The sequence below is a fragment of the Enterobacter cloacae complex sp.6700776 genome (assembly GCF_048284255.1).
Taxonomy (GTDB): Bacteria; Pseudomonadota; Gammaproteobacteria; order Enterobacterales; family Enterobacteriaceae; genus Enterobacter; species Enterobacter intestinihominis.
In genome coordinates this window covers 779711-821084 of record NZ_JBLVYK010000001.1, presented here as the reverse complement: position 1 = coordinate 821084, position 41374 = coordinate 779711, and the positions used below count along the sequence as shown (strand labels likewise).

Sequence of the window (41374 nt, the reverse complement as noted above, 5' to 3'; positions counted from 1 at the left end):
ATCCTCCTGCCAGTCGCCGCCCGCGTATTCATAAATACGACGGAAGCTGACGTCCGGGGTCAGGTCTTTATAATCCTTGCAGGCCAGCTCGCAGGTTTTACACCCGGTGCAGCGGCTGGAATCAATAAAAAATCCATACTGGGTTGTCATCGGTTAATCCTTATGCCTTCTCGATCTGCACCAGGTTCGTGTGCTGCGGATTGCCTTTCGCCAGCGGTGACGGGCGGTGTGTGGTCAGGGTATTGATGCAGGAGCCGTGATCGACACGATCGCCGTTCATGTTGGCGTCATGCCAGGCGCCCTGGCCCATCGCGCTCACACCAGGCATAATGCGCGGGGTGACTTTGGCGGCAATGCGCACTTCGCCGCGATCGTTAAACACGCGCACCGTGTCACCGTTTTTAATGCCGCGCTTCTCGGCGTCTACAGGGTTAAGCCACACCTCCTGGCGACAGGCGGCCTGGAGCACATCCACGTTGCCGTAGCTGGAGTGGGTACGGGCTTTAAAGTGGAAACCGAACAGTTGCAGCGGGAATTTGCTGCGCTCGGGCGCGTCCCAGCCTTCAAAGGTTGAGGTATAGACCGGTAGCGGGGTGATGGTTTCGTCTTTTTGCAGTTCCCAGGTTGCCGCAATATCCGCCAGCTTGCTGGAGTAGATCTCGATTTTCCCCGACGGGGTTTTCAGCGGATTGGCATCCGGATCGTCACGGAATTTTTTATAGGCCACAAAATGTCCATTTGGATCTTTGCGCTTATAAATACCCATTTTTTTCAGCGCGTCGTAGGACGGCAGCAGCGGATCTTTGGCAACCATTTTGGCATAAAGGTAGCGCAGCCACTGCTCCTGCGTACGGCCTTCGGTGAATTTCTGATAGACATCCGGTCCGAGACGTTTCGCTACTTCGCTCATGATCCAGTAGATGGGTTTGCGCTCAAACTTCGGGGCGGTTACCGGCTGGAGGAAAATCAGGTATCCCATGTTGCCGGCGTAATCGTTGGGGATGATATCTTCCTGCTCAACGGTCATCAGGTCCGGCAGGACAATATCGGCATACTTCGCGGACGAGGTCATGAAGTTGTCGATAACGACGATCGTTTCGCACTTACTCTCATCCTGCAAAATGTCGTGAGTTTTGTTGATATCAGAGTGCTGGTTGATGATGGTATTACCCGCATAGTTCCAGATGAACTTGATCGGCACATCCAGCTTATCCTTACCGCGTACGCCGTCGCGCAGGGCGGTCATCTCCGGTCCACGCACGATGGCATCCGTCCAGCTGAAGCAGGAGATTTGCGTTTTCACAGGATTTTCCGGCAGCGGCATACGTTCGATGGTGATGGTGTAGGTCGATTCGCGCGCGCCGCTGTTGCCGCCGTTAATGCCGACGTTGCCGGTCAGGATCGGCAGCATGGCGATGGCGCGGGATGTCTGCTCGCCGTTGGCCTGACGCTGCGGGCCCCAACCCTGGCAAATGTAGGCCGGTTTTGCCGAACCGATTTCACGGGCCAGCTTAATAATGCGATCGGCAGGAATGCCTGTAATACGCGACGCCCATTCCGGGGTTTTCGCGGTTTTGTCATCACCCTGGCCGAGAATATAGGCTTTGTAATGACCGTTAACAGGTGCGCCTTCCGGCAGGGTTTTTTCGTCATAACCTACGCAGTATTTATCGAGGAAGGGCTGATCGACGAGGTTTTCATTAATCAGCACCCACGCAATACCTGCCACCAGTGCGGCATCGGTGCCCGGACGAATCGGGATCCACTCGTCTTCGCGGCCTGCGGCGGTGTCGGTGTAGCGCGGATCGATAACGATCATCTGTGCGTTAGACCGTTCACGTGCCTGTTCAAGGTAGTAAGTGATCCCGCCGCCGCTCATGCGCGTTTCTGCCGGATTATTGCCGAACATCACCACCAGTTTGGTGTTTTCGATATCTGATGTACTGTTGCCGTCGTTGCTGCCGTAGGTGTAGGGCATTGCGCAGGCGATCTGCGCGGTGCTGTAGGTGCCGTAGTGGCTGAGGAAGCCGCCGTAGCAGTTCATCAGGCGTGCCACCAGCGAGGCGTAAGGGGAGGAGCGGGTGATATTGCCGCCGACAATTCCGGAGGAGTAGTTAATGTAGACCGCTTCGTTGCCGTATTTTTCGACCACGCTTTTCAGGCTCGCGGCGATGGTGTCCAGCGCTTCTTCCCAGGTGATACGCTCAAACTTGCCTTCTCCGCGTTTGCCCACGCGTTTCATCGGATAGTTCAGACGGTCTGGGTGATTAATGCGACGGCGAATTGAACGGCCTCGCAGACAGGCGCGAACCTGATGGTTGCCGTAAATATCCTCGCCGGTATTATCCGTTTCAACCAAGTAGACTTCGTCATCGCGAACGTGCATCCGCAGGGCGCAGCGGCTACCGCAGTTCACCGAGCAGGCGCCCCAGACGACTTTGTCTTCTGCGGGCTGAATAGCTGTCTGCACAGCGGCGGCGGCGCTTTTCAGACCAAAAGGTAATGCGATCCCACCGGCGGCAAGCGCCAGAGATCCTATGGCAGTAGATTTAACCAGAGTTCGACGGCTTATACCGCCGTGATGTTCAACTTCGGACATAACTCACCCCATCATTGTTAATAATTATTTTCACCCGTGACTACAACCGGGCTAATGATGGGGGGAGTGTTACTTATTTAGAGGTATTAAATATTAATCCTCGTCAAATCAGGGGAATTGAGTGGGAAAATCATTGCGGCTCAGCGGGCGCATTCTCTTGCGTACCTGCGCCGCTCACCGGGTAGTTGCCGCTACTGGTGCGGGTGTACAAAATTTTGAAAGTATCGTTGGCACAATGCCCAACGACCTGCGCATCCGGCTGGTCGGCCTGATCGTTCGGCACGATGTTCAGGGTAAAGCCAGACTCCGGTACGCCGTTGTTGATAATCTTCTGCTGAATGTCGCTTTTCACGCGCTCGCAGGAGTCCGGGGCCGCAAGAATAGCAGGTGAAGCACTCATTAACAGCAGGGCGGTAATCCAGGGTAACCGTTTCATCTGTAGCTCCTTTTCACTGTGTAGACTGTAAGCATAGCAGGGTTAGGGTAAGCTTTTGTTTTTGTGTCTCTCTTTCTGAATTGTCCTGGAGCCCCGCCTGCGTCATAAAATAAATTGCGAATAATGGTGCTGATTGTCTACCAGATAAGAAGGCAGGGTGCGTTTTGATACCTCTTGCCTGACCAGTTTTCGGTCTCGTCCCCAGATATCTTCGGCGTTGGTGATAACCTTCATAATATGTTCCGGGTTATTAAATTCCGGCAGATCGTATTCGGTATGAGAAATGGTAGACATTTTTTCGGAAATTCTTTCTGGGGTCATTACCCAGGAGAAATGCCAGCCGCCATCTTTCACAACCTTATTATTGATTTTTAGCCAGTTCCATTTAAACCATGACCAGTTTTTATCTTTGCGTGCCCGCTTCCAGTTTCTGAAAGATTCAGGCTCACCGTGGAAGAAATGCTTAAGGTTGTAATAGGACGTCGCGCGGGGCAAGGTACATTTTCTCGGCGTACCATCCATGTTGTGAACCTGAAGATTAAACTGATAGTTGAACACGTTTTGATGAATAGTCGTGCAGAGCGCGCGTGGATTAATGGCCCTGACCGTCTCGGGAGAGAAAATTTCATCAACGTCTGACACCAGAATCAGATCGTCGTCTGCCGCGTCTTTTAACCCATTCATAATGGAGTTGCGAAGCGCTGCTTCATTTGCCCAGGCATCAACCTGGTTATTGTCAGCACTGTTTAAAATAGGCTGCGCGTCAAAAGGCACGTAAATAATTTTGTCTCTGAATTTGGCAAACTTCGTAATATCGAAATGTAATTCTCGCGGTATGCCCGTAAAAGAGTGTGTTGCTTCTACAATGACAAAACGGTCAACGACATCAGCGAGCGTATGTAATCTGATGTCGAGCAACATATCTTCGTCATAGTACAAAAAACAGTCGTAAATCATGATGTTAACCCGAAAAGTTAAGAATCTAATTTTATAATAATGTGGAATCTTCCGCGCCCAAAGTAGCCACTTTGGCAGGTCTCGTCAATGCAAACGACGGATTTATACAGCGTAAAGAGTCAAATGAAGAGCTGTTATGTAAGTTGCTGTATTTGCTAATATGATTGTATCTCTCTCTGAACGGTAAATGATGTGAATAAATACGCAGCGATAACGCTACTGGCAACGGTACTGGTGGGATGTGACAACAACACCGCGCCGCTGTCATTTACGCCGGAGATGGCGAGCTTTTCGAACGAGTTTGACTTTGACCCTCTGCGCGGGCCGGTGAAAGATTTTACCCAGACGCTGTTGAACGATAAGGGTGAAGTCTCTAAACGCGTGACTGGAACGATGTCGTCGGAGGGGTGTTTCGATACCCTTGAACTGCACGATCTGGAGGCTAACACGGGCGTTGCGCTGGTGCTGGATGCTAACTACTATGTCGATGCGGAAACCCAGCAGCAGAAGGTGAAGTTGCAGGGAAAATGTCAGCTGGCGGAACTGCCGTCTGCCGGCCTGACATGGGACACCGACGATAACGGGTTTGTGGTTGCCGCGCACAGCAAAGAGATGGAAGTGAAGTACCAGTATGATACCGACGGCTACCCGCTGGGTAAAACCACGGTCTCCGGCGACCAGCGTTTATCGGTCAAATCGATGCCGTCGAAAGATCTGCGTAAGCGCATGGATTATACGGCGGTAAGCCTGTTGAACGATAAACCGATGGGCAATGTAAAGCAGAGTTGCGATTACGATCGCCACAACAACCCGGTGAGCTGTGAGCTGGTTATCGTCGATGACAGCGTTAAACCTGCCATTGAGCGCAAGTACACCATCAAAAACAGCATTGAATATTATTAAGAATAAAACCGCGCAGGTTACTGCGCGGTGGGTTTAAGCAGGTTGGCGGAGGAGGATTTATGCCCGGCCAGATGCTGATGCTGGAAAATGCACATGCGGATGGTGTTACGGTATTCGCCATTAATAAAGAACTCATGGATCAGTTCACCTTCCACCATAAAGCCGAGCTTACGGTAGATATGAATCGCTTTTTCGTTCTCTTTGTCGACGATAAGGTAAAGCTTGTAGAGATTCAGGACGTTAAACCCATAATCCATCGCCAGCTTTGCCGCCCGCGACGCAAGACCTTTCCCCTGGTGCTCCGGTGAAATAATGATCTGAAATTCCGCCCGACGGTGGACATGGTTGATCTCAACCAGCTCAACCAGCCCGGCTTTCTCACCTTCGCACTCCACTACAAACCGGCGTTCACTCTGATCGTGGATATGCTTATCGTAGAGATCGGACAGCTCGACGAAGGCCTCGTAAGGCTCTTCAAACCAGTAGCGCATCACGCTGGCATTGTTGTCGAGCTGGTGGACAAAGCGTAAATCTTCGCGCTCCAGCGGACGGAGCTTTACGTCACACGGCATCGACATTACGGTGCTACCGTGCGGCCAGTGCGACGATCCAGACAGCGCAGGGTGTTAGGCTCCCAGTAAGCGTTGACGTTGGCACTTTGCTGGCATTTGTCGCGGGCATCAAACGCGACGTCTTCTTTATCCCACTCTTTTTCCACGCGCTTATTCACTTTCTGACGCAGGCTGCGGGTGTCATTCCATTGTTCTTTGTCCATGGCGGCGTTCTGACGGCTTTGCGCGCTGTCACCAGACTCAATGATGAGTTTGCTGGTTTCGGCTGATGCCGTTGCGGCAAAGGCGAACGAGGACAGCGCCAGTGCGGCTGTCAGACAAAGGCGTTTGCTTAATGTAGTCATAGCGTTTCCTTTAAACGGGTGCAGACAATCGGATTACCCCGTTGGATTCTACACCAATCCGAAAGGGTGTCATACCCGCGCGGCAGGTATGGGAACGATGAGAGCATTATCGCGTATGATGTTTAAATCAATCCTCACGAAACGAGAAAAATGTTCAAAACGACGCTGCTTTTTTTCGCGACCGCGCTGTGTGAAATCATCGGATGCTTTTTGCCGTGGCTCTGGCTAAAGCGGGGCGCTTCCGCGCTGCTGCTGATCCCGGCGGGTGTGTCCCTGGTCCTTTTCGTCTGGCTGCTCACCCTGCATCCGGCCGCTAGCGGGCGGGTTTATGCGGCCTACGGAGGGGTGTACGTCTGTACTGCGCTGCTGTGGCTGCGCTTTGTCGATGGCATCAGGCTAAGCCTGTATGACTGGGCAGGCGCGCTGGTTGCCCTGTGCGGCATGTTGATCATCGTGGCCGGCTGGGGACGCGCATAGTCGTCCTCATAGTGTGATCGCCCGCTGATTTTTCGATCGTTATACTTGTATGGTAGTAGTGTAGTTGCGTAAATTTCCTGCATCACAACGAGCGATGTAAGGAAATGGATTATGAAGATTGTCGGGGCTGAAGTATTTGTCACCTGCCCGGGGCGTAACTTTGTCACCCTTAAAATCACCACCGATGAGGGCATTGTCGGCCTGGGTGATGCCACGCTTAACGGACGTGAACTTTCCGTTGCCTCCTACCTGAAAGATCACCTGTGCCCTCAGCTGATTGGCCGCGATGCGCACCGCATCGAAGATATCTGGCAGTTCTTCTATAAAGGCGCGTACTGGCGTCGTGGCCCGGTCACCATGTCAGCGATTTCTGCCGTGGATATGGCGCTGTGGGACATCAAAGCGAAAGCCGCGAACATGCCGCTCTATCAACTTCTGGGCGGAGCCTCCCGGGAAGGGGTGATGGTTTATTGTCATACCACCGGGCACACCATTGACGACGTACTGGAAGATTATGCCCGTCATAAAGAGATGGGCTTCAAGGCTATTCGCGTGCAGTGCGGTGTGCCGGGGATGAAAACCACCTATGGTATGTCTAAAGGAAAAGGGCTGGCGTATGAGCCTGCAACCAAGGGCGACTGGCCGGACGAGCAGCTTTGGTCCACCGAGAAATACCTCGACTTTACGCCGAAACTGTTCGACGCAGTGCGCAGTCAGTTCGGCTTCAACGAACATCTCCTTCACGACATGCACCACCGTCTGACGCCCATCGAAGCGGCGCGATTCGGCAAAAGCATTGAAGAGTACCGCCTGTTCTGGATGGAAGATCCGACTCCCGCTGAAAACCAGGAGTGTTTCCGCCTGATCCGCCAGCACACCGTCACGCCCATTGCGGTGGGGGAAGTGTTCAACAGCATCTGGGACTGCAAGCAGCTGATTGAAGAGCAGCTCATTGACTATATTCGCGCCACCATAACCCATGCGGGCGGCATTACCGGGATGCGTCGCATTGCTGACTTTGCCTCACTCTACCAGGTGCGCACCGGCTCACACGGCCCGTCGGATCTGTCGCCGATTTGCCACGCCGCGGCACTGCATTTTGACCTGTGGGTACCGAACTTTGGCGTGCAGGAATATATGGGGTATTCAGAGCAGATGCTGGAAGTGTTCCCGCACAGCTGGCGCTTCGATAACGGCTATATGCACCCGGGCGACAAGCCAGGGCTGGGCATTGAGTTTGATGAGAAGCTGGCAGCGAAATACCCGTACGAACCGGCCTGTCTGCCGGTGGCCCGTCTGGAAGACGGCACCCTCTGGAACTGGTAAACGAGGAGCGAATGATGAAAAGCGTAGTGATCCAACAGCCGAATATGCTGGTGATTGAGGAGCGTCCTCTCCCGTTGCCGGGCGCAGGCGACGTCCGCGTCAGAATTAAACTCGCCGGTATCTGCGGTTCAGACAGCCATATCTATCGCGGGCATAACCCGTTTGCGAAATACCCGCGGGTAATCGGTCACGAGTTCTTTGGCGAAATAGACGCGGTTGGCGAAGGTGTGGAGAGCACCCGACTGGGCCAGCGCGTGTCTGTGGATCCGGTGATCAGCTGCGGGCACTGCTACCCGTGTTCCGTCGGAAAACCGAACGTTTGTACCTCGCTGGTGGTGCTGGGCGTCCACCGTGACGGCGGCTTCAGCGAATACGCCGTCGTGCCGGCGAAAAATGCCTGGCACATTCCGGATGCGATCCCTGACAAACACGCGGTGATGGTTGAGCCCTTCACCATTGCCGCCAACGTGACGGGGCAGGCGAAACCCACCGAACAGGACGTGGCGCTGATCTACGGCGCAGGCCCGATGGGGCTGGTCACCGTGCAGGCGCTAAAGGGCGTTTACAAGGTGAAGCAGGTCATCGTGGTGGATCGGATTGATGAGCGGCTGGGGATGGCGCAACGCAGCGGCGCAGACTGGGTCTTCAACAACAGCGAGCACTCATTACAGGCCGCGCTGGATGAAAAAGGCATCAAGCCGACGTTAATCATCGATGCTGCCTGTCATCCATCCATTTTGCAGGAAGCGATTACGCTGGCGTCTCCGGCGGCGCGCATCGTGCTGATGGGCTTCTCCAGCGACCCGAGCCAGATCGTGCAACAGGGGATCACCGGCAAAGAGCTGTCGATCTTCTCTTCGCGCCTGAATGCCAACAAATTTCCGGTGGTCATTGACTGGCTGGAAAAAGGGCTGATCGACCCTGAAAAACTGGTCACCCATACATTTGACTATCACCACGTTACAGACGCCATCGAACTGTTTGAAAAAGACCAGCGGCAGTGCTGCAAAGTCTTGCTCACGTTCGACCAATAATAATTCACGCGGTTAAGAGCCTGCGAAGACAGGCTCTCAGTGGTACGCATCTTACCTTGCAGAGATAGCCATTATGACTCAAGCACAACCTCAAAGAAGTACGTCAGACCTGGTGAAAGCCGCCGTATCCGGCTGGCTGGGCACCGCCCTGGAGTTTATGGATTTTCAGCTTTACTCCCTTGGCGCCGCGCTGGTATTCCATGAAATTTTCTTCCCTGAACAATCCGCGGCCATGGCGCTGATCCTGGCGATGGGGACCTATGGGGCAGGCTACATCGCGCGTATCGTCGGGGCATTTATCTTCGGCAGAATGGGCGACAGAATTGGCCGCAAAAAGGTGCTGTTTATCACCATCACCATGATGGGGATCTGCACCACCTTAATCGGCGTCCTGCCAACCTACGCGCAGATCGGGATTTTCGCACCGGTGCTGCTGGTGACGCTGCGCATTATTCAGGGGCTGGGCGCGGGGGCAGAAATCTCCGGCGCAGGTACCATGCTGGCGGAGTACGCGCCGAAGGGTAAACGCGGCATCATCTCCTCGCTGGTGGCCATGGGAACCAACTGCGGGACGCTGAGCGCCACGGCGATCTGGGCCGTGATGTTCTTTGCCCTCGATCGTGAAGAACTTATTGCCTGGGGCTGGCGCGTGCCGTTCCTCGCCAGCGTGGTGGTGATGATCTTCGCCATCTGGCTGCGTATGAACCTTAAAGAGAGCCCGGTGTTTGAGAAGGTTAACGACGCCGAAACCGTTGCGCCGGTTGCTGCGCCGGATACCTCATTAGGTGCGATGTTTAAGAGCAAATCGTTCTGGCTGGCGACGGGGCTGCGCTTTGGTCAGGCCGGCAACTCAGGTTTGATTCAGACTTTCCTTGCCGGATATCTGGTGCAGACGCTGTTGTTTGATAAGGCGATCCCAACCGATGCGCTGATGATCAGTTCGATTCTCGGCTTCCTCTCCATCCCGCTGCTGGGCTGGCTGTCCGATAAAGTGGGGCGCCGTCTGCCGTATATCCTCCTTAACATTTCAGCCATTATTCTGGCTTACCCGATGCTGTCGATTATCGTCGATAAGAGTTACGCGCCGGGCGTGATTATGCTCTCTATCATCGTTATTCATAACTTTGCGGTGCTCGGGCTGTTCGCGCTGGAAAATATCACCATGGCAGAGATGTTTGGTTCGCGGAACCGCTTTACCCGCATGGCCATTTCGAAAGAGGCGGGCGGGCTGGTAGCCGTAGGCTTTGGTCCGGTGCTGGCGGGGATCTTCTGCAACATGACCGGGTCCTGGTGGCCGATTGTGGTGATGCTGGTGGCGTACTCGCTGATTGGGCTGGTCTCCGCGTTGCTGATGCCGGAAGTGCGCGACCGCGATTTGAGTGAAGCCGAAGATGCTGCGGAGGCTCCTCATAAGGACTCGGTAGCGTACGGCGCGCTCTCTTCACGCCGCTAGTGGTTTACATCTTGCGTTACCTGTCACACAACTTTTTACTGATGTCACACCACATGGCGAAAAGTTAATGTAAATCAAGATCTGAAAACGATGTATCAGTATGGTTAATGGCAGCGTTTTTTGACTCCGACTGCCATTCTAGTTGGTGTAGTCAGCAGGCGCTGCCGCTCTTAAAAGGAAGCGGCAGTGGATCACAGCTTTCATTAATTAACGAGTCTCAATCATGGAAAACCGGTTATTACAGGCGAAGGCAACGCATCCTCAATACGATCGCGACAGCCTCAAGGCACGCATTGTTCATTTAGGGTTTGGCGCGTTTCACCGTGCGCACCAGGCGGTGTACACCGATATACTCGCCGCAGAACAGGGCAGCGACTGGGGTTACTGCGAAGTTAACCTGATTGGCGGCGAACAGCAGATAGCCGATCTGAAGGCACAGGATAACCTTTATACCGTGGCAGAGATGTCTGCCGATGCGTGGACGGCGCGCGTGGTCGGCGTCGTCAAAAACGCGCTGCATGCGCAGATCGACGGGCTGGAAACCGTGCTGGCGGCGCTGTGCGAGCCGCAGGTCGCCATTGTTTCCCTCACCATCACCGAGAAAGGATATTGCCACTCCCCGGCAACCGGACAACTGATGTTCGATCATCCGTTAATCGTTGCAGACCTGCAAAACCCGAATCAGCCTAAATCTGCGCCGGGCGTGGTGGTTGAGGCGCTGGCGCGTCGCAAGGCGGCGGGGCTACCGGCATTCAGCGTGATGTCATGCGATAACATGCCGGAGAACGGCCACGTGATGCGCAATGTGACCTGTGCCTACGCGCGCGCCGTAGACGGCGAACTGGCGGACTGGATCGAAGCGAACGTCACCTTCCCGTCAACGATGGTGGACCGCATTGTGCCCGCCGTCACGGCTGAAACGCTGGATAAAATCGAACAGCTGACTGGCGTACGCGATCCGGCAGGTGTCGCCTGCGAGCCGTTCCGCCAGTGGGTGGTGGAAGATAATTTTGTTGCCGGACGCCCCCAGTGGGAAAAGGCCGGTGCGGAGCTGGTTTCTGATGTCATTCCGTTTGAAGAGATGAAGCTGCGAATGCTTAACGGCAGCCACTCGTTCCTGGCCTATCTCGGCTATCTGGCCGGTTATCAGCACATTAACGACTGCATGGAAGATGAACATTATCGCGCAGCCGCGCATGCGCTGATGCTGATAGAGCAGGCGCCGACGTTGAAAGTGCGGGGCGTGGATTTGGGTCGTTATGCCGACCAGTTGATTGCGCGTTACAGCAATCCGGCCCTGCGTCACCGCACCTGGCAAATCGCCATGGACGGTAGCCAGAAATTGCCGCAGCGCATGCTCGATTCCGTGCGCTGGCACCTTGTCCACCAGAAACCTTTCCCGCTGCTGGCCCTCGGCGTGGCGGGCTGGATGCGTTATGTCGGCGGTGTGGATGAGCAGGGTAACGTGATTGAGGTGAGCGATCCGCAGCTGGCGGTGATTCAGGCGGCGGTAAACGGTAGCGCTGAAGGTGAAAGCCGCGTTAGCGCGCTGTTGGGCATTGAGGCTATTTTCGGTAACGAGCTGCCGAAGGACACGGTATTCGTGGCTGCCGTCATGCAGGCCTATCAAACGTTGCTGCAAAAAGGCGCGAAGGCCACGGTTGCTGAGTACGCAGTCCGGCTTTAACGCTTTGACATGCCGCCGTTCGCGGCGGCATGTCGGGGCACAGCTTAGTGCATCCCCAGGCGAATCAGCTCAATCGGTTCGAACTTACCTTCGCATCCTTCCACTTCAACCGTTTTACCACGACGCACCTGCTCGGCATTAAGGCCGTCGCTGTGGATCGCTTTAATCACGCCGAACTGACCTGTGCCGCTAATCATGACGCGGCTGCCAGTGGTGATTGCATTTCGGTTACGGTCGTATGTCATCATGGTATTTTCTCCTCTCGCACTTATCCGTTACGGCGCTAATTCAACGGCTGCCGTTCACGGGGCACTATTAATACGCCTCTCTTAAACGAAATTATTTGCTTTTGATCAAGCTCACACTTTTTTCTTATTTCCTGATGGCGTTGACGGTTCAGGACACCGCTTTACAAAGCGGACAGTTATTTTCCTTAATTGATAGTTTCCAGACGCAAGTGTTTAGGCTTTGTTTATATCCACAATGCCATTCTGGAGGCAGAAAATAACCCTTCATCGGAAAAGGAGTCAGGCTTATGTATAAGAAAATTTTGATGCCTGTTGACGTGTTTGAAATGGATCTAAGCGATAAAGCGGTACGCCACGCGGTCAACCTCGCGAAATCGGAAGGCGCGACGATCACCCTGGTCAACATTCTCCCTAACAGCAGTCGTTCGTTACTGCGGGGGTTCAATGCCGATATTAAGAAGTTCGAAGAGTATATGACCGCCGAGTCGGATAAGAAGATGAAGGCACTGAAACGGCTCTTTGATATGTCCCCAGAAAATATTGATTGTGAAGTACGTTTCGGCAACGTACGCGATGAAATCATCCAGCTCAGCAAAGAGGGGAAATATGACGTTATTGTTATTGGATCAAGAAACCCGAGCATGACAACACATCTGCTGGGCTCGAATGCTGAAACTATCCTGCGCTACGCCACTATTCCGGTATTAGTGGTCCGCTAATCACTTCGCCGCAACCGAAAGGGGGCGGCGAGGTTTTATTCTTCGCTGAACCACTCGCGGTTTTCCTGACGAATTAACTGAACTGACTCGCTAATTTCCTGGAGGTGAAGCGTCATCGCTTTATCTACGGCTTCCACGTCGCGTTTTTCCAGTGCGCTGAAAATATCGTGATGCTGGCGCAGCAACATCTCTGGCGGAGAAACATGGTCGAGGCTCATGTAGCGCACGCGGTCGATGGTAGCTTTGATGTTTTCGACGGTATCCCACGCGAGCTGGCACTCGGCGATCTGCGCCAGTTTCTGGTGAAATTCGTCGTCCAGCTGGAAAAAGTCGTTCAGCTGTTTGCGGTCGATGGCAATGCGTTGCTGATGCAGGTTTTGCTCCAGCAGGTAGCACTGGTTATCGTTGATGAGCGACGCGGCGCGACGCACAACGGCGCACTCAATGGCCTGGCGAACAAAACAGCCATTCCGTACCTGCGAAAGCGAAATTTTATTTACATAGCTGCCGCGCTGAGGGCGGATCTGGATAAGGCCGTTTTCTGCGAGCTTAATAAACGCCTCGCGCACGGGCTGACGGGAAACGTCAAAACGTACCGAAACCTCTTTTTCTGAGAGTGGCGTTCCCGGTGGGATCAGGCAGCGAACGATATCACGGCGTAAGATGCGATAAATTTGCTGATTTACAGGCTGGGTAGGATTAAGTTGCGATTCAGCGGCCATGGGTTGTGATTTCTCAGAGAGTTAACCTGAACATACTACCATTCTTTTACCCGTCATCACATACCCGGCCCGCAGGCCGGGAAGGGTGAATTACCCGCGATGCACGCTGAGTCCGGCATAGGTCTGGCTGACGGGCATCATCTCAACCGTGTTGATGTTGACATGCTTCGGCAGCGTCGCGACCCACCAGACGGTTTCGGTGATATCTTCCGGCGTCAGCGCATTCGCATTTTCATAGGTTTTATCCGCTTTCGCGTCATCGCCTTTGAAACGCACGTTGGAGAATTCCGTTCCACCGACCAGGCCCGGCTCAACATCGGTCACGCGAATCGCGGTACCGTGCAGGTCGGTGCGCAGGTTCAGGCTAAACTGGCGTACAAAGGCCTTGGTTGCGCCATAGACGTTGCCGCCCGCGTAAGGCCAGCTGCCTGCGGTGGAACCGATATTAATGATATGACCACGGTTACGTTCAACCATGCCCGGCAGCACGGCGCGGGTCATGTACACCAGGCCTTTGTTGTTGGTGTCGATCATGTTCTCCCAGTCTTCCACGCTGGCTTTGTGGGCAGGCTCCATGCCCAGCGCCAGGCCAGCGTTATTGACCAGCACGTCGATTTCACGCCATTCGGCAGGCAGGTTGGCAATCATCTCTTCAATGGCGGCGCGGTTGCGCACGTCCAGCTGTGCGGTCAGGATGCTGTCGCCCAGCTCGTCTTTCAGCTCCTGGAGACGCTCCTGACGACGACCCGTTGCAATCACCTTATGTCCGTTGGCGACGAAGCGACGCGTGATGCTTTCACCAAAACCTGCTGTCGCCCCGGTAACTAATATAATCATCTCACTGTTCCTCAACGCTTTTTGTGTTGTACTACCATAGCACGCACTCGGGCACATCGTTAAGGCAACATTTGTATGACGCCATTGCAGGCCGGAGCAGGCTGGCCTACTCTGGTGAGAAATACCGTGCTCAGGAGTAAACGATGTCGGTCAACAACCCTTTCTTTGACGTTAGCCTGCTGCCTTATCAGGCTCCGCGTTTTGATGTGATAGAAGACAGCCACTATCGCCCGGCGTTTGATGAAGCAATGCGCCTCAAGCGTGCAGATATTGACGCGATTATCGCGCAGAGCGCCGTGCCGGACTTCAACAACACCGTGCTGGCGCTGGAAAAGAGCGGGGCCATGCTGTCGCGCGTCAGCAGCGTGTTCTTCGCCATGACGTCCGCACACACCAACGATTATCTTCAGGCACTGGACGAGCAGTTCTCCACCGAACTGGCCGGGCTGGCGAACGATATCTGGCTAAACGATACGCTTTTCGCTCGCGTGGAAGCCGTCTGGCAGGATCGCGACACGCTGGATGCCGAATCCCGCCGGCTGACGGAGGAGACGTATCAGCACTTTGTTCTTGCGGGCGCGCGTCTGAACGCCGATGAAAAAGCCGAGCTGAAAGCCCTGAATACCGAAGCCGCCACCCTGACCAGCCAGTTCAACCAGCGCCTGCTGGCGGCGAATAAGGCGGGAGGGCTGGTGGTGGATGATGTTCACCAGCTTGACGGACTCAGTGCGGAGGAGATGGCTGCCGCGGCTCATGCTGCCGCAGAAAAAGGGCTGACGGATCGCTGGCTGATCCCGCTTCTGAATACCACGCAACAGCCCGCGCTGGCGGCGCTGTCTTTGCGCGAGACCCGTAAAAAGCTGTTTAGCGCGGGCTGGGAACGCACTCAAAAAGGCGACGAAAACGATACGCGCGACCTGATCCGTCGGCTTACCGCGTTGCGGGCAAGACAGGCGCAGCTGCTCGGCTTTGACAACTATGCCAGCTGGAGCATTGCCGATCAAATGGCGAAAACGCCGGATGCCGCGCTCGAATTCATGCGCGGGATAGTTCCTGCGGCGCGCAGCAGAGCCGCGCTGGAGCAGGCGGATATTCAGAAGGTCATTGACGACGAGCAGGGCGGTTTTACGGTGCAGGCCTGGGACTGGGCGTTTTATGCCGAACGCGTGCGTTCAGCGAAATACGCGCTGGATGAGTCGCAGATCAAACCCTATTTCGCGCTCAATACCGTGCTGGAAGATGGCGTATTCTGGACCGCCACGCAGTTGTTCGGTATCCGCTTTGTCGAGCGTTTCGATATTCCGGTTTATCACCCGGACGTTCGCGTGTGGGAGATTTTCGACCACACGGGTGAAGGCATGGCGCTGTTCTACGGCGACTTTTTCGCGCGTGATTCCAAAGCGGGCGGGGCGTGGATGGGGAATTTTGTTGAGCAGTCTTACGAGTTTGCCGCGCGTCCGGTGATTTATAACGTTTGCAACTATCAAAAACCAGCGAACGGGCAGACCGCGCTGATCTCCTGGGATGATGTGATTACCCTGTTCCACGAGTTTGGCCATACGCTGCATGGCCTGTTTGCCAGCCAGCGCTATGCCACGCTTTCAGGCACCAACACGCCGCGTGATTTCGTTGAATTCCCGTCGCAGATCAATGAACACTGGGCCAGCCATCCGCAGGTGTTTGCGCACTTTGCCCGCCATTATCAAACCGGCGAGCCGATGCCGGATGCGCTGCGGGAAAAAATGCTCAATGCGACCCAGTTTAATAAGGGTTATGACATGACGGAACTGCTGAGCGCCGCGCTGCTGGATATGAACTGGCACGGCATTCATGAGCCCGTTGAAGACGTGGAAGCCTTTGAAGCCGCCGCGTTGAAAAAAGAAGGGCTGGATCTTCCAGCCGTACCGCCGCGCTATCGCAGCAGCTATTTTGCCCATATATTCGGCGGCGGCTACGCGGCGGGCTATTACGCCTATCTCTGGACGCAGATGCTGGCGGACGATGGCTACCAGTGGTTTGTCGAGCAGGGTGGTTTGACGCGCGAAAACGGACAGAAATTCCGCGAGGCGATTTTGTCGCGCGGCAACAGCACTGATTTAGCTGAACTTTACCGGAACTGGCGCGGGCACGATCCGAGGATCGAACCGATGCTGGAGAATCGTGGATTGAGTGTTTAAGGGCTTTTTAGTGTGGAAACAGAACCGGGCGCGATGCCCGGTTTTTTGTTCGATTTTTTCTTCCCCGAAACTCCTCCAAATTCCTCCCCAAAATGAATCCTTAAATTCTGCGAAATTTGCAGGATAACTTTCTTATGGCTGACCCTATATATCAGGGCGAACGACTGGGCAGCTTCCTGCTGCGCCAATGGAGAGGGAATTAATTGTGGAACGTACCCGGGGCTGGAGTGGCGCTGCCTGCGAGGAAAGGTGAATAGGCTGCCCAGTAAATAAAGAGGTTATGGAAACTTGAATACATTACAGTTCATCAGGATTGTTCGATACGCTGATCCCGATCTTGATCAGACTTAAAATCATCAATGCCAGTACCATTGCCACGATAGTAGAGATGATAAGCGTTGTCATAAAGGCCCCCTTTGTGAGTATATCTTTTAGACTGTTTGAATCAAAAAATGTTCCGAGTCCTAAAAAATATATGACATTAGACAGGAATGTATCGTCTGCTAAATGAAAAAAAAAGCCTACGCCAGGTAGGCAATACTGATAATTCCTAATTGTTTTAATAATGCTTGTTACTAAAGGTTATCTGCAGTGTTGGTAGAAGATATTGAAGCTTATAGATACTTCCTGGCTGCATCTAATATTTCCTGAGATGTAAGCTCTCGATCTGATGCAACATAGATAACTTCATGGTCACCTGTTAAAGAGGGAAAACCGGCTGACATTATCGGAAGGTTTATCCCTTCTCCATTAGGGTATTGTTCGCGTATTGATGTCACGCCCTTAAGTACGGTGATTACTTTACCTGGTTTACCATTAAAGAAAATAATTACTTTTTTCATGTATCACCATGTATTTCAGGGGGTTTTATGGCCCGGGGTTGTTCGAAAGGGGTTGATTTATTGACGTTTAGTTACCTCTTTCGAAATTAAAACAAGCAATATTCTGCCTTAACGTGTACTGTAGCAGTCCATTTGTACTGGAGAAGCTTATGTCTGCACGTAAAAACACGCAATTCCGCCGAAATTATTTAGTCAAATGCCCTTGTCCAAACTGCACAAGAGACTCGGAGCATAGTTACAATCGTGTACAAAAGGGAGCTCAACTGGTTTGCCCTTACTGCAACGCGTTGTTCAAATCCCCTCAACATTACTAAAAAATCTCATATAATAACTAAGAAGTGATGCTTTTGGAGGCTGCCTAACCTCTTACGCACTTTAATATTTTATAAGCAGTTAGTTTCTGCTTTGAGACTATTCATGCAGCAGTCCTGCATTTCATCACATCGGTCAGCAAATTTGACGGTGCTGTAAATATGCTGGCCTGTTGTAATGATATTCGCAAACGATAAATGACGCTTCTGATTATTTAATTCACAGAAGCTTAAGCGGTCATTGAGGGGGGTTATTTATCGCAAAGCGTAACATTTGCAGCTGTCGGACCTTTGGTACCGGCAATGACAGCAAATTTAACTTTTTGGCCTTCAAAAAGAGTTTTGAATGTCTCTCCCTGTAGAGAAGAAGAGTGAACAAGGATATCTTTACTTCCATCGAGTGGGGAGATGAAGCCAAAGCCCTTATCATCGTTAAACCACTTAACAAGACCTATCATTTTTGATGACATAAAAACTCCACTTGAACACTTAAAAGTTACAAGTTCATGAAAAGAAACGCATGATGGCATACGTATGGACTCAAGAGGAGGGGATATCAGAGATAGCACCTGGTTATGAGGACTACTTTGGAAAAGTCAGATTCACATTGCATCGAACCAACCGCATCATTAAGGCACGTGTAGATCTTTTAAGCAAATCTTATTTTAGCCATCTGGGAGGCCATACAGATTAGATTAGCCAATCCAAATTTTTCCTGTGTCGTCAAATTTGATTTATAGCAAGGAAATAATTTGTCCCGTAAAATGACAGGAGTTGTCAAAGGTTTTGACTTCAATAGAGGGAAGGGTTTTATTATCCCATCTAAAAAGTGCAGGTCTAACTAAGATCAGATTTGATTTCTATTTGCTCTATCAAATTCCTCCCCTGGTTTTTTACATTTCCTACTGTACGCGTTACCGCATGCCAGACGAACTTATCGGCGGGCACTGCACCATCTGAAGCTATCTCTTCAGCTTCTTTCCCGCCAACATGCTGTCGCATCCACTCGCGTGCCGCTTCTGGTGACAAAACCAGTGGCCTGCGGTCATGAATGTCGACGAGGCCTTTATCAGCCGCAGACGTCACAATCAGAAATCCCTCGGCTTCATCGCCGCGCTCAAACGGTGTGCTTCCGATCGCCGCCATAAAGATTGGCTGACCGTCGGCCCGGTGGATGAAGTAGGGTTGTTTCTTGTCACCTGACTTCTTCCATTCGAACCATCCATCGGCAAAACAGATCGCCCGGCCATGTTGCCACAGAGGTTTAAACATTCTGCTGGTGGCCGCGGTTTCTACACGTGCGTTAATCAGTGGTGCTTTGTCCCACCATCCAGGTGCGTAGCCCCAGAACACCGGATCGAGGTGCAGTAGTTCGTCGCGTTCGCTCAGCAGCAGGACTTTGGTACCGGGCGCGACGTTGTACCGACCAATGGGGGCCGGGTCATACGCGATGTCGCGATCGCCTTCGTCGGCAAGGTAGGCCAGGTATTCTTCACGGGTTTGGGCTTGTGCAAAGCGTCCACACATAGAAACCTCCAGTCGGATGTCATACTCAAAGTATAGGGCAGGGATAAGATGACTTGATCGACATGCAAAAGCTGTATCTTGTACAAGATAACGCGAGAAAATGGGCAGAAATTCCGGGAGGCGTTTTTATCTTGCGGGCACGATCCGAGAAATGAACCGATGCTGGAGAACCGCGGGTGAGTGATTAAAGGCATTACTGGCTGAAAACAGAACCGGGCATTGCGCCCGGTTTTTCCCCGGTGGGCTGGTATTTGTTAACCTTGTTACTCTTGCGTCAGCCACATGTCCGACTCTTCAAACATTTCCTCAAGCATACGGTTCAGCTTTTCCCGGTCGCTTTTGCTGGCATCGCTATTCAGGCCATTCGCCTGCATTGGCTTAACCGTCACGCTGGCATCAGGAAAAATCCGGTGCACACGTTTTGTCAGTTCAGCCAGAATTATCTCCCTGGCTCCCTCCAGCCCCTGTACGTTTCGCTTGTCATAAACCAGTTCAACAAACATTATTTTTTCCCTATGAATATTAATTGTGCGATTCTGTCTGCACGTAAAAATACTACTGTATATGGGTACAGTCAAACGGCATTCCGGCTAAAGAAATGCCATGCCGCTCTTCACCTTGTTTATGTTGATGACAATCTATTCATTTAGCCTTTAAAACGAGCAGTCGAAGCGTTTAATCGTAAAATTTACAAAAACCATAATTTGAAGCCAGAGAGAAACTTACAAACGAAACGGTGAAGGTTTAAACAGTCGCTACGGTTCAGCTGCCTTGCGCGTGCTTCAAAACAAAACTACTGTATATAAAAACAGTATTAAAGGTATGCGTAATGGAATTTATCAGACCTACAGAACTGCGTGAGATTATCGCGCTTCCACTTTTCAGCGATTTAGTTCAGTGCGGATTCCCAAGCCCGGCTGCCGATTATGTGGAGCAGCGCATTGATCTTAATGAACTTCTGGTTGCCCACCCCAGCTCGACGTATTTCGTTAAAGCCGCGGGTGATTCAATGATTGAAGGGGGAATAAGCGACGGCGATTTACTGGTGGTCGATAGTTCCCGAACGGCTGAGCACGGCGATATCGTCATCGCCGCGGTGGAAGGGGAATTCACCGTTAAGCGCCTGCAACTGCGGCCTAATGTTCAACTCAATCCGATGAACAGCGCTTATTCACCGATTATCGTTGGCAGTGAAGACACGCTGGACGTTTTTGGTGTGGTCACTTTTATTGTTAAATCGGCCAGCTGATATGTTTGCGCTCTGTGATGTGAATTCATTCTATGCATCATGCGAGACGGTATTCAGGCCAGATTTGAGAGGCCGACCGGTGGTTGTCCTCTCAAATAACGACGGTTGCGTGATAGCGCGCAGCGCAGAGGCCAAAGCCGCTGGCGTTACCATGGGGGCGCCATACTTTAAGCAGAAAGACCTGTTCCGGCGCGCCGGCGTGGTTTGCTTCAGCAGTAACTACGAACTTTACGCTGACATGTCCAGCCGGGTAATGACCACGCTGGAAGAAATAAGCCCTCGCGTCGAAATATATTCCATTGATGAGGCCTTTTGTGATCTCACCGGGGTTCGTAATTGCCGGGACCTGACTGATTTTGGCAAGGAGATCCGCGAAACGGTTTTGAAGCGTACGCACCTGAGGGTCGGCGTTGGCATAGCCCAGACGAAGACGCTGGCGAAGCTGGCAAATCACGCGGCGAAGAAATGGCAGCAGCAGACGGGTGGGGTGGTTGATTTATCCAATATCGACCGCCAGCGCCGGTTGTTGGCTATCGTGCCTGTAGAGGACGTATGGGGCGTGGGCAGGCGCATCAGCAAGAAGCTCAATGCGATGGGTATCAAAACGGCGCTGGATCTCTCAGAGCAGAGCACGTGGATTATCCGCAAGCACTTCAATGTAGTGCTGGAGCGAACGGTCCGGGAGCTGCGCGGCGAGCCGTGCCTCGATCTGGAAGAGTTTGCACCGACAAAGCAGGAGATCGTCTGTAGTCGGTCATTCGGTGAGCGCGTGACAGAATACGAGCAGGTGCGCCAGGCTATATGCAGCTATGCGGCCCGTGGCGCTGAGAAGTTACGTGGCGAGCACCAGTATTGCCGCTTTATCTCGGCGTTCGTAAAGACCTCTCCGTTCGCTCTGAACGAACCCTATTACGGCAACAGTGCCTCAATGACGCTTCTCACACCCACTCAGGACTCCCGCGACATTATCAACGCCGCGGTAAAGTGCCTCGACAAAATCTGGAAGGAGGGCCACCGCTACCAGAAAGCCGGCATTATGCTCGGGGACTTCTTCAGCCAGGGCGTTGCCCAGCTCAATTTGTTTGACAATAGCGCGCCGCGTGCCGGAAGTGAAAAGCTGATGGAAGTGCTGGATCGTCTGAACGCGAAAGATGGAAAGGGTACGCTTTATTTTGCCGGGCAGGGCATACAGCAGCAATGGCAGATGAAGCGTGAAATGCTTTCGCCGCGGTATACGACCCGGTATTCAGATTTACTGAGAATTCGATGAATGTTAATGGCTGTTTTGTGCCAGAAGCGGACATTGATATAAATGGCAATTGATCAAACAAATCTCTGATGCTCTTTCTGCCAGTATTTAAATGGTGTTCTTAAACGGAACGTACGCCAGTTTGCCGGATGGTTTAATAAAAACTCTCCTGGCGTGTCTGCGCGAATGTACTACTTTCAGTAAAGTGACTTTTACAGGGAGGGTCAATGAAACCATTATCGCTTTTATTATTGTCGAGCCTGACGTTAGTGGGTTGTGGCGCGAACAATACCCCTTCAAATACGCCTGTTCCGGGTGTAAAGACCTCCGTCGGGACGAGCACGCTTGAAGCCGGTGCTCAGCTTATCCAGTCCCGTCCGCCCATTGATGCAATGAGTGCCTACCTTGACGGTTTCCATTTTTATAGCGGGGATAAAAATGGCCAGATGGAAGCCCATCATTATGTAACCGTGTTGAATGAAGACGTGATGCAGGCGGTGATCTACGACGGTAACACCAAAGATGCCCGTTTAATGGGCGTTGAGTACATCATTAGTGAGCGTTTGTTTAACACACTGCCGCCGGAAGAAAAAAAATTGTGGCACAGCCATCAATATGAAGTGAAATCCGGCAGCCTGATTGCTCCAGGTTTACCTGCAGTGGCTGACAAAGCATTGATGAGCAAAATTGTGAATACCTACGGCAAGACCTGGCATACCTGGCACACCGACCGCGATAAAAAGCTGCCGCTCGGCATTCCGGCACTGATGATGGGCTTTACCGGGGAAGGGCAGTTAGACCCTAAACTTCTGGCGGACAGAGATCGACGCTTTGACGTAAGCACGCAAGCCATCAAAGAAGAACGTAAGGATATTGTGGCGCACCCAGTTGCTAAGGGAGCGGATGCCTGGCAACGTGGTGAAGAGATCCAGCTTAAGCGGGTTAAAGGTTCAGGTGAGCATGGCCAGGGCGACACAAGCCATTTTTGATATCAAAAGCCTTCAGGAATACCCCGGCAACGCCGGGGACAGGGCCAGTCCTATTATTTTCTCGTCCTCAGACATCAGAAACGCCAGGTGGCTGAAAGATTACCTGCAATCGAGTCATAGCCAGAACGAAACATTTCGCTTTCAACCCCGATGCCCAATTCGACATCAGCGTTGATTTTATAGCTCATACCTGCCTTAACACCCAGAGTGTCACGACCAGTCACCTGATTCCTGGAACTAAACCCTGTGCTTCGATAGTTGGCGAAAGAGGCGTGTTGCACTACGTTGCCATCAAGCAGTTCATGATCCCAGGTGAGCTGCAGCTCAGCTGCGAACGATGCCCCTGAAGCGAGGGGTACATTCCAGTTACCATTCACCCCGATACTTGATCTCAGAGAATCGAAGGTCTGCGAACCCAGCATCAGTCGGCTGCCGTCATTGCCGCTTTCCTTCACGCCGGGACGATGTAATGTGGTGTAATTCAATGACGTTACCGGTCCGGCGTTCACATTATTATTCAGCGCCCATCGATAGCCTCCGCCGGCCGTAACAGAACCTGACAATCCGGTCCAGGTGGCATGGTGGCTTGCTCCGTAAGTTTCTACATTAATGTTTCTGTCCAGCCAGCTGTCTTCAATACCCAATCGGCCAGTGCCGAATAAATACATTCCTTCGGACCTTTCAGCGCCGTAACGAGCATGAACACCCAGATCGAAAGCAGTGGTTTTCCCGGTTGCGGTTTCTGGTGATTTCACCGTCACCGACTGACCGCTGACCGCACCATGAAAGCCATACATCCAGTTGTGATTCTCATCGTTTTGTTTTTCAGCACCGAATACAATGCCATAACTGCTGGCGTCGTACCCTACACTGTCACCCTGACGCTGTTGCCAGAAGCCGCCGCCAAAGGGTATGGCAAAGCTGCGCCATTCGCCTTCCGTCAGTTGCTTCGGCATAACCACAGGATTTGGCCCGCCAACGATCCGCGCTATCTGCTGTTCACGCTGCAGGGAACTTGCGAACATGGCGCTGTAGGCGCCCGCAGAAAGTTGCGGCAAGGCATTGCTGATACTCCCGCCATCAGTGGCTGAGAAATCCAGAGTACGGTACAGCGGTTGTATATCCGACTTAGCTTCCGCCACAATTTTATCCAGCGCTTGCCCTACCTGCCGCGCATTAGCGTCCTGCGCATACCGGCTGTATGCGTTTGAAGCGCGCAGCATTGAGAGCTGCCAGCCATTCTTTCCCTGTGGCGTTGTTTGCAGCGTTAGCGTGGGTGAACGGAGCACGCTGTTCACCGCACTGAAATTGCCGTCGGAAGCGTCCGTTTTTAGCAAATCTTGCGTATTCAGACGCCAGTTTGTTGCGTACCAGTCCGGCTGCGGCGCAAACGTCAGTTGACCGTCAAATTGTGCGTGACCGTCCACTTGCAGAGTATCATGCCTGCCGCGCCCGTCGACTTCCAACAACAACTGCCCGGTATTCCCCTGTTGATAAGCACCGGATATATTGATTTGCCCAAGTGAATTACCCGGCGCAAGGATCCCGTTATTTACAAAGCGGCCTTCCTCATTAAGCGTATAGCTGGCGTTGCCGGACAGGCTGGCACCTGGCGCGATAGTCATGCTGTAAATCTGAAAATCGCCGTTAAGCGAGGTTTTCCCTCCGTGCGCGTCCAGTGCCAGATTATTGATACCTTCAATGTTTCCGCGGTACGTAAAGCTGAAATCAGCATCGGCAGCTTCCGTCGCTTGCCCGTACGCATTGGCCTTCCGACCGAAGGTAAGCAGCGTTAACCGCTGTTGGCCATAGTCATCCCGCTGGGCGTAGTCCGAATAAATATCACCCTCCAGCCGGGCACCCGTTAATATATTTATATTACCGACCAGCGCGTTCGGTGATATATAAATCGCCGCGCCTTTACCGGCAACCCGTCCGCTGATGTCGGCATTGTCTACCAGCGCTCCCTGCAACTCGGGTAATAACGCATCGTAATAGCCGTCCACGATATGAAGCCAGGATCCACGATAGTCCACCTCGTTACCCAGGAGGTTATTGCCAAAATCAAAACTGATACCGACGCCACTGGCTCCCAGTGCCTGAACGTCGCCACGTTGAATAAGGCTGTGCTGTTTACCGTAGGCAAACATCACTCCACGGCCATTAACGCCATCGGCGTATATCCGTACACCGGGATCGATGCTCAGGGTGTTATTTTGCCCATCTATACGGATGCCCGCGCCGCCAGCCCCTGACGTCAACAGGTCCGCTTGTTGAAAGATATGGTTATTACTGCCATACACATGCAGGCCAACTCCCAGATTAGCGGTATTGTATTGACCAGCCAGATAGCCATCCGCCTGCTGATTACGCTGAAAATAGTCATTGCGGTTAACGAGCGTTTGCCCGTTGCCATATAGCGAAAAACCGAAAAAGTTACGCCGGTCAATCTGATATCCCATATCCTGCAGCAACGCCAGTTCCGCTTCCATAAACGTGGTGTAATTGCGGTAGTTCTGATGGCTCATCATGCTGTTTTTCAGCTCGATATGGCTCATGTAGTTATCATCGACCGAGCCGTCGTCTGCTAACATTTTCACCGGCACGCCAGGCATGGCGCCTGCAAGGACTTCATCCACATGCCTGCCGGTGAAATAGCCTTTATCAAGCCGTACATCAAAGCCTTGTGGATCCCATCTGTTATTGCATCCATTACACAATATTACTTGCCCTGGCCGGGCAGGATTGCCACGGTCATCGCGCAGATGGCTGGTCCAGGAGCCAAAAGGCACGGTATCAAAAGCAGGCGTGAATGTGCCACTTCCTTGCAGATCGGTAACCATATTGGATATTCCCAGTCCATGTGCCAGCTCATGAACAGCGACGCTGACCAGATCGGCCTTTCCAGTGCGCGGCAATTGCGCGGGCACATAGGGAACGTTATCAAAATCCAGTTTGCCCATGATGAACTGGGCGTGGGAACCAAAGGTCAGCTCTCCGGTATCAATGCCGTTCAATGCGCCTTGCAACTGCGTCAGACTTATAATGCCGTCGGTAACTGAATCGCTGGAACCTGCGGCATTCTCGTCGTTAAACGTCCCCACATTGATAATGGCAGGCAGTTGCCCCGGGCTGGGGGTAATAACCTCAGCCCAGTAACGCATAGCATCGAGTATTTTTTCTTTTTGTTGCTGGCCAAGATCCCAGGTTGACTCAGACGCATTCGGCCAGTCCGGCATAAAGGGGCCGTCACCAACATTAAAGAAACGCACTTCAAATACCGCAATATTATGTGGGTTATAGACCAGATAGCTTTCTCCTGCATACGGATTATTACTGACAAATAAACCCGTTAATGCAGCCGTCATAAAAACCCTTTTCATATTAACCATCCATGTGTGAAAAAATAATGTTTACGTCCGTCAATATAAATTCACATCTGAGCTCAATGAATCATAAACAAATATAATAATTATCGATGTGGTTTGATAATTTAGAATAACGAGTGACCTTGCCCTGTGATAGCCTCGTTTTTCAGGATTTTATAAACGGTGGAGCGGGCGATCCCGGATTGAGCAACCGGGTCCCGGTGAACAGGAATGTACCGACATATGCAGGGGAAATAACGGATAGGGTATGGTGTCGTGGCATAATCGACATAAGCGTGAGGCTTTACTTTACTTCACGACACCAAAAACTATCAGATCGCTTATCAATCAAAGCCAGCGAGAGCGTTTGAGCCGAAGCCACAGTAATACACAGGCTCCCAGCGTGACAGCGACCGTAGCCGGATAACCAAAGAGCGTCTTCAGTTCCGGCATATGTTCGAAGTTCATACCATACATGCTAAAGACTACCGTCGGGATCACGAGGATGGCCCCCCAACCGGCCAGTTTCTTCACGACTTCGTTTTGCTGCACTGGAACCAGTGCCAGGTTAACGTGCATCGCGCTGCTTAGCAGCTCACGCATGTCATTTACATCCGTTACTACATGGCTTGCGTGATCCTGAATATCTCTGAAATACGCCCTGAGGGGTTTTGGAATAAGTTCTTCATGAATGCGGATAAGCTCTGTACAGATTTCTTCTACTGGCTGAGCGGCGTTGCGAAGCCCGAGTAGATTACGGCGGAGGGAATACACGTCCTGAATAGCTTCACGGTCAAATTCACTGTGAAAAAGTGTCGCTTCTATATCACCAATTTTGGTGTTGAGGCGCGCAGTCAGCTCTGCATAACTGTCAACAATAAAATCCAGAATACAGTAAAGAGGATAAGCCGGACCGTACGAAAGCATGTCCGGGGCCTCAGCAGCACGGGCGCGTATAGGTGCATAGCTCACTGAAGCACCATGGCGCACCGTAATAAGGAAGTTTCGGCCCACAAACAAATGCGTTTCGCCAAACTCAATATTGTCGTCCTGTCCACTGACGGTTTTTACAACGATAAATGCCGAGCTGCCATAACGCTCTATTTTAGGCCGCTGATGTGCATTAAGCGCATCCTCAACGGCCAGATCGTGCAGACCGAACTCCTCCTGGACTTTGTACATAAACGCAGGTTCAGGCTGCCAAAGCCCCAGCCAGATAAACGCATCGGTATCCTGGATGACTTCACTGATATCCTCAATATCTACGGTTTCGGCGGGGTGGCCTGAACGGTAGACCATACAGTTAACAATCATTTCCTGACTATCCCTTAAGCATGTGTTTAAGAAGCTTAACCATTTCCGTTAAATTTCCAAATTTTTATGCCGGCAGGTTTTAATATGTTGAATACTCAGAAAGGTCATGTTCACGCGTCGTTCAATCCGGGCACTGACTCTCCAGCCATTGACCGACGACGGGCCATAATTTCTCCGCACATCGCGTACGAAAAAATCCCATATGCCCAATGGACGAAAGACCAAACTCTGCGTGCCGTATCTCGCAGCGTTCTATTTTTGCTTGTTGCACCGGCTCCATCAGCCGCGCAATAGCTTCACGGTTAGCCCAGGGATCGTCATCAAATCCCATTACCAGCACGGGTAGGGTGATCTCACTTGCCCGTTGGCGTGCATTCCAGTGTGGATCATCGTAGAAATATCCAGGCATTGCGCTCCAGCGCCCCCATTGAAGCATGACTGGCGCCGGTAAATCTTCACCCAGCCCCAGGCGCCTGGCAGGCATGTAACCGAAGATACGGCACAGAATCGGAGCCAGAACACGTAATACGCACCAGACACGCACCTTTTCTGTGGTGCGTTTGATGGTGCTCGTCACCCCGGCATGTGAGGCTACAATGACCGCAGCTTGCAGGGCGTGGGTGGCTGTTGAAAGCAGAACGGCATGCCCGCCCACACTGTGTCCTACCGCCAACAGGCTAAGCTCTGGAAAATGTGCTTTAGCCCAGGCGGTTATACATCCGACGTCCTGGTCGATCCAGTCAGACATAGAAACGCGGTAAGTACGGACCAGCCCGGATTTAGAGAGGCCGGTGCCGCGATAATCGTATGTGAGGACGTTGAATCCTCTGTTAAAAAGATATTCTGCGAATCCCTTATAAAATCCCTGTACAACCGCCGTTGCCGGATGAAGGAGCACTATCGCTTTGGCATCGCTTCTTTCCCAAATTGTGGCTGCCAGAAATCCACCTTCATTGACGGGTATTATGACTGAACGCATTCATAGAGCCTTATTTATGTGGTCATACCAGTTATGCCTGAATTAAATCTAGCCTTTACTACCCCATCTGGCGATTTTTTTTACACCCCAGCGTTTGTCCCTCGCTCAAAGCAGACAATAAACCTCGCCCGAGCGTTTTTAGCGAAACACACTGCCTTATGGGCTCAACGTGAGGAAGGGTACTCGCCGGATAAACGCCCCTTTAAAAAATCCTCTTCTATACTCAGTTACGTTTAGGGAAATATGCCGCCGTTTTTCACGTCGCGTTGTTTTAATAGCCATTGCACGCGCGAACAGCAGGGACATATATCCACGAAAACGCCTTAATGTTGGTCCATTTTGCATTTTTTAGAGGGGGATTCCTGGTATGTTGCATTCTCAATCTTCGCGCGTCGGCACTATTTTGCTGCTGTTGGCCGCGGTTATAGGCTTCGCGGTGGCGCTATACGCCTGGTGGACGCCGCTTACCGGCGTCACAGGCACCATTGGCGCACTGGGCGTGGCCATTGCCAGCGCGGTGCTGGCGATACTGATCTTTGTGTTACGTGCGGCATCGGGGCGCGGGGCGCGTGTTTTCCTGATTATTGTCACCCTGGTGGTGTTGGCGGGTATTGGTTTTGCCGCCGCGCTGCTGCACCAGTACATCATAACGGCAGCCATGGTGGTCGGCCTGATTGGTCTGATTATGCTGAGCAGCCATTCCGCCCGTTACAACCATTCCGTCAGAACCTGAGGAGCCGCCCGTGCATAACGATAAGCATTATCCCTTCATAAAAGTCAGCATGACGGCGCTGGCGCTGCTGGTCACCCCGTTCGCGCTGCAGGCGCAGGATAAAGCCGCTGAGGCCTCTCAGGGGACCCAGGAATCACTGAATATTGATGCGGCCGATCAGCAGGCGCCTGGAACCACAAAAACCACAGACGATGCCTCAACCGGTAGCGGTGACGGAAAGAAAGTCGCCTCGGCCAGCCAGCCAGCGACGCCGCTGGTGCCCGGCACGCCAACCTGGGACAGCTTCCACGGCCAGCTTAACGCGCAAAAATACAGCCCGCTTACCCAGATCACGGCGGATAACGTCAGTAAATTAACGAAAGTCTGGGAGTTCCATACCGGCGACGTCTCGGATGGTAAAGGTGATAAGCCAGCGACCGTGTGGTCCGCAACGCCCATTTTCGCTAACGACACGCTCTACATCGGCACCCCTTTCGATCGCCTGATTGCGCTGGATCCGGGCACGGGTAAAGAAAAGTGGCACTATGACACCAAATCGTCGCGCAAGGCACTGACCCAGCCGGTGCTGAAAAACCGCGGCGTTTCCTACTGGCAGGCCAAAAATCCGGTGAAGGGAGAGGCGTGCCAGAAGATGGTCTATATGGGCACCGTTGACGGCAAGCTCTTTGCGCTGGACGCCGATTCAGGCAAACCGTGCAGCGGCTTTGCGGAGAACGGGGTGCTGGATCTGAATCAGTGGAACACCGTTAACGCCAAGTATCCGCTCTCTGTCCTGCAACCGCCAACCGTCGTCGGCAACCATCTGCTGGTGGGTTGGGCCGGGAAAGACTGGGCCTATGCCGAAGCGCCTCCGGGTACCGTATTTTCTGTCAACGCCCAGACCGGCAAGCTTGAATGGACCTTTGAGGCGATACCGGCAGAGATCCGCAAGCGTACCGGTACCGCCAACGTCTGGACGCACATGTCCGCCGATGAGGCCAATGGGCTGGTCTATCTCCCGGTCTCATCGCCGTCTCCCAACTATTGGGGCGGCAACCGCGTCGACGCAATTCCGCTTGGCACCTCCACCACCGCGCTGGACATCAACACCGGTAAAGTGGTCTGGTCCCGTCAGTGGGTACACCACGACGTCTGGGATTACGACATCAACTCTGCCCCGACGCTGATGGATATCACCGTAGACGGCAAGCAGATCCCGGCGCTGGTTCAGGCCACCAAGCAGGGCTTCCTGTTTGTGGTTAACCGCCTGACCGGGGAGGACGTATGGCCAATCGAAGAGCGTCCGGTTCCGCAGGGTGATGGTTCGGTCCAGGGCGAAGTTCTCTCGCCTACACAGCCGTTCCCGACCAAACCTGCGCCGCTGCTCGACCAGTCGAAAAAGCCGGAAATCTGGAAGCTGGCGGATATCGTCGGTGGCGGCCAGTGCTCTCGCCTGTGGGATAACCTGACCTATGAGGGAATGTATACTCCGCCTACCACCAAAGGCGAAGGCACGCTCACCTATCCCGATAGCGCCGGCGGCGTGCAGTGGGGCGGGGTGGCGTTCGATCCGCAAAAACAGATCGCCATCGTCAACACCTCGCATATCGTTCAGTACGTGAAGCTCTACAGCCGTGAGGATTACGATAACGCGGACAAAGACTCCGGCAACGAAAGCGGCTTTGCCCCACAGGAAGGCGCCCCGTACGGTATGCGTCTGCTGGTGGCGAGCAACTGGCTGGGCATGCCGTGCTGGCAGCCGCCATTTGGCGAAATCGTGGCGATAGACATGCACACGGGCGATGTGAAATGGCGTCGTCCGGTTGGCGCCTCACAGCAGTATGGCTTCTTCATGCCGGAAAGCTGGGGTTCGCCTACCATTGGTGGCCCTGCAGTGACGGCGGGTGGCGTGATCTTCATCGGTGCTTCAATGGATGCCAAAGTGCGTGCCTACTCGGTAGAGAGCGGTGAAGAGCTGTGGTCCGATCAGGCAGAAGCGCCAGCGGTAGCGAACCCGTCCGTGTATGAATATAAGGGTCGGCAGTATGTGGCCTTCGTGGCTGGCGGGAACACGATCCTGAAGGATCAGGTAGGCGATCAGGTGGTTGTCTACGCGTTGCCGGAATAATTCATCAGGAAGGTGAAATAAGCGTGGGGCCTGCGGGCCCCACTTTATTTTGCAGTAGTCGTTTCACCGACGCACTTATTTATCGGCTGATGCGCCAGCACGCGTTGACATCTGCTCGGCGGACTTCAGATGCTGCTCAACGACCGGCGTGTGCTCGTTGGCCAGAGCCTTCACATCCGGATCGTCGATTTTACTGGCGTCGCTCTTAAGCTTCGACAGCACCTTCTCGTGGTCCTTCACGCCAGCATATTCCATATACATTTTGTCAAAAGCGTCACCTCGCTGGTTTTCAAGCCTTGAGTTCAGGGCTTTATGGGCGGCGTCTGGCTCGGTCGGCAGCTCTACGCCCTTTTTCTGGGCAACGGCCTGCACTTTGGTCAGGGCGGCGCCGTGGTCGTCGACCATTTTCTGGGCGAATGTTTTCACTTCACTGGTCTGGGCCTTGTCCAGGGCGAGCCTGGCGGCGGCGACTTCGTTGATATTGGCCTGCGCCATGTCCTTTAACGCTTTCTCGTCGCCGGAGCTGAGTCTGGCGTCCGGTTGAGCCTGGCCCGCAGCGTTAGTTTGCGCGGCGCTTGTCGTCTGGGCTTGTACGCCAACGGTGCTGAACATTGCTGCAACTGCTGATACGGCTAGCAGCCTTTTCAGGGTTTTACTCGTGTGCATATTGTTCTCCTGATGGTCATGGTACAGGTAAGTTTCGGTTACCTAACGCGCAACCGGGCAGATAAATGCTAACTGCACAGGTCAGTATAGTAGATGAACCTGCTGTAATCGCAGGTTGCGTCAGAGAGGGCAGGTAATAATGCTCAACAGGCGACGCTTATCGCTCAGTCTCTCTACGACATTGGCACGGATCATTCCCATATTTGATGCTAATGTTAAATAGATAGATTTATTAACAGGAGGAATGATATGAAAAAAGCACTATTAGGGAGTGTATTGGCTTTAACAGTTGCAAGCTTTGGCGCATCTGCGGCAGATATGATTTCCAAAGATGAAGCGCACCACTTCAAACTTGAATACCTGGGCAATGTATCTGTAGGGGCTTCAGGTGGACAAATTTCTTCACCTTCAGATCTTCATCAAAAACTCTCGAAACTGGCAGATGAGAAGGGCGGGAAATACTATGTCATCATCGCTGCTCGAGAGCATGGCCCTAACTTCCAGGCCGTAGCAGAAGTCTTCAAATAATCTTTCCGAATAACGCAGAAACCCGCTCATGGCGGGTTTTTTGCTTATAGAGAGCAAAAAAAATGCCCCTGGTGCGGGGCGAGTTTGAGTCAAATCTTTTCTTATGTTTATGTGCTCTAAGGCGTTGGCACAATAACAGCTTATTCAAATAATGCAATCTAAATGCATATTTAAATGCAATGGCCCCATCTGCCCCTCATCTCAAGGTGAAGGCAGCATACGTAACGCAGATAGTCTACGCTTTACATAGGGTTATGGTTAAAACCAGTTAGATACTGGAAACAGTAAACGGCCGCAAGAGGTAAATATGAAAGTTGACGCAATGACGCAAAAGGCAGAGGAAGAAATTTCAGCGCTTATAGCCAAAAAAATTGCAGAATTACGAAAAAAAACAGGGCAGGAAGTATCTGAAATTGAGTTTATCGCTCGTGAGGCCATGACAGGCCTGGAGGGGTATGAAGTAAAAATCAAACTCCTGTAAGCGTTTCTTCCTGAAATGGTCGCTCAATTCTTGCCGCAAAAGAGAACCGGGCGTGGTGCCCGGTTGTTTTATGGATAATCAACGTCTTTATGAGCGAATAAACGTCAGGATATCAGCATTTATGGTATCTGCATGCGTGGTATGCATCCCATGCGGGAAGCCTGGATAGATTTTAAGCTCGCTGTGTGCGAGCAGCTTATCCTGAAGAAGGGAGGCATTTTTATACGGGACGACCTGATCGTCATCACCCTGCAACACCAGGACGGGAACCGTGATGGCTTTGAGATCGTCCGTCTGGTCGGTTTCTGAAAATGCCTTAATGCCATCATAGTGGGCTTTGGCGCTACCGATCATACCCTGACGCCACCAGTTCTGGATTGTTCCCTGCGAAACCTCTGCTCCGTCTCGGTTAAATCCATAGAAAGGACCGCTGGCGACGTCGAGGTAAAACTGGGCGCGGTTAGCGGCCAGCGCCTGGCGGAAGCCGTCGAACACTTCAATGGGCGTACCGCCGGGGTTCGTGTCTGATTTTACCATCAGCGGAGGAACGGCGCTGACAAGTACCGCTTTGGCCACTCGCCCCTGAGGCTGGCCGTACTTCGCAACGTATCTGGCGACCTGGCCTCCGCCGGTGGAGTGGCCGACGTGCACGGCATTACGCAAATCAAGGCTTTCGACCACGGCTGATGCGTCGGAGGCATAATGATCCATATCATGACCTTCACTCACCTGATCGGAACGACCATGACCACGACGGTCGAGGGCGATGACGCGGAAGCCTTCTGCAAGGAAAAAGAGCATCTGGTTATCCCAGTCATCGGCGCTCAGCGGCCAGCCGTGATGGAAAACGATCGGCTGCGCATCCTTCGGACCCCAGTCTTTGTAATAAATACTGACACCATCTTTCGTTGTTACGAATGCCATATTTCAGACTCCTCTGCTAATGGCAACATGTGTGAAGGCTAAGTAAATAGCCCAGCATTTAGGGACGTAATAAAACTGACTTATATTAATCTTATTACTGATATATCCGCTTAAAGTGTAGAAGGGTTCCTGAAAACAGTTATAGATTAATTTTGTATGGTCATTATTTATTTTTAAACGAAATATCCCCTAAACCAGCCGGGGCACTGTGTTATTTTTCTCGCGTGGTGAATCCCCCTGTGCGGAGGGGCTAAACAGCACGTGTAGCTTAGGCAATCAGTAGCGGGTCAAGGTGGCTGACCAACGACTCACCGGGAGGCACCCGGCACCACACATACGTTAAAGCTTGTATCTCGCTGAATTTATTAGGGATGGTGTATGAAGTTGGGCTTTTTGGCTGGAGCAGTGCTGGCAACCTGGTTGTCTTTAACCTACCCGACGCAAATGAGAGCTGTTTTTGAACAACTGGTTACGATAGTGCAGCAAATCACGCAGCCTTCAGCAGAGCCTCATTCTGATATGGTCACACCGGAACAGTCATATCCTTGATTGTTATATTTACGATGAACGTTAGCCATCTTAATAGTTAACCTGTGCTTATTTTTCTGATGGGCTTATTATTGGCCGGGCAGAGGTTACCGCCACCCGGCCTGACGGTCTTAAACGATCGCGTTAGGGCACGCTTCGCCCTTTTCAAGCTGCTGTAAATTCCCCAGCGTGGTTTCCGAAATACTGATCAGCGCTTCGGCGGTCAGAAACGCCTGGTGGCCGGTGAACAACACGTTGTGGCAGGCCGACAGGCGACGGAACACGTCGTCCTGAATCACGTCGTTAGATTTATCCTCAAAGAACAGATCGCGTTCGTTCTCATACACGTCCATACCCAACGCGCCGATTTTTTGCGTTTTCAACGCTTCGATAGCGGCCTGAGAGTCGATCAGTCCGCCGCGGCTGGTATTAATGATCATCACGCCGTCTTTCATCTGGTCGAACGCCGACTGGTTAAGCAGGTGATAGTTTTCCGGGGTCAACGGACAGTGCAGGGAGATAACATCAGACTGCGAGAAGAGCGTTTTCAGATCGACATACTCCACGCCCAGCTCCAGCGCAGCGGCGCTTGGATACGGATCTAACGCCAGCAGGCGCATGCCAAATCCTTTCAGGATGCGTAGGGCGGCCACACCAATTTTGCCGGTACCGATCACGCCTGCGGTTTTACCGTACATGGTAAAGCCAGTCAGCCCTTCCAGAGAGAAATTGGCATCACGGGTACGCTGATAGGCACGGTGAATACGACGGTTGAGCGACATCATCATCCCGACGGCATGTTCTGCCACGGCTTCCGGAGAATAGGCCGGAACGCGAACAACCTTCAGACCCAGCTCTTTGGCGGCATCGAGATCGACGTTGTTAAAGCCCGCGCAGCGCAGGGCAATGTATTTCACGCCCTGTTTTTTCAACTCTTCCAGTACCGGTCGGCTACCGTCATCGTTAACGAAGATACACACGCCTTCGCAGCCGTGGGCGGTTTTAGCCGTCTTTTCAGTCAGCAGAAAGTCGAAAAATTCAAGATCGAAACCGTACGTCTCGTTAACATGTTGCAGATACTTTTTGTCGTACTGCTTTGTGCTATATACCGCGAGTTTCATAAGACTTTCTCCAGTGATTTTGGAACCACGTTAGCATGTTTAAAATTATCTTACAATTTTTCAAAATTCATTGAAATCAATAAGTTCTATGAATTATTGTAGAGCATCTACTCTTAAAAATGGCATTACCTTCAACTGACTGGCTAAACATGCGACAATGAGCGGCAAGAACGGCTTATTTATTTCGCAAAATCAGGATATTAACTGCCCATGAAGGGTAAATACAAAGCCGCAATTGCGCTATTACTGCTGCTATTTCTTGTGCCGCTGACGCTGCTGATGACGCTCGCCCAGTGGGTGCCCACGCTCGCCGGGATCTGGCTTCCCGTTGGAACACGCATCGCGTTTGAAAAAAGCCCACGGCTCACGCGCCACGCCCTGATCATCCCCGATCTCCGTTATCTGGTAGAAGAGTGCGAAATTGCCCGCGTGGAAAACGTGACCCTGTCACACCCCAGCCGCTGGGATCTGGATATTGGCGCACTTGAACTTAACTCTGTCTGCCTGAGCAAATTACCGCAATCGGCGCCGTCTACGGTGGCGCCGAAAACGCTGGCGCAGTGGCAGGCCATCCTGCCCAACACCTGGCTGACCATCCACCGTTTTACCCTTTCTCCCTGGCAGCAGTGGGAGGGTGAGCTGCATGCCTCACTGACGCCAGCCCGCCAGGACATCACCTATAAAGGCGAGCAGGTGAGCATTAAGGGGCAGTTGCGCGGCCAGACGCTCTCCATCAGCCAGTTCGATGTGCAGCTGCCGGACCAGTCGCAGCCCGTGAAGCTGGTCGGTGAATTTACCCTGCCGCTGGTGCCGGACGGCGTACCGGTGAAAGGGCATACGGTCGCGACCTTTAACGTGCCACAGTTATCCTCGCTGGTCGATGCCGATCTGGACTGGGAGGATAATCAGGGCCAGCTGGTGGTTATGGCGCGGGACAACCCCGATCCGCTGCTCGATTTACCGTGGCAGATCACCGCTCAGCAGTTGACCATCAGCGACGGGCGCTGGAACTGGTCAGCCTCCGGTATGCCGATGAGCGGTCGCATCGGCCTGAAGGTGGATAACTGGCAGCAGGGGCTGGAGAAAGCCACCTTCACGGGGCGGCTCAACGTGCTGACCCAGGGGGACGCGGGTAAGGGCAACGCGGTGCTGAATATCGGTCCCGGCTCGCTCAGTATGGAAAACAGCGCTATGCCGCTGCACCTGAGCGGGGAAGCCAAGCAAAACGATCTGATCCTGTATGCCAGACTCCCGGCGAAGCTGACCGGCAGCCTTTACGATCCGCAGCTTACGTTTGAACCCGGCGCACTATTGCGCTCGCGCGGACGCATCATTGACTCGCTGGATATCGATGAGATCCGCTGGCCGCTGGCGGGCGTGAAGCTCACGCAAAAGGGCGTGGACGGCCGCCTGCAAGCCATTCTGCGGGCGCATGAAAACGAGATGGGCAATTTTGAGCTGCATCTGGACGGCCAGGCTAACGACTTTTTACCGGACAACGGTTTGTGGCAGTGGCGCTACTGGGGTAAAGGGAACTTCACGCCGATGAACGCGCGCTGGGATGTCCGGGGAACCGGGGAGTGGCGCGACAACGTTATCGAACTGACCGATCTTTCCACGGGGTTCGACAAATTGCAGTACGGCACGATGCTGGTCAGCAAACCGCGCCTGGTGCTGGATCACCCGGTGCGCTGGTCGCGGGACCCGGATAACCCCACCTTTAGCGGTGCGCTCGCGCTCAATGCCGGGCAAACAAGCTTTTCAGGCGGAAGCGTGCTGCCGCCGTCCGTTTTGACCTTCAGCGTTGACGGGACAGACCCGACGGTGTTCCAGTTTAAAGGGAACCTGCATGCGGACGACATCGGCCCGGTCCAGGTGAATGGACGCTGGGACGGCGAACGCCTCCGCGGTCAGGCCTGGTGGCCAAAACAGTCTCTTACAGTGTTCCAGCCGCTGATCCCGCCAGACTGGAAAATGACCCTGCGCGGCGGCGAAATGTACGCGCAGGTGGCTTTCTCAGCGGCCCCCGACCAGGGGTTTGAGGCCGGGGGGCACGGCGTGCTGAAAGCGGGCAGCGCGTGGATGCCGGATAACGAAATCAACGGCGTTGATTTTGTTCTGCCGTTCCGCTTAAGCCAGGGCACCTGGTCACTGGGCACGCGCGGACCGGTAACGTTACGAATCGACGAGGTGAAAAACCTGGTCACAGCCCGAAATCTCACCGCGGATCTCCAGGGCGATTATCCCTGGACCGAAGCGAACCCGCTCCTGCTCACCAACGTGAAGGTGGAAGCGCTCGGCGGGAAAATCACCATGCAGCAGTTGAGAATGCCGCAGCACGATCCGGCTTTACTGCGCGTGGATAATATTTCCTCCAGCGAACTGATAAGCGCGGTAAATCCGAAGCAGTTTGCCATGTCCGGCCCGGTGAGCGGCGCGCTGCCGTTCTGGCTGGACAATGAGAAATGGATCATTAAAGATGGCTGGCTGACCAACCCGGGGCCGATGACGCTGCGCATCGACCAGGACACGGCGGATGCCATTGTGAAAGACAACGTGGTTGCCGGGGCGGCGATCAACTGGCTCCGCTATATGGAAATTTCGCAGTCGTGGACAAAACTCAATGTGGATAATCTGGGTGTGTTAACCATGCAGGCGGCCATTAAAGGCACCAGCCGCGTCGAGGGCAAAAGCAGCTTCGTTAACCTGAATTACACCCATGAAGAGAACATTTTTACCCTCTGGCGCAGCCTGCGCTTTGGGGACAATCTGCAAACATGGTTTGAGCAACATGCGGCGATACCCCTTCTCCGCGGTTCGACAGGCAAGGAAAGTGAGGAACAACAATGAAAAAGAGGGCTGGTGTACTCACCGTGGCCGTCGTCGCGCTGCTGTCAGGCTGCACGCCGCGCATTGAAGTGGCGGCGCCCAAAGAGCCGATCACCATCAACATGAACGTGAAAATCGAGCATGAAATCCATATCAAGGTGGATAAAGACGTCGAAGCCCTGCTGAAATCCCGCAGCGATCTGTTCTGAGGATGCCATGAAACGATTAGCTCTGATGTTACTGGCGCTGGGGATGAACGTTCACGCCGCCACGCTTACGCTCAACGATGCGCGCACCCAGGGGCGCGTAGGGGAAACCCTGAGCGGCTATCTTGCGCCCGTTCAGCACGACGCTGAAACCCTGGCGCTGGTGAACCGTATCAACGCCGCACGCACGGAAAGTTACCAGCAGCTTGCTGACAGCAATAATTTGCCCGTCGACGAGGTGGCGAAAATGGCGGGGCAAAAGCTGGTGGCCCGCGCGCAGCCGGGTGAGTACGTGAAGGGGATTAACGGCAAATGGCTGAAAAAGTAACTAGCGGTAACGCTTACGGTATTCGCCCGGCGAAACCCCGAAACGCTGCTTAAAGGCGGTGGAAAAATGGCTATGGTCGGTAAAGCCCCAGCTGTAGCCAATGCCCGCCAGCTTTTCGTCATCGCCGATGGAACGCAGCGCCTGAGCGCATAAATCGAGGCGACGGTTCTTAATATACTGCGCCACCACCAGCCCTTTCCCGGCAAACATGCGGTACAAGCTACGCACGGACATGCCGCTCTCTGAGGCTATCCACTCCGGTCTTAACGCCTCCGACTGAATATGATCGTCAATCAGGGACAGAACGTGGCGGAACTGACGCTCCTTGCGCGGCAGCACCTCGTCATGCTGCTGGAAGGCCGGACGCAGCAGACACACCATCGCCTCCAGCGCCGCTTCGCTTTCACTGGCGCTGAGATCGGCATTGCCCATGCTCTCCTGTAACAGTCGGTAGCTCAGCTGTACGGTAGGCAGACTGCGGGAGAGGGGCAACGCGCACCTCACTTCCTGAAAACGCGCGTGTTGCTCAATGATTTGTCGCGGGAGCAGCAGCGAAATCTGGCGGGAACGCTCCTGCCAGTAAATGGAGCACGGGCGGGAGGCGTCAATCAGCGTGATATCCCCGGCTTTCAGCAGCGCGCGCTGGTCGTCCTGTTCGATTCCGGCGCTGCCTTCCAGCTGAAACACGGTGTAGAACCAGGCATCGTTGCCGTTTTTGATCTCCTGACGGGTGCGAAACAGGTTAACGCCTGCGGCGGTCACCGTGCTCAGCTTCAGACTTTGGGTGTAGCTGGTTTCCAGTTCGCCGAGAAACGCCCCCTCTAACGGACGTGCCGCAAAGCGCCCACAAACCTGGTTAATTTGCGCCAGCCACTGCTGAAAATTGTCCTGTTCGCTTGCACATGCCATTGATTTTCTCGCTGCACCGTCACTGTTTTCGCATTGTTGCATTTATGTTGCATTTTGTCAGGGCTACGAGGCTGACTATAGGAAAGAACACTCAACGGTTACAGCGATATAAGCGGGAATTATCACGATTTGCGGAGCCTGTCACAGCTGGCAAAGCGAATGTCACACAGACAAAAGCAGGAATGCGAATCCCCTCTTAGACTGCATACACACCCTGCGAAGCATAACGAAGGAGTATCCTATGTCCGAGTCACACGTCGCCGTCCTGCCTGGCGTGCAGCAGTTTTTAGATCGCCAGCACGGCCTGTGGATCGAAGGGCGTCAGGCGGCATCCGATAGCGAAAAGCGTCTGAACGTCTACAACCCGGCGACCGGAGAGGTCATTGCCTCCACCGCCGATGCCAGCGTTGATGATGTCGATCGTGCGGTGATGTCTGGCTGGCGCGCCTTTGTCGCCCGAAGCTGGGCCGGGCGGCTTCCGGCAGAGCGGGAACGCATCCTGCTGCGGTTTGCGGATCTGGTGGAACAGCATGGCGAAGAGCTGGCACAGCTCGAAACCCTGGAGCAGGGGAAATCGATTAACATTTCCCGCGCCTTCGAGGTGGGCTGCACCCTGAACTGGATGCGCTACACGGCAGGGCTGACCACCAAAATTGCCGGTAAAACCCTCGATCTCTCGATTCCACTGCCGCAGGGCGCGCGTTATCAGGCGTGGACGCGTAAAGAGCCGGTTGGGGTCGTGGCGGGGATTGTGCCATGGAACTTCCCGCTGATGATTGGCATGTGGAAAGTGATGCCCGCGCTGGCGGCAGGTTGCTCCATCGTGATCAAACCCTCGGAAACCACGCCGCTCACCCTGTTACGGGTGGCGGAACTGGCGAGCGAGGCGGGGATCCCGGATGGCGTATTCAACGTGGTGACCGGCAGTGGCGCCGTCTGTGGCGCGGCACTGACCTCGCACCCGCGCATTGCCAAAGTGAGCTTTACCGGATCGACGGCGACGGGCAAGCAGATTGCCCGCGCGGCGGCGGATACGCTAACGGGCGTGACGCTGGAACTGGGCGGCAAAAACCCGGCCATCGTGCTGAAAGATGCCGATCCGGCGTGGGTGATTGAAGGGCTGATGACCGGCAGCTTCCTGAATCAGGGGCAGGTCTGCGCGGCCAGTTCACGTATATATATTGAAGCTCCGCTGTTCGACACGCTGGTCAGCGGCTTTGAACAGGCCGTGAAATCCCTGAGCGTCGGGCCGGGCATGTCGCCGGATGCGTTTATCAACCCGCTGGTGTCGCGCGCCCACTGCGATAAGGTCCAGGCGTTTCTGGATGAGGCGAAGGCGCACAATGCGGAGCTGATCGCCGGGAACCGGGGGCCAGACGGCAAAGGCTATTACGTTTCGCCAACGCTGGTGGTCAACCCGAATAATCATCTGCGACTGACGCGTGAAGAGGTCTTCGGGCCGGTGGTGAATCTGGTCCGTGTAGCTGACGGGGAAGAGGCGCTTCAGCTGGCGAACGACACTGAATACGGCTTAACGGCCAGCGTCTGGACGCAGAACATCAGTAAAGCGCTGGAGTACACCGACAGGCTACAGGCCGGAACCGTGTGGGTGAACAGCCACACGCTGATAGACGCCAACCTGCCGTTCGGCGGCATGAAGCAGTCTGGCACCGGGCGCGATTTCGGCCCCGACTG

General features: G+C 53.4%; 40 protein-coding genes and 1 pseudogene. 20 read left to right on the top strand and 21 right to left on the bottom strand.

The annotated features are described in order from the left end of the window. The 4 genes from ACNQ0T_RS03995 to ACNQ0T_RS03980 all read right to left on the bottom strand — a co-directional run. A partial coding sequence (locus tag ACNQ0T_RS03995) for a 4Fe-4S binding protein (protein ID WP_031612572.1) occupies positions 1-150 on the bottom strand: 150 nt, incomplete at its 3' end. A gap of 10 nt (positions 151-160) precedes the next feature. After that, a complete protein-coding gene (gene ynfE / locus ACNQ0T_RS03990) occupies positions 161-2599 on the bottom strand; it encodes a selenate/tellurate reductase subunit YnfE (RefSeq protein WP_417929621.1) in 2439 nt (812 codons plus the stop codon). Positions 2600-2729: 130 nt separating this feature from the next. Beyond that, the gene (locus ACNQ0T_RS03985) at positions 2730-3035 is read right to left on the bottom strand and encodes a DUF1161 domain-containing protein (protein ID WP_006808860.1); all 306 of its coding nucleotides are present in this window, start codon (positions 3033-3035) and stop codon (positions 2730-2732) included. 102 nt (positions 3036-3137) lie between these two features. Next, positions 3138-3992 carry a beta-1,4-mannosyl-glycoprotein beta-1,4-N-acetylglucosaminyltransferase gene (locus tag ACNQ0T_RS03980; RefSeq protein WP_023306114.1) on the bottom strand — a complete coding sequence of 285 codons (855 nt, stop codon included), beginning with the start codon at positions 3990-3992 and terminating at the stop codon, positions 3138-3140. A 192-nt stretch (positions 3993-4184) separates the two neighbouring features. On the opposite strand from ACNQ0T_RS03980, the gene ACNQ0T_RS03975 reads away from it, so the two are divergent. After that, positions 4185-4895, top strand: coding sequence for a YnfC family lipoprotein (locus ACNQ0T_RS03975; RefSeq protein ID WP_032622202.1), 711 nt, complete (start codon positions 4185-4187; stop codon positions 4893-4895). 17 nt (positions 4896-4912) lie between these two features. Here the strand turns inward: ACNQ0T_RS03975 and speG are convergent, their stop codons facing one another. Together speG and ACNQ0T_RS03965 are read right to left on the bottom strand one after the other, a co-directional pair. Beyond that, positions 4913-5473 (bottom strand): spermidine N1-acetyltransferase, encoded by a 561-nt coding sequence (gene speG / locus ACNQ0T_RS03970; RefSeq protein WP_023300006.1) that lies wholly within the window; start codon positions 5471-5473, stop codon positions 4913-4915. After that, complete coding sequence (locus tag ACNQ0T_RS03965; RefSeq protein ID WP_023300007.1) at positions 5473-5811, bottom strand: DUF1283 family protein; 339 nt, start codon at positions 5809-5811, stop codon at positions 5473-5475. Before ACNQ0T_RS03965 ends, speG begins: the two co-directional genes overlap by 1 nt. Positions 5812-5961: 150 nt before the next feature. Here ACNQ0T_RS03965 and ACNQ0T_RS03960 point away from each other — a divergent pair, with 150 nt between their 5' ends. The 5 genes from ACNQ0T_RS03960 to ACNQ0T_RS03940 all read left to right on the top strand — a co-directional run bounded on the left by ACNQ0T_RS03960 (position 5962) and on the right by ACNQ0T_RS03940 (position 11788). After that, entirely contained in the window at positions 5962-6288 is a 327-nt protein-coding gene (locus ACNQ0T_RS03960; protein WP_023300008.1) for a YnfA family protein, read from the top strand. A 111-nt stretch (positions 6289-6399) separates the two neighbouring features. Next, on the top strand, positions 6400-7614 hold the full coding sequence (gene manD, locus ACNQ0T_RS03955) for a D-mannonate dehydratase ManD (protein ID WP_023300009.1): 1215 nt from the start codon (positions 6400-6402) through the stop codon (positions 7612-7614). A 14-nt stretch (positions 7615-7628) separates the two neighbouring features. Then, positions 7629-8648 (top strand): Zn-dependent oxidoreductase, encoded by a 1020-nt coding sequence (locus ACNQ0T_RS03950; RefSeq protein WP_045309024.1) that lies wholly within the window; start codon positions 7629-7631, stop codon positions 8646-8648. 73 nt (positions 8649-8721) lie between these two features. Beyond that, positions 8722-10101, top strand: coding sequence for an MFS transporter (locus ACNQ0T_RS03945; protein ID WP_417929618.1), 1380 nt, complete (start codon positions 8722-8724; stop codon positions 10099-10101). Between the two features lie 223 nt (positions 10102-10324). Next, complete coding sequence (locus ACNQ0T_RS03940) at positions 10325-11788, top strand: mannitol dehydrogenase family protein (protein WP_417929617.1); 1464 nt, start codon at positions 10325-10327, stop codon at positions 11786-11788. A gap of 44 nt (positions 11789-11832) precedes the next feature. Here the strand turns inward: ACNQ0T_RS03940 and ydfZ are convergent, their stop codons facing one another. Continuing rightward, on the bottom strand, positions 11833-12036 hold the full coding sequence (gene ydfZ, locus ACNQ0T_RS03935; RefSeq protein WP_003857405.1) for a putative selenium delivery protein YdfZ: 204 nt from the start codon (positions 12034-12036) through the stop codon (positions 11833-11835). Positions 12037-12323: 287 nt separating this feature from the next. On the opposite strand from ydfZ, the gene ACNQ0T_RS03930 reads away from it, so the two are divergent. After that, complete coding sequence (locus ACNQ0T_RS03930; protein WP_023300013.1) at positions 12324-12755, top strand: universal stress protein; 432 nt, start codon at positions 12324-12326, stop codon at positions 12753-12755. Positions 12756-12790: 35 nt separating this feature from the next. Here the strand turns inward: ACNQ0T_RS03930 and ACNQ0T_RS03925 are convergent, their stop codons facing one another. Then, positions 12791-13477, bottom strand: coding sequence for a GntR family transcriptional regulator (locus ACNQ0T_RS03925; protein WP_003857403.1), 687 nt, complete (start codon positions 13475-13477; stop codon positions 12791-12793). 90 nt (positions 13478-13567) lie between these two features. Next, entirely contained in the window at positions 13568-14314 is a 747-nt protein-coding gene (gene ydfG / locus ACNQ0T_RS03920; RefSeq protein ID WP_022647991.1) for a bifunctional NADP-dependent 3-hydroxy acid dehydrogenase/3-hydroxypropionate dehydrogenase YdfG, read from the bottom strand. A gap of 143 nt (positions 14315-14457) precedes the next feature. Between ydfG and dcp the strand changes: the two genes are divergently transcribed. Continuing rightward, positions 14458-16491: a peptidyl-dipeptidase Dcp gene (gene dcp, locus ACNQ0T_RS03915; RefSeq protein ID WP_320678818.1), complete on the top strand. Its 2034-nt coding sequence runs from the start codon at positions 14458-14460 to the stop codon at positions 16489-16491. A gap of 297 nt (positions 16492-16788) precedes the next feature. Here the strand turns inward: dcp and ACNQ0T_RS03910 are convergent, their stop codons facing one another. Beyond that, positions 16789-16896: a YnaM/YnfT family protein gene (locus ACNQ0T_RS03910; protein WP_022647993.1), complete on the bottom strand. Its 108-nt coding sequence runs from the start codon at positions 16894-16896 to the stop codon at positions 16789-16791. A gap of 209 nt (positions 16897-17105) precedes the next feature. Then, positions 17106-17333: a hypothetical protein gene (locus tag ACNQ0T_RS03905; protein ID WP_071881491.1), complete on the bottom strand. Its 228-nt coding sequence runs from the start codon at positions 17331-17333 to the stop codon at positions 17106-17108. A 149-nt stretch (positions 17334-17482) separates the two neighbouring features. On the opposite strand from ACNQ0T_RS03905, the gene ACNQ0T_RS03900 reads away from it, so the two are divergent. Continuing rightward, entirely contained in the window at positions 17483-17647 is a 165-nt protein-coding gene (locus ACNQ0T_RS03900) for a YnfU family zinc-binding protein (RefSeq protein WP_213083702.1), read from the top strand. Between the two features lie 248 nt (positions 17648-17895). On the opposite strand, the gene ACNQ0T_RS03895 is transcribed toward ACNQ0T_RS03900, so the two are convergent. The 3 genes from ACNQ0T_RS03895 to ACNQ0T_RS03885 form a co-directional block, all read right to left on the bottom strand. Continuing rightward, positions 17896-18114, bottom strand: a complete 219-nt coding sequence (locus ACNQ0T_RS03895; protein ID WP_022647994.1) for a cold shock domain-containing protein — start codon at positions 18112-18114, stop codon at positions 17896-17898. A gap of 367 nt (positions 18115-18481) precedes the next feature. Next, entirely contained in the window at positions 18482-19171 is a 690-nt protein-coding gene (locus ACNQ0T_RS03890) for an SOS response-associated peptidase (RefSeq protein WP_038415993.1), read from the bottom strand. A 263-nt stretch (positions 19172-19434) separates the two neighbouring features. Beyond that, positions 19435-19674 (bottom strand): DinI family protein, encoded by a 240-nt coding sequence (locus ACNQ0T_RS03885; RefSeq protein ID WP_006808847.1) that lies wholly within the window; start codon positions 19672-19674, stop codon positions 19435-19437. Between the two features lie 326 nt (positions 19675-20000). Between ACNQ0T_RS03885 and ACNQ0T_RS03880 the strand changes: the two genes are divergently transcribed. The 3 genes from ACNQ0T_RS03880 (at position 20001) to ACNQ0T_RS03870 (ending at position 22658) form a co-directional block, all read left to right on the top strand. Next, positions 20001-20420 carry a translesion error-prone DNA polymerase V autoproteolytic subunit gene (locus ACNQ0T_RS03880; protein WP_022647996.1) on the top strand — a complete coding sequence of 140 codons (420 nt, stop codon included), beginning with the start codon at positions 20001-20003 and terminating at the stop codon, positions 20418-20420. 1 nt (position 20421) lies between these two features. After that, entirely contained in the window at positions 20422-21690 is a 1269-nt protein-coding gene (locus ACNQ0T_RS03875; protein ID WP_032671166.1) for a Y-family DNA polymerase, read from the top strand. 206 nt (positions 21691-21896) lie between these two features. Then, positions 21897-22658: an OBAP family protein gene (locus ACNQ0T_RS03870; protein WP_023300017.1), complete on the top strand. Its 762-nt coding sequence runs from the start codon at positions 21897-21899 to the stop codon at positions 22656-22658. A 74-nt stretch (positions 22659-22732) separates the two neighbouring features. On the opposite strand, the gene ACNQ0T_RS03865 is transcribed toward ACNQ0T_RS03870, so the two are convergent. From ACNQ0T_RS03865 to ACNQ0T_RS03855, 3 genes are all read right to left on the bottom strand, one after another. Continuing rightward, the gene (locus ACNQ0T_RS03865) at positions 22733-26041 is read right to left on the bottom strand and encodes an autotransporter outer membrane beta-barrel domain-containing protein (RefSeq protein ID WP_417929613.1); all 3309 of its coding nucleotides are present in this window, start codon (positions 26039-26041) and stop codon (positions 22733-22735) included. 333 nt (positions 26042-26374) lie between these two features. Further along, the gene (locus ACNQ0T_RS03860; RefSeq protein WP_417929611.1) at positions 26375-27340 is read right to left on the bottom strand and encodes a magnesium and cobalt transport protein CorA; all 966 of its coding nucleotides are present in this window, start codon (positions 27338-27340) and stop codon (positions 26375-26377) included. 121 nt (positions 27341-27461) lie between these two features. Further along, positions 27462-28319: an alpha/beta fold hydrolase gene (locus ACNQ0T_RS03855; protein ID WP_023306125.1), complete on the bottom strand. Its 858-nt coding sequence runs from the start codon at positions 28317-28319 to the stop codon at positions 27462-27464. Between the two features lie 367 nt (positions 28320-28686). Between ACNQ0T_RS03855 and ACNQ0T_RS03850 the strand changes: the two genes are divergently transcribed. Both ACNQ0T_RS03850 and ACNQ0T_RS03845 read left to right on the top strand, forming a co-directional pair. Then, on the top strand, positions 28687-29052 hold the full coding sequence (locus ACNQ0T_RS03850; RefSeq protein ID WP_023300020.1) for a hypothetical protein: 366 nt from the start codon (positions 28687-28689) through the stop codon (positions 29050-29052). Between the two features lie 10 nt (positions 29053-29062). After that, entirely contained in the window at positions 29063-31159 is a 2097-nt protein-coding gene (locus ACNQ0T_RS03845) for a pyrroloquinoline quinone-dependent dehydrogenase (RefSeq protein ID WP_417929610.1), read from the top strand. Between the two features lie 75 nt (positions 31160-31234). Here ACNQ0T_RS03845 and ACNQ0T_RS03840 read toward each other — a convergent pair whose 3' ends face one another. Beyond that, on the bottom strand, positions 31235-31825 hold the full coding sequence (locus ACNQ0T_RS03840) for a DUF4142 domain-containing protein (RefSeq protein ID WP_022648005.1): 591 nt from the start codon (positions 31823-31825) through the stop codon (positions 31235-31237). Between the two features lie 249 nt (positions 31826-32074). On the opposite strand from ACNQ0T_RS03840, the gene ACNQ0T_RS03835 reads away from it, so the two are divergent. Both ACNQ0T_RS03835 and ACNQ0T_RS03830 read left to right on the top strand, forming a co-directional pair. Beyond that, positions 32075-32353, top strand: a complete 279-nt coding sequence (locus ACNQ0T_RS03835; protein ID WP_003857380.1) for a DUF1471 domain-containing protein — start codon at positions 32075-32077, stop codon at positions 32351-32353. 307 nt (positions 32354-32660) lie between these two features. After that, positions 32661-32834, top strand: coding sequence for a GnsA/GnsB family addiction module toxin (locus ACNQ0T_RS03830; protein ID WP_022648006.1), 174 nt, complete (start codon positions 32661-32663; stop codon positions 32832-32834). An 87-nt stretch (positions 32835-32921) separates the two neighbouring features. Here the strand turns inward: ACNQ0T_RS03830 and ACNQ0T_RS03825 are convergent, their stop codons facing one another. Continuing rightward, the gene (locus ACNQ0T_RS03825; RefSeq protein ID WP_417929607.1) at positions 32922-33758 is read right to left on the bottom strand and encodes an alpha/beta fold hydrolase; all 837 of its coding nucleotides are present in this window, start codon (positions 33756-33758) and stop codon (positions 32922-32924) included. 659 nt (positions 33759-34417) lie between these two features. After that, positions 34418-35407, bottom strand: a complete 990-nt coding sequence (locus ACNQ0T_RS03820; RefSeq protein WP_417929606.1) for a 2-hydroxyacid dehydrogenase — start codon at positions 35405-35407, stop codon at positions 34418-34420. Positions 35408-35617: 210 nt separating this feature from the next. On the opposite strand from ACNQ0T_RS03820, the gene ACNQ0T_RS03815 reads away from it, so the two are divergent. Genes ACNQ0T_RS03815 through ACNQ0T_RS03805 form a run of 3 tightly spaced genes read left to right on the top strand, consistent with a single transcriptional unit; the run spans position 35618 to position 38770 of the window. After that, on the top strand, positions 35618-38257 hold the full coding sequence (locus ACNQ0T_RS03815; protein ID WP_058646323.1) for a YdbH family protein: 2640 nt from the start codon (positions 35618-35620) through the stop codon (positions 38255-38257). Then, on the top strand, positions 38254-38445 hold the full coding sequence (locus ACNQ0T_RS03810; protein ID WP_003857369.1) for a YnbE family lipoprotein: 192 nt from the start codon (positions 38254-38256) through the stop codon (positions 38443-38445). Before ACNQ0T_RS03815 ends, ACNQ0T_RS03810 begins: the two co-directional genes overlap by 4 nt. Positions 38446-38452: 7 nt before the next feature. Continuing rightward, positions 38453-38770 carry a YdbL family protein gene (locus ACNQ0T_RS03805; protein ID WP_022648010.1) on the top strand — a complete coding sequence of 106 codons (318 nt, stop codon included), beginning with the start codon at positions 38453-38455 and terminating at the stop codon, positions 38768-38770. Here ACNQ0T_RS03805 and feaR read toward each other — a convergent pair whose 3' ends face one another. Then, on the bottom strand, positions 38771-39679 hold the full coding sequence (gene feaR, locus ACNQ0T_RS03800) for a transcriptional regulator FeaR (RefSeq protein WP_023300024.1): 909 nt from the start codon (positions 39677-39679) through the stop codon (positions 38771-38773). It lies immediately after the preceding gene. A 241-nt stretch (positions 39680-39920) separates the two neighbouring features. On the opposite strand from feaR, the pseudogene ACNQ0T_RS03795 reads away from it, so the two are divergent. Continuing rightward, positions 39921-41374: pseudogene (locus tag ACNQ0T_RS03795) on the top strand (aldehyde dehydrogenase family protein); the annotation flags it as partial.

Excerpts from the sequence above, each read along its gene's own strand:
- ynfE (WP_417929621.1), bottom strand. The coding sequence starts at position 2,599 with ATGTCCGAAGTTGAACATCACGGCGGTATAAGCCGTCGAACTCTGGTT.
- ACNQ0T_RS03985 (WP_006808860.1), bottom strand. The coding sequence starts at position 3,035 with ATGAAACGGTTACCCTGGATTACCGCCCTGCTGTTAATGAGTGCTTCA.
- ACNQ0T_RS03980 (WP_023306114.1), bottom strand. The coding sequence starts at position 3,992 with ATGATTTACGACTGTTTTTTGTACTATGACGAAGATATGTTGCTCGAC.
- speG (WP_023300006.1), bottom strand. The coding sequence starts at position 5,473 with ATGTCGATGCCGTGTGACGTAAAGCTCCGTCCGCTGGAGCGCGAAGAT.
- ACNQ0T_RS03965 (WP_023300007.1), bottom strand. The coding sequence starts at position 5,811 with ATGACTACATTAAGCAAACGCCTTTGTCTGACAGCCGCACTGGCGCTG.
- ACNQ0T_RS03960 (WP_023300008.1), top strand. The coding sequence starts at position 5,962 with ATGTTCAAAACGACGCTGCTTTTTTTCGCGACCGCGCTGTGTGAAATC.
- manD (WP_023300009.1), top strand. The coding sequence starts at position 6,400 with ATGAAGATTGTCGGGGCTGAAGTATTTGTCACCTGCCCGGGGCGTAAC.
- ACNQ0T_RS03950 (WP_045309024.1), top strand. The coding sequence starts at position 7,629 with ATGAAAAGCGTAGTGATCCAACAGCCGAATATGCTGGTGATTGAGGAG.
- ACNQ0T_RS03945 (WP_417929618.1), top strand. The coding sequence starts at position 8,722 with ATGACTCAAGCACAACCTCAAAGAAGTACGTCAGACCTGGTGAAAGCC.
- ACNQ0T_RS03940 (WP_417929617.1), top strand. The coding sequence starts at position 10,325 with ATGGAAAACCGGTTATTACAGGCGAAGGCAACGCATCCTCAATACGAT.
- ydfZ (WP_003857405.1), bottom strand. The coding sequence starts at position 12,036 with ATGATGACATACGACCGTAACCGAAATGCAATCACCACTGGCAGCCGC.
- ACNQ0T_RS03930 (WP_023300013.1), top strand. The coding sequence starts at position 12,324 with ATGTATAAGAAAATTTTGATGCCTGTTGACGTGTTTGAAATGGATCTA.
- ACNQ0T_RS03925 (WP_003857403.1), bottom strand. The coding sequence starts at position 13,477 with ATGGCCGCTGAATCGCAACTTAATCCTACCCAGCCTGTAAATCAGCAA.
- ydfG (WP_022647991.1), bottom strand. The coding sequence starts at position 14,314 with ATGATTATATTAGTTACCGGGGCGACAGCAGGTTTTGGTGAAAGCATC.
- dcp (WP_320678818.1), top strand. The coding sequence starts at position 14,458 with ATGTCGGTCAACAACCCTTTCTTTGACGTTAGCCTGCTGCCTTATCAG.
- ACNQ0T_RS03910 (WP_022647993.1), bottom strand. The coding sequence starts at position 16,896 with ATGACAACGCTTATCATCTCTACTATCGTGGCAATGGTACTGGCATTG.
- ACNQ0T_RS03905 (WP_071881491.1), bottom strand. The coding sequence starts at position 17,333 with ATGAAAAAAGTAATTATTTTCTTTAATGGTAAACCAGGTAAAGTAATC.
- ACNQ0T_RS03900 (WP_213083702.1), top strand. The coding sequence starts at position 17,483 with ATGTCTGCACGTAAAAACACGCAATTCCGCCGAAATTATTTAGTCAAA.
- ACNQ0T_RS03895 (WP_022647994.1), bottom strand. The coding sequence starts at position 18,114 with ATGTCATCAAAAATGATAGGTCTTGTTAAGTGGTTTAACGATGATAAG.
- ACNQ0T_RS03890 (WP_038415993.1), bottom strand. The coding sequence starts at position 19,171 with ATGTGTGGACGCTTTGCACAAGCCCAAACCCGTGAAGAATACCTGGCC.
- ACNQ0T_RS03885 (WP_006808847.1), bottom strand. The coding sequence starts at position 19,674 with ATGTTTGTTGAACTGGTTTATGACAAGCGAAACGTACAGGGGCTGGAG.
- ACNQ0T_RS03880 (WP_022647996.1), top strand. The coding sequence starts at position 20,001 with ATGGAATTTATCAGACCTACAGAACTGCGTGAGATTATCGCGCTTCCA.
- ACNQ0T_RS03875 (WP_032671166.1), top strand. The coding sequence starts at position 20,422 with ATGTTTGCGCTCTGTGATGTGAATTCATTCTATGCATCATGCGAGACG.
- ACNQ0T_RS03870 (WP_023300017.1), top strand. The coding sequence starts at position 21,897 with ATGAAACCATTATCGCTTTTATTATTGTCGAGCCTGACGTTAGTGGGT.
- ACNQ0T_RS03865 (WP_417929613.1), bottom strand. The coding sequence starts at position 26,041 with ATGAAAAGGGTTTTTATGACGGCTGCATTAACGGGTTTATTTGTCAGT.
- ACNQ0T_RS03860 (WP_417929611.1), bottom strand. The coding sequence starts at position 27,340 with ATGATTGTTAACTGTATGGTCTACCGTTCAGGCCACCCCGCCGAAACC.
- ACNQ0T_RS03855 (WP_023306125.1), bottom strand. The coding sequence starts at position 28,319 with ATGCGTTCAGTCATAATACCCGTCAATGAAGGTGGATTTCTGGCAGCC.
- ACNQ0T_RS03850 (WP_023300020.1), top strand. The coding sequence starts at position 28,687 with ATGTTGCATTCTCAATCTTCGCGCGTCGGCACTATTTTGCTGCTGTTG.
- ACNQ0T_RS03840 (WP_022648005.1), bottom strand. The coding sequence starts at position 31,825 with ATGCACACGAGTAAAACCCTGAAAAGGCTGCTAGCCGTATCAGCAGTT.
- ACNQ0T_RS03835 (WP_003857380.1), top strand. The coding sequence starts at position 32,075 with ATGAAAAAAGCACTATTAGGGAGTGTATTGGCTTTAACAGTTGCAAGC.
- ACNQ0T_RS03830 (WP_022648006.1), top strand. The coding sequence starts at position 32,661 with ATGAAAGTTGACGCAATGACGCAAAAGGCAGAGGAAGAAATTTCAGCG.
- ACNQ0T_RS03825 (WP_417929607.1), bottom strand. The coding sequence starts at position 33,758 with ATGGCATTCGTAACAACGAAAGATGGTGTCAGTATTTATTACAAAGAC.
- ACNQ0T_RS03820 (WP_417929606.1), bottom strand. The coding sequence starts at position 35,407 with ATGAAACTCGCGGTATATAGCACAAAGCAGTACGACAAAAAGTATCTG.
- ACNQ0T_RS03815 (WP_058646323.1), top strand. The coding sequence starts at position 35,618 with ATGAAGGGTAAATACAAAGCCGCAATTGCGCTATTACTGCTGCTATTT.
- ACNQ0T_RS03810 (WP_003857369.1), top strand. The coding sequence starts at position 38,254 with ATGAAAAAGAGGGCTGGTGTACTCACCGTGGCCGTCGTCGCGCTGCTG.
- ACNQ0T_RS03805 (WP_022648010.1), top strand. The coding sequence starts at position 38,453 with ATGAAACGATTAGCTCTGATGTTACTGGCGCTGGGGATGAACGTTCAC.
- feaR (WP_023300024.1), bottom strand. The coding sequence starts at position 39,679 with ATGGCATGTGCAAGCGAACAGGACAATTTTCAGCAGTGGCTGGCGCAA.